The sequence below is a fragment of the Allohahella marinimesophila genome (assembly GCF_039538005.1).
GTDB lineage: Bacteria > Pseudomonadota > Gammaproteobacteria > Pseudomonadales > Oleiphilaceae > Allohahella > Allohahella marinimesophila.
The window spans coordinates 114,344-172,014 of the sequence record NZ_BAABBO010000001.1 but is presented as its reverse complement, the minus strand read 5'-3'; the positions used below and the strand labels follow the sequence as shown (position 1 = coordinate 172,014).

Below are 57,671 nucleotides of genomic sequence, written 5' to 3'. Positions count from 1 at the left end.
AACAGGCTGTTTTTCATTGGTGATACGACCTGGACCGCCGAAGGTGTCGAGCGCAAGGCGCCGCGGCCTGCGATGGTGCAATGGCTCGCTGGCATCGACTGGGACCGTGAGCAGAACCAGGCGCATATCGAGCGCATCAATGCGCTGGCGGCCAAAGACAGCAAGCTGACGATCGTGCCAGCGCATGATGAAAACGTGGCTGCCAGACTGGTTCAGTTTCCTGAGTTCGCCTACTGATGGATCTGAAAGCCCTGCGTTATTTCGCTGCTGCAGTGGATACTGGCAGTATCACTGCAGCAGCCGAAGCCTGCTTCATTGCGCAACCCTCGATTACAGCTGCCATCAGGAAACTCGAGCAGGAATTCGACGCTCAGTTACTGGAGCGCAGCAAACGGGGGGTGGTGACGACCGCGCAGGGCAAAATGCTCTATCAGATGGCCCAAAATCTCCTCAGTCACGCGGCGTCGGTCAAGTCTCGAATGACAGAAGCCCAGTCTGCGGAAGCCGTCCATATCAGCGTGGCGCCTTCGATCAGCTATGAGTACCTGAATCAGGTGCTGATGCTCATCCAAAAGCATCGAACAGGCGACACCACCTTCATACGGCGAGGCACTTTTCAAGGCGAGCCGGACCTCTTGCTCACCGCCTCAAACAATGTTCCGCCGGGCTACGAGTTCTTTCCACTCTGGCGTGATCAGTACTGCGTCTTGCTCCCGCTCACGCACAAGTTGACCTACCAGTCTCATCTGACTCTCAGTGATTTCTACGGCATCGATCTGGTAGAGCGGGAGTTCTGCGAACTGCGCCAGGAGTGGGATCGACTGATCGAGCAGTTTGAGCATGCACCGAACATTGTCGCCACAGTGGACAATGAAGAGTGGGCCCTGCGGCTTGTCGCCAGTGGCGTCGGTATCACCTTTGCCCCGGTCAACAGCATCTACCAGACCGGCGCTCTGAACACAGCGTTGGCAAGCTCAACCTCCCACCCTGTCAAAAACTCAGCTGCCCCTCGATTTTGTGCCCGCCCGCTGTCAGATATTGCTGGTGTGGCCGATCGTCATAGAAACGCTGGGGTTGCCTTGCGTAGTAGCTGGCATGCGCGAGCGTCGTTCGAAGCGCTGTTTGCCACAGACCCGCATCGCTTCGCGAAACAATTACGCACAGCACAGGTCACTAAAGCAAAATGAGAGCTGTAGGAACTTCCTACACTATTGTGCGCATGCCTTGCTAAGCTTGCTGTACAAGCCGATTCAGGATAGCAAGCCACCATGAGCATCGCCGACAGGCCGTTGATCTTTCTCCGTCACGATAGTAGCGAGGCTTTAAACAGCTTCAAAACCACCTTCGGCCACGACTTTCAGATTGCCGCCTTCCAGTCCGACGAAGCTGCGGCAGAGGCACTTGCAAACCTGGATATCAGGCCGGCTGCCCTATTCGTGCTGGTGGACAATCCATCAGCCAGGACTGAATTCCCGCTTCTGGCCAAAGCCAGGGTCTCTCACCCCGACTTGCTTAAAATTCTGCTCGGCGACAGCATCCCCCTCAGCCTGCTGGTCAACCTGTTGGACCTGGGACAAGTCGACCGCTGTTTCGAACAACCCGTCAATCCTGATTTGATCCGCTCCCACGTGCTAAGGGCTGCTCTGGCAGTTCAAAAAATGTCAGGGGTTGCTGTGCAGGTCGCGCCGAGCGGGGCCGACGAAGTGCCTGCGGTACTGATCGTGGATGATGAATCCGCCGCTACCAAGTATCTGGCTCGACAACTCGAACATATGCAGGATGAATTTCAGGTCCTGTGCGCCGATCACGCCGAGGCAGCGCTCGAACTGATGCGCGAACAGGGTGATCGAATTGCAGTGATCATGACGGATCAGCGTATGCCAGGTATGCACGGCAAGGAACTGCTCGACGAACTCAGGCAGTCTCATCCATGTACAGTGCGTATTCTCACCTCCGCTTACGGTGAGGTCGCGGTCGCGATGGATGCGGTGAACGAAGGCGAAATCTTTCGCTATCAGAAGAAACCCTGGCGAGCCGTTGATTGCCTGTCCTTATTCCGCGAAGCCCTGGCGCGACGCCGGCAGCTCTTGAGCGAACTGAACCAGACAAGGTCTGCCCTGGACCACCAGCTCGAGGCACTGTACAAGACCCGAACCATTCAACTGTTGGCTCTGGAACCCCTGATAAACGAGGCAGCAGGTCTTCCTGTTCTGGCGAGCTTCCTTCAGGCTCTGCAAACGATAAAACCGCTACCTGCCAATGCCTCACATCTCCGGGCCAGTCTCGAGACCGACCTGGAGCATACCCTGATCGAGCAATTCTGCGACCTCGCTCGTCATCGGCTGACGCAGCTGATGCGAATGCCTGGTGGCACTTTGAGTGCGGCGACGCTACAGACCGACTTGCAGACCATTGCAGACGCTGGCGACGACATTGGAGAGCCGCAATCGGTGTCGGCCTGTCTGGCTCAGGCACTCACGACATTGCTCACCGCATCCGGCCAGCACTGGCAGCACATTGTTTTTTCCAGGCCCGAAACAGGGGTGGAGGTTGCGCACGTTAGCTTGCACATGTATACCCACTTGCTGGCACCACTGTCCCGCGTGTCCCGCCCCCTACTCGAGCAACAGGTCGCTTTCCTGCTGCTTCACGTCGCCAGTGCTCGTCTGGGCTGCGAACTGAAGATCAACGGCGGCCAGCAGCTCTATACGCTCACATTAAGTCTCCCTGATACAGCGGAGACTGACTGATGACGCCCGTGCCGAAAAAGCTGCGACTGTACCTGACGCTCGGTCAGCGCCTGTTCAGAGACAGTCTCCTGTTTCACCTTCTGCTCCAGGAAGACATTGATCTGGTCGGCGAGTCCGACACCGGGACCGAGACGCTGAAACGTCTAGCGGCAGCCGATCCCAGCGTACTGATCATCGAGGAAAATCTGCGCGATAACGATGGCCTGACCATTGCGGAGCAGGCTCTCAGCCTGCACCCTACCCTGTCGATTCTGCTGATTTCCGAGACCACCGTCAGCGCAGGACGTCTCGCCATCTATCTCGATGCGGGCATCAGGGCCGTGGTGTCCAAGCAGCAAGCCATGCAGGAGCTGGTCAAGACGCTGTATTACATCCGCAACGGCCAGGTCTATGTCGGCGCATGGCAACGGCAGGATACCGAGGCGTCCGCTGTAGCCAGGGCTTTCGATGCGCTCTCCGGGCGCGAGCGTGAAGTCGCTCAGTTGATAGCACATCGGGTCTGCATCAAGGATATCGCCGATCAGCTCGGTGTCTCCTGCAAGACCGTCCACTCCTACAAGGACCGCATATTCGCCAAGCTTGGATTCGAGCGTCTGCCGGAACTCATCCTCTTCATGAAGCGCCACCGTAACGGAGCAGCCGTGTGAACCTGCTCTCGGGCATGACGCAGATTCACCAGCTTTCGGCATTCCGCAAGCGCAGCTTCGAACGGTTTTATCAATTCCAGACGCGTTTCAGGGTGCTGCCGCTGTTTGCGGATGTTTCGTTGATCATCACCTTTATCGGCACCCTGCTCTTCCTGCTGGCACTCTGGCTCGACCCCGCAGGGCCTGGCATCAACGGCGCGCACCTGCTCTACACCGCAATTCTGGCCGGCCTGATTGGTCTCCACCGTCTGACGATAGTGCGACGGGCTTCACCGCTGATCGTGTATCTGATGTTTCTCCACATTGCGCTGTTCGGCTATCTGGCCTACATGGTGGCGGGGGCAACAGTGGTCGCGCTCGTGGGTCCCTATTTCTTCCTTAGCTCAGTGGGTCTCATTACGCTGTCCTTGAGACACACCATGATCATACTGACGATCAATCTGTGCCTGCTGATGATTGCCACGGCACTCGTGGTGCCAGGCAAGGACTTCGGCTCTACGCTCTTCGGCGTTCTGTTCAACTGGATCATCCTGATGTGCCTGGTGGTCGCGCCGCTATCGGCTTACTTCTTTCGCCTGTTTCTGCGCAATCTGCTGGCGCTTCAGTTCCTGCTGAAAGACCGAAACCGCGTACTGTCGCAGACGCTGCGAGCACTTGAACGTACCGAAGACCGGCTGGCTCAGGAGCAAAAACATCAGGCACTGAGCCTCATGGCCAAAGGCCTTCTACATGAGATCATGAACCCGCTGAACTGCGCCAGCCAGGCGGTGGATTATGCGGCTGCGGTCAATAACGATCCCGAACTCACTGAAGCGCTGGATGACGCCGCGGTGCATCAGAAACGCATCGCCGACATCGTCTCCGATCTGATCGATTTCTCACGACCGGCTCCAGACCATAGTCTTGAACAGGCTGATGTACGGTCGCTGGCGGACACCGCCGTACGTTTCTGCCAGTCGCAGCTCAGTGATATCGACGTCCAGATTGCCATTCCCTTCAATACGAACATCGTCTGTTATCCTTCGGCCTTGGTTCAGGTCTTCGTGAATCTGCTGATGAATTCGGCTTCGGCCATCACACGGCACGAGCGCCAGTCTCAAGGGCGCATCGATATCGGCGCTCACCAGCAGGGGGATCTCATGGCTATCACCATTCGCGACAATGGTCGTGGCATTCCTCAGGCAGATATCCAGCGGCTCACTGATCCGTTCTACTCCACCAACAATGCACCAGATAATCTGGGGCTGGGACTGAGCATCTGCCAGACCATCATGCGTCATCATCATGGCCGGATGGCCATTCAGAGTGTGCCCGGCGAGTGGACTGAGATCACCCTCACCCTGCCGCTGAGCCCGACCTGATCCTGGGCTGAAATCTAGAAGAGGAACAGGGCTCTCAAGGTCACGGCATCGCCGCTCGTGTCAGGCGCCAGCACGGTGCCGCTAATGTCCGGCAATAGGTAATTCAGCCGCAGCTGGAACTGTTCTGTCAGATAGTAATTAAGGCCAAGCAGGCCAATAGAGGCTTCCGCGCCTAGCGCCGCATCCCGTAGGTCGAGCGCACTGTAGCGGGCCACAAGCTCTACGGCCCCAGTCGTGGCGACTGGCTTCACCCGTTTGAACTCACCACGACTATAACCACGATGATCATCGGTGAGAAAGACCGCAGCCTGCAGATAAGCACCACTGAAGCGCCAGCTGTCCCCATTCACTTGCACGACCTCCTGCGCCATCGCCTCCGAGGTCAGCGAAAATCCGCCTGACGCCCACGCCGCCTCCAGACCCAGCAAGGCACTATCGCGAGCGTCCATGCGAGGGCTGCGAATAATGCTGTCGGCACTGGTGACCTCACCGCGATCCCTGATCTGGAAACGTTCATCCCCCAGATCACGCCATGAAGCGGCCAGGCCCAGATGCAGCACCTGTTGGTCCAAGCGAATCGGTGCAACAGTCAGACGCCCGGTCACTGCCCGGGTTGAACCGCCTTCAGGTTCGTCAGTGAACAGGCCCAGCGCCCAGGTCCAAGATTTCCTATCTTGTCCCACCTGCAAACCCTGAGAGCGACCCGGCGCGAATGCGGAAGACACCAGCGAACGCTCACTGGTCGTGATGGCAGTGTAGCTGCTCAGGCGCTCGAGCCCAAACGGCTCCTTGAAACGGCCAAGTCTGGTGGTGAAATGCCTGGCACCCTGATACTGAAGGAAGGCGTCCCCAAGATCTGCTTGACGCTCCCCGCGCCGGATTTCATAACTGCCATCAATGTCTGCTGACAAGGCTTCGCCCCACGCCGCTTCTAACTGCAGCTTTGCACTACGTAATAGCGCCTTCGTCGTAGGCGAATCCCCTTCACGACTGAAGAATGCATCAAAATGATCGACACCAGCAGCCAGATAGCCGCCGAGTTCCAGTTCCGGTCCAGCCGCGGTTACCGGTTGCCCTGCAGCGACCAGAGCCAGGGCGCTGAGCAGCTTAGCGCGAATGGGGTGTCTCCAGACGGTAGTGCATACGCAGCATGGCAGTGTCGCGCAGATAACTGATCGACAACACGTCGACTCGAAACACGTCCAGCCCGGTGCGCTGGCGCAGATCCTCGACCAGAGCGGCCTGTCGTTGCGCGTGGATGTTCTCGATCCTCTCGTATTCGATCTCCTTTTCGCCGTGCCGGGGTAGCAGGACACGTGTCTCCAGCACAACAGCCAGCAGAATCACCAACAGATTCAGACCTGCCAGTTCGATGTGCCTCATATCACCTACCGCCGCGAGCAAGGCCATGGCGATAACGAGAAACAGGTAAGTCATTTCCTTTATGCCAAGTGCTTCCGTGCGATAGCGCAGCATCGAAAACACCGCAAAAAGGCCGAATGCGAAACCCATGGTGACCGTCACCGAGTGCAACAGTGAGGTCACCAGAAATACGCCCACACCGAAGAGAATGAACGAGGCCGCATTGTCGCGATGCCTGGAAAATGCGTAGTAGCAGCGGATCAGGATAAAGACTGACAGCGTGTTGATGATGATCCGAATCAGGAAGTGAAGATCAATTGCAGATTCCATGGATGGCCCTCAACACAGGCTTGAATTGGTTCGTCTTCAGTTCAGAGCCGAACAACAGGCTGCTACCGATGCAGTATTTGCTGAACGGTAAGGGTCGGCAGCCCAGCCATAGCAGGCGCTCCAGCATTGGCGAATAGTCAGCCTTCCGTTCGGCCTTGACTTCTACCACTGCCAACCCGGGCAGAGCGATCGAACGGCTCCGGTTCGGCTCATGAAAGGCCAGTTTTGTATCAACGGTGACTCGCTCCCTGTCCATGGGGTTGATGAGGGTGGCGCGCTGATAGCAGACAAACAGTGCCGGTTGCATCCTTGCCGCTGGTAAATCTGCTTGCGTCCGCAAAAAGTCTGACACCGTACTGTCACCCAGCGCCGCCAGCGGTAGCGGCATGCGCGACTTGAGGGTACGCAGTCGATTGGTTTTCTTCTTCACTTCCAGGAAGGTCGTTCGGGTTTGACGGTAGTGACGAAGGCGAACCTTGAATCGATTGAGCTTGCCATTATGGTGATCGAGAAACAGGCGCCGCTCAGGTGTATCGAAATACAGTGTGTCGTAGTCAAAGAGGCGCCGGCCATCCATCTCCAGCGCAGTCAGCTCACCTTGAAGCCTTGACAAACAACGGTCCAGCTGACGGATCGACAGAATGAACTTGGTATCCACACGGTTCATCAGGACCACCCGCGACTGGTCCGCCAGCGAATGTCCATGGAAACCCTGTAAGGGGCTGGGGACAGCCATGTTCACAGCGCATCGACGCCATATTCGAGGGTCGCATTCAAGGTGAGCTCTACATCGCCTGGTCTGTCAGGCGTGCCGATTCGCCTCAAGGTGATACTACCACCGGCACCCAGCGCCAGTGTGCGCACCTGGCCCGGCGCACTATCGTCCACTGCAAAGAGCAGCGCGGTGGTTGCAAAACCATGCAGTTGATGGGTTCCAGGCACGTAATCGCTTGATTCGATAAAAAGTTGTAGCACGTAAGGTGTGAAGGCATCGGTGACGTCGGCCCCGATCAACAGCAAACTGATGACCTCAGGGGACGTTTCAGTATCGACCGAGTACACAAGGCTATCGACTTCGAAAGCGGCGAATGTCAGGCTCGCATCGACCTGGCGGCCGTTCGGCAATGTGAACTTGAAAGAGCCCTGGTCTACCCCATTCAGCGCTGACACAGTTCCAGTCAGCGGCGTAGTCACGGGTGCCGGACAGTCGGGCTCGTTATCGTCAAGGGGAAACGAAGGCACGTCACTCGGGGCGGCAATTGCCTCCTCGATGGCTAGACGCCGGGACAGCCTCACCTTGTCGCCCGTTGGCGTGCCTGTGATAAAGGCTCTCACGCTGGCTGCCGCCTGCTCCGAGGTGCCCGTCAGCTGCCTGATGTCCTCAAGTGATTGCATTAAGGCATCCTCATTCCACTGCGTAGCCAGCAGTTCGCTCAGCTCAGCTTCGTAGCGGGCCCGGTATTCGGGTATATCGAACAGCCGGTTTGCCAGCGAGAAGTTTCGGTACAACACTCCCGTTCCGGGCTTGATCGGATGCTCACCACGGAAGGCGGTGTCAGCGCCCCAGGGAATGAAATGGAACAGACCATCGGCAGGGTTGCGATAGATATGGAAATTGTTGGCATTCCCTGAAGCCGAATCCCAGGCGCCGAGCAGGGTTTCCACAGCCCAGAAGCGGATGAACCGATCAAGATTGACCAGTTGCGGTAGCACGTTCAGCAACTGATCATCGGGTAGTGAGAGCGCCTCGCTGACGGCCTGCAGGTCACTGCGGTCGTTCGCCTTCTCATTGGTTTTCTTCTCGAAGCGCTGACTCAACCACTGACCAAAGTCAGCAGTTTGCGCCTCGTAGAGGTTGCCGTCGTCATCACCAAACACCCGCGCCAGGAACGGCTTGTTGATGGCCTCTACATTGGTGAATATGCCAAGCGACTGACCATTCACGCTCACCCGTGCATAGTTGCAACGGGGCGCCGCAATACCGGCCTCACGGAATTGGTCGAAGGCCAGGCACTGGCGTGCATTTGAGGGGTCCTGGCGGTTATTGTTCAGCGTCAGTCCAGTGCTGCCCTGATAGGTTCGGCCATCCCATTTGTCGTTAAAGTCCAATTTGAGCGATGGCAGGCTTGGGCTGAGGGAACCAAGGTAGCCTTTCTTGCGAATCACGACCTCGTCCATACGCACGCCATCAATCGTGACGATCGCGCTGTATTCGGTGTATTCGAAATCACTCAGGCACTCGCGCCCTGTACTCGCCAGCGTCCGCCCTTCCGCACTCAGCGCGCTGAATTCGCCTGGATCCATCGACACTTCGACATCCAGGACCCGGTTGGATTGGAAAAGGTCGCCTGAGCCGCCCAGGTTTACCGGCTCTCTTGGTGCTTCAAAGCCGGATGGGCCAGTCTGTTGGGAGTCGTCGTCGCCACAGCCTGCGAGTAACGCGAGGGCGAATGCTGAAGCCAATATCGACTGTCGTCGACCTCCGGACGCTTGAGTTGTTCCGACTATTTTCACGAGAGCGCTCCCCTGGCTACTTCGACCTGGCCCCGAGGCGGGTGCCAGTCAAGCCAGTATCTTTACTGGGAGCGCGGGTGTCTGTAAGACGGGATTACACAGCGGTTGGCTCGTCAGCTCAGCGTTTCAGCGCGTCGGCAAACCTGAATTCGATCCCGGCCGACAAAACATAGGCAGGATCTCTTGTGAACTCGAAGCGCTGCAACTGTGTCTTGATACTCAACTGGCTGCTCGCTCGATAATCCGCTCCGAAGCCGTAAAATACGTCGGTATCAGCGTCATCTCTGAACGCGCTGATTCGGCGATCACTCTGATCAGTCTCGAAATCACTCTTCCACCAGAATGCGCCAATACTTGCCGTAAGCCCGAAGTGCGCGGAGAGCGGATGGCGGTATATTCCTGAGAGTGCGGGACCGTGCCCGCTTTCAGGATGCACCCGAGCGACCCGGTTCGTGACAGACGCGGAGTCAAAACTGATCTTTACATCTCCAAGATCGATATATTCAAGCGCAACGGCGAATCGATCTGTGAGCCAATACCCGGCCCCAATGGCATAGCTAGCTCGATTACCGTCAGTGCCTTGGGTGGTCGCATCGAAGCCCTGGGCGCTGAAGCGCTGATCAATATCGGACTTTGAAATATCGGTGAATGCGTAGCCCACCGACAATGTCACGAAAATCGGTGGTACGGCATCAGTGGGCTCATCTTCGCTGCCAGCGGAGACGACACCAGACGTTGTCACCAGTGCAGCCACCATGACCGCAGCACCGGCACCTCTGGCGCGGAATGCCTTGCCGGAGCGAAGCCTTGCCATCACGCCTAGCCCGAGTAGTCCGGCGAGCATAAACAGATCAAACGCGCCACTGCCGCCCTTGGTGATGAAACGTCCGCTTGCGCCTGAATCCAGTGTGCCTACACCACCCGGATCGACGACAAAGCCATTTTCATCGCCATCAGCATCGTTAGGTCCACCGTCCTGGATGGTCAGCTGCACGCACCAATGTCCAGTAGTCAATCCAGGCGTATAGTCATCACTTTCGGCAGGCGGGCAGTAGCCCGGCTCACCACTGCTCGAACTCAGCATGTTTTCTGAATCTTCCACAAAATTCTGCCAGCGTCCGTTGATATATTTTCTGTAGACAGCTCGGGTCGGGATGGCTTGACGCTGAGGTATCACGACATTCACGGCGTCACCAGCAATGGCCAGCTCTGCCACAGCAAAGTCGAACACACCACCGATATTCCTCACTTCGGTATCAGCCGGCACACTCAATTCTGCTGACGACATGTCTTCGTCTTCAGGAAGGTTGCTGCCACCACTCGAACTGAAGAGCGAGTACTGCCCAAGACGCAGACAGGTCCCTGCAGTGCTCTCCATCACATATCGCTGCTGGTCCTGACCCCGTTCGACCATGGCGTTACAGCTGAGTGTGGAAGAGTCCATATAATCCGGCAGACCATCCTGGTCACTGTCCGCGAAGCCCTCATCCGCATCACTGACACCGTCGCCGTCACTGTCGAGCGATGCGTCCAGCACTGGCATATCGGAGACGACCTTCAGGGTGATAAAGCCGTTCGCACCCAGCTGCGGTTCACCACTATCGACTACGCCCACACCGATCAGATAGGCACTACCCACCTTGAGTTCACTGGCGGCGATCGTTGCTGAGCGTTCATCAGCATCCGTATCGGTCAGATCACCCAGATCCCAGGCGATGATATGCCGATCACCGACATTGGCGTCGCTGATGCTGACCTGAATACTGACCGGGCCTCGCGATGGCGTGACCATCAGCGTCCTGATACCCTGCTGCGATGCACCCATACTGATCATGGGCCGGATGTTGGCCTCACTGATGGTCGTGATGTGCAAGGCACCAGGCGCTTTATTGACGGCTTCGCCCAAGGTGACTTCAATGGTCTCGTCAACTTCAGCACTGGCATCGGCCACTGTATTGAACAGCAGGTTGCCTTCGAGACCAGTGGTGATGCGCACCACGCCCGTTGCCAGATTATGGTCAGCCCCCAAGGTGGCAGTGCCACCAACACTGTAGGGAATATCGAGTGGATACACCGGCGAAGGACCGTTCAGCACCACCTTGATCTGCCCTGCACTGCCCTCACCTATGGTCTGGCTTCTGCTCAGGCTGACCAATGGCCGCACGTTGAGTATCTGGCTCGACCGGCCGACGTTGCCCGCAAGATCCGTTGCTTCCCAGATCACTTCATGGCGGCCGGCTCTGAACAGTAACTCACCATCCACCGTGGACCGTGGCGCGGGATTACAGCAGACATTGCCGTCGCTGCCATCGCTGGCGCTGGCAAGCCCCAAGGACTCGAGCTGCGCTCTGGAGACTTTGGTAAACAAGGCATTCGCATCAATGGTCACTTCAGGTGGCGCACTGACTACCGGTGGCACATCGTCAGCCGTTGGGTCAGATCCATTCTGACGTTCTATAAAGTCGGCAACACCGTCACCATCGCTATCCTTGAAGCTGTTGCCATCTTTTGGGTCGGTACCATCCTGAGCATGTTCAATGGCATCAGGAACGCCATCATTGTCGCTGTCCAGATCGAGATAGTCTGGTATGCCGTCGAAATCGCTATCGCCACTACCCTCCAGAGCATTCGATAGCCCATCGCCGTCGCTGTCCAGATCGAGACGATCATCGATACCATTTCCATCGATATCGATGCCGCCATGGCGATCGACATCAAAGTCGTCATTGATGCCATCGTTATCGGCATCAGTGCCGTTATCGGGAGTACCGTCTCCGTTGACATCCACATCTGCACCGTCAGGAATACCATCACCATCGGTATCAATATTGTTATCGTCGGGGTCGAGCGCATCTGGCAAGCCGTCCATATCATTGTCAGCCGGCTGGCTGTTGCGATCTTTCGGATCGGTGCCCAATTGACGCTCTATGGCATCGGTAAATCCATCGTTATCACTGTCGTTATCGAGGAAATCTGGCACGCCATCGCTGTCGGTATCGCCACTACTCTCTGCCTGATCGCCGACGCCGTCACCATCGCTGTCACTATCAAGGTAATTGGGGAGGCCATCGCCATCCGGGTCGGCGAAGCCTTCTAGTGCATCCGCAATACCGTCACCATCGCTATCCAGGTCGAGATAGTTAGGGATACCATCGTTATCGGCATCGCCAGAGCCTTCCTGCGAGTTGAGGACGCCATCATTGTCGCTGTCAGCACTGCCTGCGGCGACTTCGATGGAATACAGCTTTGGCGCTGAAATGTTGCCTCGCGCATCCTCAGCTGAGACTTCGACCTCATATGTTCCAGGTGAAGCCGGATTGATGAAGCTGATTTCTCCAGTCACCGGATTGACTGCAAACAGACTGGCATCTGGTCCGCCAGAGATGAAATAGCCCAAAGTCTCTTCACTTGTGGCTTCCACCGTTACAGCAGCGGTGTCACCTTCGAGGACTGCCTTCGGCGTCGTGTTATCAGTAGTCATAATTGGAGCAGCGATGGTGGTGCAGGAGCTTGCAGCCACACGAATATCGCTGATTTCGTGGATATTGTTCAAACCACCCGTAGATGAAGTGATCGACAGGCGGAAGTCATCAGGCAGCGCTGCCTGACCATAAGATGGATCCAGCACGTTTACACGGTAGATCAGCGTTTCAGGCGCCCCGCTCCCTGCCCGACCAAGATCACGCTGCACGGTCACGAATACATTGTTGTTCGCAGAATCACTCGCATCGATCTGTACAAGATAACGATAGCCAGCATAGCTGTTATCCAGTTTGGGCGTCAGGTTGGCAGCTGTACCTGCAAGATAGCGATAGCCGGTCGTTCCTGAGCCGGAACCGCGAAGCACAACCGCGTTTCGACGGAACCCAAGCCCCCCGCTCTTACCTTCGTTAGCTGCAGAGAAATTACCGTATTCATCCAGCCCAATACCCAGCCAGCCGCCGGCGAATCCACTGGTACCATTTCGCTGGGCATAGCCGAGCGAGCCACCTGGTGCCCCGACAACCGGCGGCACATCAAAATCGGACAGGATTACGCTCATGCCATCAGCACCGTTGCCACCGTAAGCATGGGCGTAAAACTCGACCTCAACGATCGAGTCGGATGGGATGCGCACATCCTTGGTTATTCCCGTAGCCTGACTGTTGCCAGCACTGGTCAATCGTAGCCGATTTTCAAGACCACCAGTCCCAACGCTGACGGTTTGTGGCGTATACCCAGTACTTCGCAGCACACTCCACCCTGCCAGTGAACCACTGGCAAAATCGTTGGCATAACACTGGGTCACTGTCTGGGTAGACGCCGCCAGAGGATCAGCTTCGGTAGTGACCGTCAGCTCTCCCTGATCATCGACGTGAATACTTGAGCCAGCTGGTGCAGATCCGGCAACGCCATCATGAACAAAGGTGATCGACCCATCGGCTGCGACAGTGACATCGGTCGCAACACCGTTGGTAATATTGGTAACGGTCAGGCTGCCATCGTCGTTGATTGTGGTCGTCGTAACGCCACCATCGAACTGGATACTGCTGGTGCGCCCGTTGCTGTTGCCTATGGTGACCGTTCCTGCGGACGATCCATCTATATTTTCACTGACCTGGGTGACTGTGCCATCGGCAGTGACGTAGGTCGTCGTGCTGCTGCCGTCTTCGTTAGTTTCTGTTCCTACCGTGGCACCTGATGGCAAGGGTGACGGCGTATTGAGCGTGTTTGGCGGTAAGGCTTCAAGGGTGCCAGTCTTGGTGGCCTGACGAATACTGCTGATTTCTCCGGGCAGATCGCCGTACTCCACGAGATAGGTCTTCGTGTCCGCCTGGGTCGCAGGAAAGTCATTCCAATTGCCCTTCGTGATGTAGTTTGTAACAGCGTAATGCTCACTACCGCCGGAGTTATTTGGCTCGAGCGTGCCATTCCAGGCCGAATAGAGCCCACTCAAGGGCGTTCCACCGGCGCCACTGCCAAGGCCCTGCCAGAATTGTGTGCATTTTTCTGGTCCTGCTATCCAATACCAGCGACCCTCACCTGTTGCCGCATCCGAGCACGCCCCTGAAATAGTCGACGGGTGGTCGGTAGCAGCGATCCAGACGTTGATGGCATCCACATAGTTGGCGATGAAGGTATTTTCAGCCGCGCTGGTCACCGTAGCCAGATAGCCACTCATATTGAACAGCTTGTCCGCGCCAGCTGCACCGCTCAGCGCGGCCGTCCAGGCAATCGGGCTGCCAGAGACGACGGGCTTGTAATAATGATTGTTATCCGGATTGAAAAACGCATTGGCTACATATTCGCCGACCGAAATGGAGAACTCGACTGTGGCTGCACTTGCCGGTGCGGTCCAGTTCAGCCGCTCCTGCATTGCGGTCATGACATCGGCTATCGGGCCGTTGAATCCGATGGCGCGTGCGTTGGTAAAGGTGCTGTAGCCAAATTCCAGGTCAAGATCGAGACCCGCGGTGTTTATGCTCAGTGTGCCACCGCCAACTGGAACGCTCACCACCGCCACCAGATCGGTGGCTCCGGCGTAGTCATAGCGATTCAGTTCGATGCCAACAGGAACGGTCGTGCCCTCTCTGGTCTGCAGAACACCTGCCTCGACGCTACCATCCGGCTGTTTTGTGCCGATGATGATCGGTTCACTGGCTGTCAGTTGCGCGCTGGACTCAGCCTGCAGCGCGGTTGAGTTATCACCAATCGCCCCGCCGTATTCGACGAGGTAGGAGAAGTCATGGGTATTGTTGAAGTCGTTCCACTTACCTTTGACGGCGTTGTAGTTGGTAGCCGCGTAATGCTCAGTAGTACCGCCATTGTTCGGCTCGTTGATAGCCCAACTGGCGAATGCACCATTGTAAGCCGATCCGTTGGCCACACCGGTCCAGAATCTCTCACAGGCTTCCGGCCCTGTTACCCATTGCCACTGGCCTTCTGTAGCTGACTGGTTGGCATGACTGGTTCCGCAGGCTGCGTTGATGACAGTGTAATCATCCGTGGCACTCACCCAGATGTCAGCACCGTCGGTGTAATCAGAAATGAAAGTATTTTCGGATTTGCTGGTTATCGTGGCGAGATAGCCGGTCATGCCGAGGATTGGCTGTGATGATGCGTCTGCCAGAGCCTCGGTCCACGAGACCGGAACATCGTTACCCTCCACCTTGTAGTAGTGACCATTCTCCGGATTGAAGAAAGTGTCAGGAATTGATTCGCTGATAGAAACGCTCAACTCGACAGGGCCTGCCTGCATCGGCGCGTTCCAGAACAGGCGCTGACCAAGTGCTGCCGTGAGGTCGGCAACAGTGCCTTGCACGCCGATCACTCGCCTGTTCACGGTGTCGGTGTAGCCATACAACATGACGATGGGCTGAATCGAGCCACTACGGTCGAGTGTGAGGCTCCCTCCGCCTTCTGGAAGGCTGATGATAGCCACGAGTTCGGTTGCCGCATCGAACCCGGCAATGTCCACGCCGACCTGGACTGGCTCAGTACCGGTAACGTTGACCGTGTTGATCGAAATGGATATCGCTGCAGATGCCGTCGCAGGCATGGCGACCATGGCGCATGAAATGGCAGCCAGCATCGCAAGCGGGCTCAGGCAGGTGAACATCGATATAGTCATGTTGCAGTCCGTCTTGGTCTCAGAGTACGGAGGCGCTTGCAACATCAATAAACTGACACAAGCGAACTTCGGCTCACTTGAGCTTAATCGCCCTTTTCAGTGCAGCCAGCTTCAGCCCCGAAAGAATTGTTCCGATTTGCAACAGGCTGTAACAATCTTCAGCGGGTTTGCGTCGGCTTGGCCATCAATTTGTCAGAAATGGTAGTCAGCGGAGCTGCTACCCGTATAAGAGTCACAAAAAGAAATATCTTTCTGCGTGTTATTCCGGCGGTTACACCTAGTATCCCTATCAGGGGTATACCGTGAGCGGTATCTTCCTGTCCCTCGACCCCTTCAACGCAATGCCGCGATCGAGGCGGCCCGCGCCGGTGAGCATGGTCGGGGCTTTGCGGTGGTGGCGGATGAGGTGCGCTCGCTGGCTCAACGCACCCAGTCGTCCGCCGAAGAGCAGGCCTCGGTGGCCGAAAACATCAACAGAAACCTTGTCGACATCCGGGACGACAGTGAGCAGACAGCCAATTCCACCGAACAGGTGTCCAGCGCGATTGCTGAGCTGGCCAGGCTGGCGGAAAGCTTGAATGGGCAGTTGGCGAAGTTTCGGGTGTAATTCAGGCGCCTGAAAAAAAAGAAGGGCGATAAAATCGCCCAAATCTGGAGAGCCGCCTAAAGCTACGGATTTGTGAAGAACGTCACAAAAGACCGACGCTTACCACTTTACCGGGGACTAGACCATATGTCTTAGTCTTTTTTTGTCTAAAGCGGCACGCTTCTAAACCACTTGCGTAACACGCTGCCGCTTGCGACCACCCTACTTCGCAGCCACCACTGCCATAACCAGCTTGCCATCAACCTTGACCGGCCCATCTTCCTTGGCGCCGAGGGTATATTCGAACACACCTGTTTTCGTACCACCTTCCTCCGCATGAAGCATCAACATCAGCATCTCGCCTGACTTGACCGATTCGGTCAGTATGGCACTGACGTCTGAGTTCTCCCCTTTCTTCAAAGGCGCATAGGCGACCACAGGTCCAGGCTTCATGCCTTTGTCGGTACGGTGAACGACCAGCCAGCCGTTCTGAGCCGCTGTCACTGAATCGGCCGTCACTGTGCCACCAGACATATCCTGATCAGAGCCCGAGACTGCCATCGACCTGCCCATGTCATCGGCGGAAGCAATACCGCCAGCAGCGGCAAGGCTCGTCGCGAGGGCAAAACGCATACATACATTCTTCATGGTCGTTCTCCGTGTGATGTACGGCAGGGATAAGCCCTGCCCAAGGTGCCCACAGAGTGCGGGCTGACAATGCTGAATCAATAAGGAGACTGCCCTGTGATTCAGACTGTTCTGACCTGAGCTACGGGATTTAGCGAAAAAGGTTTCAGGATGGGTTGCCCTGTAACGCTACCGTCATATTCAAGGTCGATATTTTCAGGTTCAGTCATCGCACACCGGGAGTACTACAACGATGCAACATAAGAACCTACAGCGCGCGGCCCTGTTCGGCGCCATGATCCTGCCTGCTCTGGCTTTCGCTGCACCAGTGGCAAAAGTGACGAACGGGCTTGATAGCGGAGCAGGCTCATTGCGAGCGGCTCTGGAATCAGGGGCCAGCAAGATCATCATCGATCGGGCCGTCACTTCGATCGATATTTTCACTCCTTTGATGTATTCGGGCACAGAGCCTTTGCGAATCAGGGGCAGCGGACAAGTAATCTCGGGCGACAACGGCAGCGAACCGCTCCTGGAAGTCTCCGGGGGCGCTGACCTGGCACTGACTGCACTTGAGTTCGCAGGGCCTGGTGGCTACAGCATTGAAAACCAGGGGGGCGGCAAGGGCATTTTCCTCCGGATTCCGCAAGACAAGACGGGTACCGTCAATGTTCGACTGAAAGACGTTCGTGTGCGCGATACCGGCAATCACGGCATCCATATTTCTGACTGCTCGACCGGCGACGACTGTGGTGCCGGTCAAGGCGGCGAAGGCGAGGGCTCTGAGGCCTCGGTAGATCTGCGACTCATGAATGTGGTGGTCGATGGCGCAGGTTTCGGCAAGCAGGATGCTGACGGCATTCGGGTTGACGATCGTGGTCCCGGCGACATCTATTTCAGCGTCAATCATGCCCGATTCGTCAATGTTGGCGGCGATGGTGTCGAGCTTGACGAGGGTGGCGAAGGCAGCGTTTTCATAAACGTCAATCAGGCTGTCTTCCAGGACAATGGTGCCTACTGTTCAGCTGATTTAGTCAGCGATCCGATCGCTATTGATCCGACCTGTAATGACGATGGCGATCCGGATGTCGACGATGCCTTTGATATCGACGAAGCCGGAACCGGTGGCATCGAAGGTCTCATGTCCAATATTCGCTTGATCAACAACTATGACGAAGGCCTGGACTTCGATACGGAAGGCGAAGGTGCGGATAACTTTGTCGACATCGACCTCGTGAATATTTATGCGCGAGACAACGATGACGAAGCCATCAAGATTTCAGAGATTGGTGATGCCAGCGTCGTTGTCGACATGCGCAGAATCAATATAGGTGGCGATGTTCAGGTCGAGGAAGAGGATGCCGGCGATCTGACTGTCGGTATCAGTGGGTCGGTCATCGGTGACGACCTGAAGCTGTCTCAGGATGGCGAGGGCGTAGGCACCGTCAAGCTGCGCAAGGCCATCGTGGCCGATGAACTTGATTTTGAAAACGTCAATCAGATCTAGGATCTTGAATCAGTAAGCAAGCTCACCTCGTCAGATGTACACTGTGGCAAATCTGTTCCTGACGAGGTGTCTATGCGCAAGCTACTGTTTCATTTACGCGGCGTGCCTGACGACGAAGCTGATGACGTCCGTGATCTCCTCAGGGAGGCAGGGATCGAGTTCTATGAGACGCAGGCGGGACGCTGGAACCTGTCGGTTCCGGCGCTGTGGTTGCCGGACGCCAGCCAGCTGGTAGAAGCCAGAACCCTGATCGATGCCTATCAGCGCGAGCGGTATGAGCGAGCCCAGTCAGGTCCGCCGACCAGATCCTGGTTGGCCAATCTGCTCGATTCTCCCGCGCGGGTGATCGTCTATCTGTGCGTTATCGTGGGCGTGCTCTATTTGTCAACGATGCCATTCATAGGCCTTGGTGACTGATATTGGTAGAGAGCCTGAACCCTGTGTCCCGCCACGCCAGATCGGTAACGGTAAACTGACTCACCATCACCACTGCAAAGATCCACTCTATCGAGTCCTCCAGGCGGTCGAAGCCATCGCACTTTGCGACCTTCAATAGCGAGTTGCTCACCCCAACGCTGAACTGGCGCCGCAATATCCTGGATATCCGTCTATGCTTAAGCCTCAAACATTCAAATGAGCATCGTACATTTACCGTTTTGAGTCCAGGCATGAGCAAATCTGCAGATAACAGTATTCACTTGCCTGTCGAACGGCTGGTGATAGGTCTCTACATAGACCTGGAAGTTGGATGGACCAAGCACCCTTTCCTGTTCAGACGTTTCAAGATCAAAACTCAGGACGAAATTCAGATCATCCGCAGCCTTGGCTTCAAGGAGGTCAAGGTCTTCCCTGAACGGAGTAGTGCTGAGCCGAAGGCGGCTGATGCTATGCCAAGCGCCGAAGTCGATAATCCTGAAACAAACGATTCATTGTGGGAAAAGAAGAAGCAGCGAGTCGAGCAGGCAGAACAATTCCGTAATCGTAGAAGCAAGCTGGCAGGACGCTATAAGGAAACAGTGAAAAAGGTGAAGAATTTCACCCAGGATCTCAAGTCAGCACCAGCAAACGCCATTCGGGATGCGGATGAATTGGTCGAAGACATGGTGAGCGGCTTCCAGCAGGAAGGCACGCTGATGATGAACCTGATCAATCTTTCAGACGCCAACTTCAGTCTCTACAACCACGCCCTGAACGTTACAGTGCTCGCTCTGTCGCTGGGGCGTGCCGTTCAGATGGACGACGAGGAGCTGAAGCAACTTGGGCTAGGCGCTTTGCTGCATGATATCGGCAAAGTGGCTGTCCCTACTCACATTCTCAATAAGTCTGGCAAACTCACCCGAAGTGAAGAAACCATTGTTCAGTCCCACCCCATACTGGGTTCGAGACTGGGACAAAGAGTGAAACCGTTATCGAAAACAGCTGTTTCAGCCATCGAACAACACCATGAAATGCTGGATGGCTCCGGGTTTCCACGCGGCTTGAAAGAGGCGGATATCGGCCTGGCCGGCCGTATCGTTGCTGTGGTCAATCTTTACGATGGTCTCTGCAATCCGCCAAACGTAGCTCAGGCGCTATCGCCAAAAGCTGCATTAGCCATCTTATACGCCAAATACAGAGATCGACTGGACAACTCCCTGGTCGAACGATTCATCTATACGATGGGCGTCTACCCGCCTGGCACCATCGTACAGCTCACGAATGACAACGTGGGCCTGGTGGTCGCAATAGCGCCAGGAGCACTACTCAAGCCGACGGTCCTGTTGTACAACCCGGATATCCCGAGCAAGGATGCGATGATGATTGATCTGCAGCTTTACGACGATCTCGCTATCGAGGGTATTCTCAAACCTGGGCAATATCCGCCCCGCATCTACGAGTATTTCGGCATGAAGGAAAGGCTGGCGTATTTTTACGATCAGCCCTAGGCCTCTTCGCCGACCGTGGCGAGTGACACCGCCGCATACTTGCGATAGCTTGGCTCATCAACCATGCAGAGGAAAACAGAATGATCGGATATGTCACGTTAGGTGTGAGTGATATGGCCAAGGCCAAGCAGTTCTACACAGATCTGCTATCAGACCTGGGGGCGAAAGTCCTGATGGATATGGGTCGAATTGCTTTCATTGGCGAAAGCATGAAATCACCGATGCTCGCCGTATGTGAGCCATATGATGGGAAGCAATGCACAGCTGGCAATGGTGCCATGGTGGCCTTTTCAGCTGGATCGAAAGAAGCTGTAGACTCGCACTACCAGAAGGCGATCGCGCTGGGCGCGACTGACGAAGGCGAACCCGGGCAGCGGATCAAGGACCGGTTCTATGGCGCTTATGTTCGGGATCCGGACGGGAACAAGATTGCGTTTTACTACTTTGGCTAGGCAGAACACGCCTCGGGAAGCTCAAAGCGCGCTGAACCGGAGTGTCGGCGCGCAAGTATAGTCGAGCACAAGATGACCTTATGCCCTCGTACAAGGCCTTTTCCAACACGGAGACAGAATGGCAACACCAGTCAAAGATATCAGTGCCGCTCAGGCCACCGCAATGCTGGCCAATATCGATTCACCGCAAGCTGGCGACCAGGTCGTGCCGCCGTTTGATCACGGTGCATTTGTAAGCAGTAAGAACTTCATGAGCGGAGCCTACTTCGAGGCAGCGTTCAGACGTCTGTCGTCCGATGAGGTTGAGGTACTGCTACGATTTTACGATTTCGATTTCGACGATGGCAGCTATGCCTTCAAAGCTGATGACTCGATAAGCTCGAGCTGGCAGGACTGCCTTGCTTTAGTAGAGAGCCATCTCGCCGCTATAGCAGCCGAAAAGATTTAACAGATAGACGCTGAGCACCAAGCGTATGCTGGCTGAATCATTGCATAGTCGCCCGGCCGCGCTTGGGTTCTCCGAGTTCGTAGTCAGGGTTTCCGTCTGAAGAACGTCTGATTTCGGGTTTCTCGTAACGATGCAGAATCCTGTTGTATTCTCCGCTGTCCTTGATTCGCTGCAAGGTCAGCTGGAGCGTAGCGAGATAAGCCGTCAGCGGCGACTTGCGAGAGATGGCGATATAGGCAGGCTCTCCCTTGAGAACAAAGGGAGATATCCTGGCATCAACGGAGAGCTCATTAATCAGATATATCGCCAGGGATTCCGGCATGATAACCACATCCAGCCGATTGAGCGCGAGCATGAGCAAGAGCGATTCATACCGGGTATTTTCGAATCGCTCGAACTGCTTGTCCTTGTCAAAACGGGGATCATAACGCCCGCCCCTCTGCACGCCAATCAGCTTACCCTTGAGATCTTCGTAGCGTTCGATTCTGTGGGCAGGGTCCGTGAATAGAAATACCTTGTCGACTGCCGGGAAGGCTGGAATGGAATATTCGATGAAAAGCTCTCTGTAAGGGCGCCTGATAGGCCCAAGCATCACATCCGAGTCACCAGTTTTCAGGAGTTCAAGTGCCCTGGTGAACGGCACCTCGGTGTATTCTGCCGTCCAGCCGATCTGCTTCAACATGGCTTCGAATATATCGACGTAAATGCCAGACACCTGATCGCCGTCGAAAATGCGGTATGGAGGCGCGTTATTGATGGCTACCCGCACAACCCTGGAAAAGTCTGCCGAGCCTGAACTTTCGCCACTTTTTTTTGCGTTATTATCAGCAGACTCAGCGCTTGAGAGACTGGCGAAAGCCATAATGCCTATCAGCTGGAGCCAGCGAAAAGGATGTAGGCTTCGATTATAGTCTGAACCTGTCATCTCAGCCCCGATCGCAGTATGAAGAAGCGAATATCTTTCAAATCATAGTCTTTAAAGTGACCGCCGTCATTGCAGATACGAGGCCTGCACTGCCTCGATCTGCTCTGGTATTTTTTCACATTGTGAGCTGGGATTAGTTTACCGACTACATCACGTACCGGTGCGAGCATAGAGCTGTCATTCTTCAACAAGAGGAACTTCCCATGTTGATTCCAGCCTCACTCAAGTCTCCGCTGCTCAGGTCAGTGCTGACCGCTTCACTCGGGCTCTCGCTGGGGGCATGCGTCGTCAGCCCGCATCACGGCGAGCACGTTGGCAATACCAATAGCACGATCCCTTTCGAGATCTATGCGCTTGCGCCAAACGCGGCTATTGAAGTCACCTGTGCCCACCACTACGGCGGCTCGATGCCAGTCACCAGCGTCACAGGCAGCAGTAACCCGATCACATTCTCTGGAGAGGTCGTGTATCCCAAGACCTTTAACACTGCGCTACCTTCAAACTGCTGGGAGTCTTGGACCGGCCGCGACTTCAACTACATCACCTATCTGCATGTGAAGGTGAATGGCTACAACGCCACCACCTATGACGAGGACGGACTTGATTGTCTGTTCGGGAAGATTGCCGATGGAATCGGGCCTATCACAGCCGGGTCAGCCTGTCGGAGGGATGGCAATAGTATATTGCTGTACGCGAACTAGGAGATTGGCGCCTCCACCCCGATACTACGAGCCCGGCTTTGCGTCACCAGACGGACTGAACATACTTATAGGCGCGAATTTTCGTGTCTGCCGTCACTAGCGGCACGTTCAGGTGCCGGGCCAGTGCGACAATCATTCGATCCGCTGGATCTTTGTGAAAGTCACCCGGTAGCCGGGTTGACTCTACACCTACCTCATTATCCACTGGCACAAACCGCACACCTTCGATATCTGAAACAGTTTTGAGCCAATCATCTATTCCCATGGTGAGCGTCAGTCGATCTGCTTTAACCAGCATCGCGATTTCCCACGCCGAGATTGCAGACACCAGAACCACGCCAGCCTCAGTCGAAAGCTCACTCTCGATGGCTGATTTTGCGTTTGGTGACAACTGGCTATCGCCGTGGACCCACCAAACAAGCGTGTGGGTATCCACAACAATCAAGACATTGCCTCCCAATCGTCCTCAGCGACAGGCTCAGTAGGCGCTTTGTACTCAACCACACTCCCTCTCAACTTCTCCAAGGGAGAGCGCTGATCAGTGCGATAGCGTCGGATCTCGATTGTTGGGTGACCCCGATCTGTTACCACGACGGTCTCACCAGATGTTTCAACCTGACGAAAATACTCAAGGGCCTTGGCTTTGAACTGGGATTTTGTCACGTGTTCCTGATGCATAATTACACCCTGGTCATTGGCTATAGTCATTAATATATATTGCCGAAGTGACTATATCAAGTGGTCACTAGCAGATGACATGGGTATCGCTAGCCTTGGCCAAGGTCTCTGGTCGCCCGAATGTCATAGTCCTGACATCTATTTGTAGCATTCTCTCTGTTTCGAAATGGTCGTAGACAAATGCCGTCCGCCTTTGGACGTTCCAACTTGAGACAGCGTTATGCAATATCGTACCCCTGAACGGCTCGAAGCCGCCATCCTCGATTGGGCAGGCACTGTGGTGGACTTCGGTTCTTTCGCACCTACCCAGATTTTTGTTGAAGCCTTCGCCGAAGTGAATGTTGCGATCAGCCTGGCAGAGGCTCGTGGACCCATGGGTGTGGGAAAGTGGGACCACATTCGCAGTCTCTGCGACGATCCGGCGATCGCCGGCCGTTTCGAACAGGCCATGGGGCACTTCCCCAGCGATAGAGACGTCACGGACTTGTACGAGCGATTCATGCCGCTGCAGATCGCCAAGATTAGTGAACACTCGGCACTGATTCCCAAGGCATTGGAGGCCATCGCCGAACTGCGGCGGCAGGGGATCAAGATCGGGTCCTGCTCGGGCTATCCCGCCATAGTGATGGCGCAGGTGGTCGCCCGGGCCCGAGAGCAGGGGTTCGAGGCTGACCATGTGGTGGCCAGCGACGAGGTGCCCAACGGACGACCCTATCCAGCTCAGGCGCTTGCCAATGTGATTGCGCTCGGCATCGCGGACGTAGCGGCCTGCGTAAAGGTGGACGATACCGTACCTGGCATTCTTGAGGGCCGCCGGGCCGGCATGTGGACTGTTGCACTGACCTGTTCAGGTAACGCACTGGGGCTCAGCTACGCCGAGTTTCGTGATATGCCTGCCACTGTGCTGGCGGAAAAACGTTCAGGCATTGAGCGCCAGTTCGCGCCTGCCCAGCCAGATTTCCTGATCGACACCATCGCTGATCTGCCATCTGTGGTTGATGAGATAAATGCACGGCTGTCACGGGGAGAGCGGCCGTGTTCTGCTCCTCAGTGAGCCTTTAGCATTCAATAACATTGACCGCCAACCCACCCTCGCTTGTCTCCTTGTACTTACGAGACATGTCGAGCCCGGTCTGGCGCATGGTTTCGATCACCTGATCGAGCTGTACCTTATGCGTGTGGGCGGCATTTAGCGCCAGCTAGCCGTTTGTCATCCATCGATTCAACAATTGTCCCGGCGCAGGGTGTCGGCGAGTGTCTGAAATCCTTCAAAAAGCAATTGATCGTTGTGTGATGCATTAGTGACGCTAGCCCGAACGAACTGCGGCACCGCAGCCCTGCCGACGGCGAACGCCTCTGCCGTTGTGATCCGATAACTCTTGAGTTTCAGTTCGGACTCAATCTCAGATGCTCGCCACGGTTCGGGAACTTCAATCCAGAAGTGGGGGCTTTGAGGGTGGGTTCGATAGGCCAACCCCTCCAACAGCCCCTGCACCAGCTCTTTGCGCCGACTGATTTCTCCTATTTGATCACGTAGCAGCTTCTCTGCAATACCAGCCTCAATCCACTTGGTAGCGAGTTCCATTGCCAGTGGCGTTGCCATCCAGCAAGAGGCACGCAGAGCTGCTGTAACCCGGCCGATCAGCATCGGCGGCGCATGGAGAAAGCCTACCCGCAAACCAGCTGCTACAGCCTTACTCAGGCTGCTTATCAGAATGCTGCGCTCGGGCGCGAAAAAACTCATGGGCGGCGGACGGTCTTCTACAAGAACAGCATGTGCCTCATCCTCGATGATTAGCAGATTATGTCTACGACAGATTTCAACGATAGCAGCTCTCCGCTGTGGAGAAAGTACGCCCGTAGTTGGGTTTTGCAAGGTCGGCGTACAGTAGATTGCGGAGATGCGGTTGTATTGACAGAGTTCATCGAGAGATGCTGGAGTCAGACCTTCTTCATCCATCTCTGCGCCGAGAATTTTGATGCCTAGCATGCGTGCAGCGGTAATGAGACCCGGGTAAGTCAGATGTTCGGTGACAATTGTATCGCCCGCACGCATTAAAGCCATAAGGGTGCATAACAGCCCATGCTGACCGCCGTTAGTGCATAACACCTGATCTGCCTGAGGATTGAAATTTCCGTGGGCGAGCCAGGTCGCGCCAGCCTGTCGGTAGCGCTCAAGTCCCGCCTCGGGGGTGTAAAGCGTCAGCTCTCGGAGGGACTGAGTGTCCCGGGCGAGTTCCATAAGGCTTTCGCCGAGAAGTGAGGTCTCAGCGCCCGAGATGTGCATGTTTCGACTCATGTCGTACTGATCAGGCACCTCAACGATAAAATTGCTGAAACCACTGTCGCGTTGATGCTGGGGGCCGCGCTGACGTACGAAGGTGCCGTCACCCACCCGCGCCATTACGAGCCCCATATGTTCGAGTTCAGCATAGGCACGACTTACCGTGCCAATTGTTACTCCGAGCCTGTCCGCCAGGGTGCGATGGGGCGGTAACTTCGCGCCCCCTTCGATAACCCCTTCAAGTATCTTAACTTCCATGGCTCCAGCGAGGCGTTTGTACTTTGCACCTTGCCCTGAATTTAACGCGTCCTTCATTAATGACACCGTGTCAATAATTGGTTTGACAGCCATCTTTGATCCTATTAGCCTGATTGAGTGGTATCAATATTAAGTGACAATCTTATTAATGGGTTCAATTTAGCAGGCAGAAAGGATTGTCGTCATGCCAATTACAACTTTAGTTGAAAGTAATGGTAGTTCCAGGAAGCAGTGGTTTGGGGCGATTATCACCAGTCTTCTGTTTTTGATTGTATGTATCAGCTGGGGAACCACTTGGCTGGGTATCAAGATCGCCGTAGAAACGGTACCACCACTCACTGCATCTGGTCTCCGCTTCCTGATCGCTTTTCCATTGTTCCTCAGTTTTGCTCTGATGCGAGGCGACTCAATATTCTTTCCCCGTGGCCGTGGGGGATTCTTCATCTTTGTGACACTCAGCTATTTTAGCGTACCGTACTACTTGCTCAACTACGGAGAAACCCACGTTTCTTCAGGCCTCACTGCACTGTTATTCAGCTGCATGCCGGTATTCATTTTAATCTTTTCCTCAATTTTTCTGCGCGAACGCATCTATTTGACGCAGGTTATGGGGATTGCCATCGGTTTCGGCAGCCTGTTCATGATTCTTCGTGGACAGGGACTGAGTCTCGATAACTCTGAATTCCTCGGTGTGCTAGCGATTCTCTTCGCCGCAGTGATGCACGCCTTGTGCTATGTGGTTACCAAACAGAAAGGCGCTGAGATCAGCGTCATTACATACAACACCATACCTATAGGCCTGTCAGGGTTCATGCTGTTCCTTGTCGGGCTGGGTGTGGAGCAGCCTGACTTTGCCACTTTCAGCTCGAGCTCTTGGTGGGCGCTGATTTACCTCGGTTTGTTCGCTTCGGTGGGGGGCTTTATCGTGTACTTCTTCCTGCTCAAACGCCTGAGTCCGGTGATCCTCTCCTTCGTATTTATCATTTTCCCGGTGTTCGCTGTGATCATCGGATCCTGGTACGAGGGACAGCAGATTTCGGGCGATCTCGCTTTCTATTCCGCACTTCTTTTAGCTGGATTCGCCATCACCAAGGTGCCGATGGAAAAAATTCTGGCGAAGAGGGAGACGCGATGACTGGCAAGGATGTCTTCGAGCACCAGGTCTTGCAGGTCATCTATCGCCATGCCGCCGATACCTACCCCGAAGAATGTTGTGGTTTTATTTTCGCCGATGCCCGTGTGCACTGCGGCGAGAACATCCAGAACCAGCTCAACGAGCGCAGCCCCAATATCTACCGGCGCAATGCCGCGAACGGCTACACGTTAGCGGTGGCCGACACCATGCTGCTGAATAGAAGCCTGCAAAGCGACAACCCGGTTCAGGTTATTTATCACTCGCACCCTGACGTAGGCGCTTATTTCAGCCGAGAGGATGAAGATAAAGCGCTGTTCATTGGGCAACCTATCTACCCCGTGTCCTATTTGGTAGTGGATGTTCGCGCTGGAGAGGCGATAGGCGCGAAGCTATTCGAGTGGAACGGCAAGAATTTCGTTTGCAGCCGGAATTTTCCGGTTCCCTGTAACGACCTTAAAAAGGAGTTTGAGAATGAGTGTGGTGATATTTCCGGAAGTGTTGACCAAGGTCGCTAAGTTGCCTGCTGCTCGTTTGCAAGGCGAGGGCAGTACAGTTCGTGAGCTTGTCAATGACGTTTGCGACCAGCATACAGGGCTGCGTGAGCACCTGTTCTACAATAACGATCAGTTCAAAGAACACTTTCTGCTCACCGCTGGTGGAGAGTTAGTCGACGCCGATAGCCAGCTGTTACCCGGAGCCGAGCTAGATATTATGCTCGCTACATCCGGCGGATTGGACTGTGACGAACTGAGCAACGATGAGGTACGCCGCTATGTCCGACATATTACTCTGCCTGATGTCGGCCGCGGGGGGCAGTTACGACTGAAAAAAGCCCGCGTATTGGTGATTGGGACCGGTGGTCTGGGCTCACCTGTCAGCCTCTATCTTGCTGCAGCTGGTGTCGGTACGCTCGGCTTGGTGGATTTTGATCGGGTAGAAAGCAGCAATCTGCAGCGTCAGGTGGTGCACGGCACCGCTACCCTCGGCATGGCTAAAGTCGAATCGGCGCGTCGCAGACTGGAAGACCTAAATCCCGATATTCGCGTCAACGCCTACGATTGCGCTTTGACTCCCGACAATGCAATCGACCTCGTGGGCGATTATGACTTAGTGGTAGATGGCACTGATAACTTCGCCACCCGTTACTTGCTTAACGACGCCTGCGTGCTGCTTGGGCGCCCGTTAGTATACGGAGCACTGCACCGATTCGACGGACAAATCAGCCTGTTCAACCACCAAGATGGTCCCTGCTACCGCTGCCTCTACCCTAAAAGCCCTCCTGCCGAACTCGCGCCTAATTGTAATGCTGGAGGGGTAATCGGTGTACTGCCGGGCGTGGTAGGGCTGATTCAGGCTACTGAGACAATTAAGCTAATCCTCAATATTGGTGAGCCTCTAACAGGACGATTACTACGCTTTGATGCCCTCGCGATGAAGTTCTCGGAAATATGCTTCAAGCGCCGGTCGGACTGCCTCACCTGCTCTTCGGCGCGCACCAGTCGTGAATTGCAGACGGAAGCGCCCATAGTCTGCAACTCTGTTGTAGCCTCCGACAAAAAACTCTCAGCGGATTTTTTTATCCGTCCCTCGCAGCTACACCTGAGTATTGCTAACGGCGAGAACCTGCAACTGATAGACGTTCGCGAACCAAATGAGTTGGAAGTTTGTCAGCTCTCTGGTGCGCTTAACATACCTTTGGGCGATTTGGCTGAGCGGCTGGCTGAGTTGGATCAGGGACGCCACCTGTGCCTGATCTGCTTTGGCGGCCCTCGTGCTGAACGTGCTGCACTACAGTTGTTGGATGCCGGCTTCTCCAAAATTCAGGTTCTTCAGGGAGGTATCAAAGGATGGGCGCGTGATATAGACCACGACATGCCACTGTACTGAGGTTCCCATGATCTACGAGAATATCCTGGAAACCATCGGCGAGACTCCGATAGTAAGGCTACCAGCCTTTAGCGCCGAAACAGGACTAAACGTATATGCAAAACTTGAGTCGCAAAACCCTGGGGGTAGCCATAAGGCACGCATTGCCTTGGCAATGATACGTGACGCCGAGCGGCGAGGACTCCTCGTGCCAGGTAGCGGTCAGACAATCATTGAACCGAGTGGCGGAAATACAGGGATAGGATTGGCTATTGCGGGCAATATTCAAGGCTATAGAATTGTCCTTGTTATACCAGACAACTACAGTCCCGAAAAACAGAAGTTGTTGCGTTTATACGGCGCAGAGGTGGTCCTATCTGACAGTCGGCGGGGTAACAATTCTCACGGAGAAAGGGCTATGGAGTTGCAGCTGGAAAATCCACGGTTCGTCATGCTTAACCAGCAACGGAATCCGGCGAATCCAGAAATCCATCGACGCACGACTGCCCAGGAGATCCTCCGAGACTTCGAAAACAATCCTTTGGACTGTTTAGTAGCTGGTATTGGAACGGGTGGACACATCACAGGTCTCGGGGAAACTTTGAAAAATCAGTGGCCGTCGTTACGCGTCTTTGGCGTAGAGCCCGAGCAGTGCGACCTGTTAAGCGACCGCCACGGCCCCCACGAAATTCAAGGTCTCTCCATAGGACTTGTGCCCAGCATCCTAAACCTTGGTGTACTTGATGGAATGTTGAAGGTCACCAAGCAAGCCTGCCTGGAGCGGGTACGTCGAACTATGCGTTGCGACGGCGTCAGCCTCGGGCTGTCTTCTGCTGCAAATCTGGTTGCAATCGCGGATCTGGCTGGAGAACTACCATCGAATACGCGGGTGTTTACGCTGATTTACGACGGAGTTGAAGGTTATCTGCCTCACTTTGAATGAATGACATCACTATGGAGAGTGCACAGGATGTGGGGATACCTCGATAACTTGGAGCTATCTAGTCGACTGCAGAGTCACCTGATTTCTGCGCTCAAATCTGAGGATGTGGATAATTTGGGAGGTCGTCTTGAAGGGATTCTAGCTATTGTTCTGCAACAGGTCTCAGAGGACCTTCAGGCTTATACTGCGCGCGACCCGGCTTCTCGAGGGCGCATGGATCTAGTTGTTGAAGCTTATGCTTCCTTTCAGGCAGTGCTGTTTTACCGCTTGTCGCACCAAATATGGCTGAGTCATGACATTCCGGGACGAGAAATCATCGCGCATAAGTTAGCCAGTATGGGTAAGTTGCATTCAGGGGCGGAGATCCACCCTGCTGCGTGTATCGGTAAGCGTTTTGTGCTGGACCATGGGTTTGGAACTGTCATTGGTGAAACCTGCGAAATCGGGGATGATTGTTACGTACTATGTGGGGTCACATTAGGGGCCTCCGGTATAGCTGATAATAATGGCGGGAAGCGCCACCCGAAATTGGGAAATCGTGTCGAAGTGGGCGCAGGTGCTCGCATCCTCGGCTCGATTAGTATCGGCGACAACGTTTTCATCAGCCCGTCATGCGTAGTTACCCGTGATGTGCCGCCCGACAGTCATGTCAGCATTGTGAATCAACTGCAATTGAAACGGGACAAGGGGTTCTCCAGGCGCATGTTCGTAGGCGCATTCGCCCTCGGCGATCGCCTGCACTTGGTGGGTGAATTATCGGAGAAAGATGAAGTGGCATTAGTGGATGCCGATCACCAACATTTAGGGTATCTGACGCTCGAGTGTACGGTGCGTGAGCGATATCACCATCAGTATCGCGTACGCCACTTTGAACCTTTGCGTACAGATCTGCGCTTCCCACTGAGTCTTAAGCTACTTGGACCGAGCCAAGACATTACTTTGCTGGACCCACCGGGTCTACGCGATTTAATTCAAGCTGTATTGAAACCTAATATTGTTAGTGTAGGAGGATGATCCATGCCGGAATCTGCTATACAGACTCGCGACCTTTTCAACGAGAATCCCTACCAGCACCTGTTTAATGCTCATGTCCTAGCATTTAGCGAACGAGGTGTGGCACTGGATGAGACCTTTTTCTACCCTACGGGAGGGGGACAGCCAGGCGACTGTGGCCAACTACTTTTATCAGATAGTTCTACTGTCAAAGTGGTAAGCACTGAACGAGATCCGCTTTTGCGCACCGTTATCTGGCATCAGCTGGAGGGCGGAGCGGAGGTTCGTGTGGGCATGAAGGTGCAAGGGTGTCTCGACTGGGAACGCCGCTACCAACATATGCGCATGCATACCTGTTTGCACTTATTGAGCGCTATTGTTAATGCGCCGGTGACCGGGTGTAGTATATCAGTGGACAAGGGGCGTCTTGATTTCGACTTGCCGGATTCTAGCCTGGATAAGCAGCAGATTACTTCACAGCTCAACGAACTGATCAGTGCCGCGCTGGAGGTTCGCACACATGAGTTTTCGATCGACGACTATAGTGATATTGTGAAGATCACTCGCACCCAGGCCGTGGCGCTTCCAGCGACAGAAGGTATGGTGCGCGTGGTGGATATTCAAGGCATCGATATCCAACCATGCGGGGGAACTCATGTGCTCAATACATCCGAAATCGGGGTTGTCTTCTGCGAAAAGATCGAGAAGAAAAGTCGGCATAATCGACGAGTCATTCTGCGCTTTGCGTGATTTCTCGAGTCTATGTTGGACTGACGGGAACACGAACCGCCTGATACGCCAATACTGACCAAAAGGCACTCTGGAGCTCCGGCCGCTCACGTCGTGGCTCTCCACAAACAGACTTGGTGGATTTCCGCATTTTCTGGCAACCACCATGCGGATGATACCGCCTGGAGATACCGCTCAACCGCCGTCCTTTACCCTGGGATTACGCGGATAGAACCGATCCGGCATCCGCTCTATATGCGGAAAGAACCGAGTGTCCTTGTAGGGCATTTTCATGAAGCCCGAAACACCAAGCCCTGAGATTTGATCGACCGCCGCCAGAATCTCGTCGAGCCGTTGGCGGAATTCATTTTCCCTATCCGGGGCTAGCAGCCGGTAGTGGCTGTGAATCTTGAGGTGTCGCGGCAGGGCTTCGAAAATGATCATACCGGTATGGTGGATACTGTTGAGGGCTTCCAGTGCCTGAATGATTGGCTGCGGTAAAGTCAGAAATTCCTCAGGGTCGGGGCCGTCTTCAAAATAGGAGTGCACCCGCGAGCGGTCTTCGATTTCTGGAGCAGTACTGACCTGATACGGCAGGCGCATGTCCTTTGAGACGAAGAAAGGCTGATCCGGCTCATCGCGATCGATGTGGAGCGTATCGCGGGCATTGAAGAGGCAGCCCTTGAAAATGCCCTGACGGTAAATCGCCTGAGCCAGGTTGACCATGTTGTTCACGGTGGTGACAAAGCTGTCTTTCAGGGCGGGGTCATGCAGGTTCAACGAGGTATCGACGTACACACCCTCGGCCTCCCAGCGCACCGCCAGTCCGCCTTCCACCGGATACTGCCCCAGCCTGCTGACGGCAGCGAGAAAGGCTTTTTCAGTGTCGCCCATGCCTTGCATGAAGTTCTTGTAGTAGCGATCGAGCTGAACATCGTTCACGTCCCGGAGCACTTCAGCAGCGCCGGCTTCGCGCAGGAATGACTTACGCGAGCTGTACACCACCGTGTCGATGTCCCGCTTTGACTTCCGCGTCCAGACCGGCACCAGCGGTGTTGGCGGCGGCTCAGGCAGATCGATCATGACCATGCGCGCCATTCGTGGCATTTCTCGAAGAAAGTAATCACCGGCGCGCGAGCGGATCTGCTGATCGGGATCGAGCATCGCATCGAGCATGCGCGCAAACTCCATAGGCAGACCAAGTGCAGTAGCCGGAATGACGCGATGTCCAAAGCGACAGGACTGACCCGAAGCCAGTGCGTAGAGCGTGCCAGCGGCGCCCTGTTCGTCAAAACGCGGCGACGACAGCCCGCCGTTCAACTGATCGTCCCCGATAAAATACACATCGCCCAGGCGCGCATTGGTTTGCTGAAGATTATCGGACATCAGCTCCATGACATTGGCCGTGACGAACTGCTGATTGGCATCCAGCTGTGCAAACACCGCTGAGCCCCAGTCGATCAGGGCAATATTTTCCGACTCACCGTCGAAGACCAGATTCGAAGGTTTGATATCACCGTGGACGATTGGCTTCCCCGCACGCCCTGATCCCACACGGAGCTGTCGAATAATATCGGCAAGTTGAGCGGCGATTCGAATGATCAGGCGGGGACTCAATCTGCCCGAACGCAGCGACACCTGCTCCAGATTGAATCCTGGGGCACGTTCCATCACCAGAATTGGCTGATTACCCGCTCGCTGAAAGGCGATAAAACGGGGTACTCGTGGATGCTCGACCTGTTCCAGAATATAGGCTTCGTCTTCCAGGCGGTCCTGCAGATGCTGCGCCAGGGTGACGCGGGTGAACTTGAACACATGCTCGACGTCGGCCGCGGCTTGCATGGCCGGACGACCGGCGAAAACAAAGCCGTAGGCCCCCTTGCCGATCATTTCGATATCAAGATAGCCCATCTGCCTGAGCTGATCCGTACACAGCGCCACCCAGTCCTTCAGCTTTTTGGCATCGTCCTGACTGAGCAGATAAATCGACTGCTCTTCAGGAATATAGAACTGTTGTAGCTGGGCTGGCTGCGTCTGCCGGGACATCAGCCATCAGCCCATATGCAAGAGCATGGACTGCGGCGATTCCAGAAAGCCTTTCCAGCAATTACTGAAGCGCGCCATCGTACCGCCATCGATGATGCGATGATCGCCAGCCCAGCTGATGGGCATGATGGCCCGCGAGACCACCTGGCCCTTGTTATCGAATCGCGGTAGATGTTGGGTGCGCCCCAATGCCACGATAGCGACCTCCGGTGCGTTAATGATCGGCGCCGCATAGGTCCCGCCCAGTACGCCGATATTGGAAATGGTGATGGTGCCGTCTTTCATGTCCGCCTGACTCACCCGGCCTTCGCGGGCCGCCTCGGTCAGACGGGCCACTTCGCTGGCGATGTCAAACAGGGTCAGGCTTTCCACACCTTTTATATTTGGCACGATCAGTCCCGCTTCAGTATCCACCGCCATGCCGATATTGCAGCTCGGCTGATAGTGGATCTCGGTGACATCTTCGTTGAGCCGACTGTTGACGATGGGAAATTTCTGGATCGCCAGCGCCATGGCTTTCATGATGAACGGCATCAATGTGAGACGAATGCCGGCGGCTTCGGCAGCTGGTTTCAACTGCTGGTGCAGGTTCAGCAGATCGGTGACATCAATGTCCTCACTGAAGATGAAGTGTGGGATGGTCGAGGCGGATTCCACCATTCGTCGTGCCATGACCGCACGCACGCCGCGGATTGGCTCTATTCGAACGTCCTGACTGGCCTTAGGCCTGGCTGATGGTCTGACAGAACGCTCTGAGGCTGAGCCGCCTGACTCACTGGCTGGTCTGCTAACGGCCTGCGTGCTATCGGCCTGGTCAGCGGCCTGATGAGCGGCGGAAGGCTCATCAAGATAGGCCTGGATATCCTCCTTGAGGACGCGACCGTCCTTGCCGGAACCGCTAATGTCTTCCAGATGCAGGTCATGTTCGCGAGCCAGTCTACGTACAGCAGGGCTGGCCGGGATTCGCATCTGTTCGCCGATACTGGTCGATCTGGCTTCAGTGGCAGGCTTTGACGGTTGCTCTGATTCAGAGCTGGAGGACGTTTCTGATGGTGAGCCGGATGACGCGCCTCCTGAAGATCCTGATGCTTCGTCCAGGCCTTGTTCGGCCGCCTCGCCTTTGGGCATATACGCAAACAGCGGCGAATGTACCTTGGCCAGCGCTTCTTTCTGATAATAAAGCCTGGTGATCCGCCCGGCTTCCGGCGCCGTGATCTCCACCAGGGCCTTGTCGGTCATGACTTCAACGACTGGCTGATCTTCCTCGATTTCATCGCCTTCGCTCACCAGCCATTCAACCACCTCGCACTCCACGATGCCTTCGCCGACATCGGGCAGATTAAAATCACTCATGATCATTCTCCTGTCCTGATATCAGCTTAAAACTCAACGCTTTCGCGAATGGCATCGTAGACTTTCAGTTCGTTGGGCAGATGCTCTTTCTCCAGCACCAGTGGCACCGGCGTATCCATTCCGGTCACTCGGGCAATTGGCGATTCGAGATAGAGAAAGCAACGTTCCTGAATGGTTGCGGTGATCTCTCCGGCAAAGCCACCCGTGAGCGGGGCTTCATGGGTGACCACCAGTCGACCGGTTTTAAGGACCGACTCGACAACGGCTTCCACATCCCAGGGCAGGATGGTGCGCAGATCGATCACTTCGCAGGAGAAACCGTCCTTCTCGGCTCTATCGACCGCTTTTGCGATCACTTCCATCTGCGCGCCCCAGCCAAGCACGGTGACATCAGTGCCTTCCTTGATGACTTCGGCCTTGCCCAGTGGTAGCTGATACTCGCCTTCGGGCACTTCACCAACGGACGCGCGGTACAGGCGCTTGGGCTCGAAAAACAGGGTGGGATTCGGGTCGTTGATAGCGGCCAGCAGCAGCCCTTTGGCCTGGTGGGGATTTCGTGGTACTACGATCTGCAGGCCAGGCGTATGGGCGAAGTAGGCTTCGGGCGACTGAGAGTGGTAATGCCCACCGGAGATTCCAGCGCCATACGGGGTGCGGATGGTCAGGCCGCCGACGTTGAAGAGATTGCCTGAGCGGTAGCGGAACTTCGCTGTCTCGTTGACGATCTGATCGAAGGCCGGAAAAATATAATCGGCGAACTGAATCTCCGCCACCGGTATCGAGCCCTGGGCCGCCAGACCATTGGCAAAACCGATGATCCCCTGCTCTACGATCGGTGTGTTGAAACAGCGAGCACGGCCGTACTTCTTCTGCAGGTTGCTGGTCGCACGGAAAACACCACCGAAAACACCCACGTCCTCGCCGAAGCACAGCACCTTGTCATTGGCCGCCATGGCGATATCGAGCGCATCGTTGATGGCCTGCAGCATGTTCATCTTTGCCATCTTACGCGCCCTCCTCGCTAGCCTGATCTGCCGACTTGGGATACTCGTCTGGATATCTGCGGATATGCGACTTCAGCTTTTCCATCTGAGCGCTCAGGGCGGGCGGTACCTGATCGTAGACGTCTGTGACCAGTGATTCGAGCGGCGGAGGCGGGCGTTTCTGGGCGCGCTTCATGGTCTCGAGAACTTCCTTCCGTAGACTGTCCTGCAAGTCCTTTTCCTGGCCCTCGCTCCACCACTTCTTCTTTTTCAGCCAGTTCTGCATCCGCAGGATTGGATCCTTGTCATGCCAGATGGCTTCTTCATCCTTGCTGCGATAGCCGGAAGGATCGTCGGACGACGAATGGGCAGCGAGGCGATAGGTGAGCATCTCGATCAGCACTGGTCGATTGTCCTCAACAGCCAGTTTGCGCGCGGCTCGCGTGGCCGCCAGTACCGCCAGAATGTCGTTGCCGTCTACCCGAATGACATCCATCTTGTAGCCGAAGGCCCGAGGTGCGACGCCATCTGCTGCAAATTGTTCAACAGACGGCGTTGAGATCGCATAACCGTTATTTCGGCACAGGAAGATGACTGGGACGCGCAGGACGGCGGCCATATTCAGGGCCGCATGAAAGTCACCTTCGGAGGCGGCGCCCTCGCCAAAATAGACAGCGGTGCAGTGACCATCGCCGGCGAGTTTCTGGCCGTAGGCATAGCCAGTAGCCTGGGGAATCTGCGTGGCCAGGGGCGAAGAAATCGTCATGTAATGGAGCTTCTTCGAGCCATAATGAACCGGCATCTGACGGCCTTTGCCGTAGTCCAGGTCGTTGCCGAACAGCTGATTCATGAACTCTTCGATGGTGAAACCACGATAGGCCAGCGAGCCCTGCTCACGGTATTGCGCCATGATCATATCGTCATCATCCAGCGCAGCCGTGCTGCCGACCACTGCGGCTTCCTCACCCGTGCACTGCATATAGAAACTGAGACGACCCTGACGCTGGGCCGCGAGCATGCGCTCATCCATGATGCGGGTTGAGACCATAGCTCGATAGATTCTTAGCGCTTGCGCTTCATCCAGATCAGGCGCCTTGCCACCCTTGTGGAGCGCGCCGTCCTGTTTCAGCAGGGAGAATGTCGGAATGCTGAATTCCGCGCCGTCTGTAAAAACGGGAGAGTGAACGGTCTTGGACTTTGTTGTTGTCATAATCCTCTTCCTGGGTTGGGGTCCGAGGGCCGGAGAGCCCCTTGTGAGGGCGCCGGTAAAACATCTGGTTTGATGACGTTAACGTTAACGTAAGAAACTGATTCGCGATAGTGTCAACAGTGAGAATTTTGTTGAGAACTTCTCAATGTCGCATATTGTGCGCGGTGCGGTCTTCAGCATGAATGACTCCAGCAGTCTCACGAGGACGGCGCGTCGGTTACTGTCTTCTTTCAGAATAGGAGTCTATCGGGGGTGAATCAAACGTTAGCGCGGTCTGGCTCAAGGGGCCCTGGAGAAGATCGATAGCCGTAAGCAAGCAACGCAGATCGAGAAACGCCATCTCCGCTGCACTCTTTTCAAGCGCTCAGGCGCTTATTGCACCACGAGAAAGCGCATTTAAAACGGATCAGAGGGAAGCAAAGGTCCTGGCGTAGGCACCGTTGCCCTGCAATCTCACAGGCAGATTGGCAATAGCTGCCTGCGCCTCATCGAGCGTGGCATAACTGCCATGGAACAGGTTGAACCAGTCACGGCCCGCCAGTTGGCCCTGATTGAAGCTGAGCGGCTGCCCTGCCAGCGCCTCGCTATGGCGGTTCACATACCTCACCAAGTCCTGCATCTGGTACACCCCCACGAGTTGTACCGTGTAGTTCCCCGGTGGCTGGCTGGCCCGCCAGTCCGTGCCATTGATGGGCAACAGCGGCTCAGACAGTGTTCCACCGCTTATACCTGGTCCTTCGATTCGGAAAGCCAGATCGTCCATGCGAGTATTGACCTCCCCAATCTGGGTCTGCAGGTCACCAACGCTGCCGGCTACTTCTTCCTGAAATCCCATGAGACTAGCTACCTGACCCTTCAGGCCTGTCAGCGAGTTATCGACCCATTGAATACTCGTGTCAAAGCCGCTTAACCGTGTCTCCGTCTGGGCTCCAGCCACGCTCAAAGCCGCTAGCTTCGATTCGACCTCGGGTGGCACTGCGACCGGATTGAGTTGAAAATAAGTGGCGGCTGCAGTGCCCAGAATAACCACGGCCGCCAGACCACCGGTCAGCCAGCCGAAGCGTAAACGTGTCGTCTCCTGAGCTCGATTGAACTCGCCTTGCAGACTGTCGACATGACCGCCAAGCGAGCGGCTGGTTTCGACCTGAAGATTGAGCTGATGCGTCAGCTTGTTCAACAACTGCTGCTGGTCCTGCATCTGAGTCCCGGCATCTCCTAATCTCGCCTGAAGCTCCTGAATGCGCTGCCTCGTGGCCTTGGTGAGGCTATCAATCCTGAAACCCTGTGCCATGATGGGCTCCTGGGTGGCCACGAAGGCGTCAGAGAGCCTCGTCTGCTTCGACTGGAGGTCAGACAAGAGCTTCGCCTGTTCGTCAAGCGTCTCCTCCATGCGCTGCGCCAAAGATTGCAGCTCGGTCTCCATCTCGGCTACTTCGGAGCGTATCGCGAGCAAAGGATTGGCAGCTGTATTGAGCGTAGGAAACTGAAGAAGCTGAGCATCGGCAGAGCCGGACTCAGCCTTCTGTGCTGTAGCGGCAAGCGTGTCCGAAGTGTCCGTTTCAGTTTTTTCGGCCTGTTCCCTATCGATCGGGCGTCCTTGAGTCATGATGTTCTCCTACCCTGGATGACATTGGTTGAGTAGTAGCCCATGCAAATCAGACACCAATTTCACGATCCTGGCTGACGCTGGCGAGTTTGTTGCGGACGCTTGCGCTCAGACAGGGTTCAGCGGCTGGTGTGGCGCTTCCGGAAGCTCGATCAAGATCCTGTCTCCCTTTTTGACTGCTCCGCCCTCAAGCACGACAGCCATGACGCCAGCTTTGCGAATAAGGTCGCCATTGTCAGCACGATCGAGAACGGCGCTGGTAAGGCCAGGCTGATAATTATCCAACTGGTTGCAGGGATTCCTGAGTCCGGTTAAGCGGACGACTGCGCTACCGCCAATTTTCAGAAGCGTATCGCAAGGCAAAGCGAGAATATCGATATCTCTTGTCAGGATGTTCTCGCCCAAGGTGGCTGGCCCAATATCGAAGCCCCTGGCCTGCAGTTCTTCAAGCAACTCAACCTGGATGAGGTGAACCTGGCGCAGGTTGGGCTGGGTCGGGTCGCGCTTGACGCGGGAGCGATGTTTCACAGTCTGCCCGCAATGTGCATCGCCTTCGACACCCAGGCCTTTCAGCAAGGTGATTGACTCGCACTCTACCTTGGAGAAGTTATGTTGTTCATCCTTGCTTACCGCTGTGACTGATCCCACTTTTTTTCCCTGGCAGTGTTGATGTGTGGCCTTATGGCCTTCCCTTTCAGTTAGAACATGTTGGTTAGCGCATGATCGCAAGCTGACGCGATAAACGTACCTGCATGTCTGGCCGCTATGTCTTCCACTGTATGGAGCTTGATGTGGCGACGATACTGTCCGCTGCCCTCAAGGCACTGGTATTCGTCAAGCAAACTCGCGCCATGGGTAAACTCGAGTGAGACATGTTTGGCGTAGGAAAAAATCCCGCAGAATGGTGAGCCGGCTACTGAAAAGAGAATGCCGCCATACTTAATTTCTTCTGCAACATCGGGGTTTGTCGTGAGTGCCAGCTGACGCAGCTGCTGAGCGATGGCGAAGTGTTCGTCGTTCAGGCTGCGAATGTCATTCAGTAGCTTTTCGATTCGTTGTTTAGTCATGCCCTGTCATGGCATTACGCCAGGCCTGTGTCCTTTGATGAACCGGAATTAGCTGCCGGCGGGAGGACGAGCGCCAGTACCAGATAGACCGGAATCACTGCTCCGCCAGTGATGAGCAAAACGATCATTGCGAACATTCGCACCTTGAAAGGACTCGTGTTTCTGTACTCTGCGATCCCACCAGCCACACCAAAGAGGATTCGGCGCTTCGATTTTCTTAGTTGCATAATGCCTGCTCAAGCTGAGTCGTAATATGATCTGACAATATCCAATGGGCTGCCAACTCACAAGCCTGAACGGCAAGCGCTTTTGCCCATTGAACCGACTTGAGTGGCTCCGGCCAGAATTGGGTGTAAATGGGTGTATTAATGGTTGGCGCATCTGAACCTGGTTAAAGAGCAGCCGACGAAGGTCTATAAATACGCTGAAACCGGCTTCGAAGAAGGCGGTCGGTTCAGGTCTCATCGAACAGCTGGCTGCCTGGGCAACAATCTTTGGGCCAGTGTGCTTTTACCCGCCGGTGTTTCCAAGCAGTATCGTTCTCATATCGCCCCCTGCACAGCAGCCCATTATAACGGCCTTTCTCCGCGGCTAACGTTCATTGTCTCAGTCGTACTCAGCATGCTGGGGTAGATCATCCGTAATTTCGAACCAGGGCGCCTTGCTGTTCACGAATACGTGGCGCCCTGCTTTGACGCCAGGATCGGTATCAAGTGTGCCAAGTGGGAAACCATAGATCTCGGGGTTGGCATCAAACCTGGTGTAGAGGTTGGAGCCGCAGTGTGAGCAAAAGCCTTTATGCTCACCGGGAGAAGATTCGTAGAATTTCATCAAGGCCTGCCCTTTGACAGTATGCCAGTCCGACGCACGCACTTTTGCGCGGGTTCTGAATGCTGAAGCATGTAGCTTCCGGCACATTGAGCAATGACAGTTCAGGACATCGGTCAGCGGACCATTGATTTCGTACTGAATGCCTCCGCAGAGACAGCTACCTGTTTGTTTCATTGATCCGCCTCCTTGTGCAGATACCACTATTGGCATGAGCGATTGCGGCGCTTAGCTCTGGATGCGTCTCGTGGAGCGCCCAGCTAAGCCGGGATGACCCGATGAAACACATGGAAATTTTCGTCCCGTTTCCAACCTGCAAGCTTATATAAGGCTTGCGCTGGCTCGTTTGTAGTAGCAGTCGAAAGAGTAAGCCGTACGGCGCCAACTTTCTTTGCAAATTCTTCCGCTGCCAGCAACAAGCGCGTTGCCACCCCCTGACGGCGCCCCGCAGGACTGACGTACAGGTCGTTCAAAATGAAGGTGCGAGCCAAGGAGACAGAGGAAAAAGCCGGGAATAACTGAGCGAAGCCAACGATTTGCTCACCCTGCTTGGCCAGGAGAATGATTGATTCGCCATTATTGACCCGTGCCAACAGGAATCTGCGAGCCGCCTGAATATCGCTGGGCTGACCGTAGAACTGGCGATACTTGTCGAAAAGCTCAGCCACGTCGTCAAGGTCGGAACGTATGGCTTGGTGCACGGTGATGTTGGTCATACACGGTCCTTATGTAGCGTACGGCGTAGCGCGAGATTCTTTTGAAATTTTCGGATTTGGCACCACAGTCACTTGTATGGATAGTTCCTGCGTCCAAGCTCGGTAGAAAGCATTTTCACGCCTTACGTTTCTGCGCCGTCTTCTTGCCTCTTTCCTCAATACGTTCTCGCCAAGCATCCAATGCCGTAATGTCAGCGAGCAGCTCATCGGGGTCTGGAACAGCAACTCCGCCTAGTAGGGCTTTATCATGTGCATAGTTCGAACACTTGGTCATGCCCGCATAGACTTCCGCATAATCGCTATCTTCCACCACAACACCAACAAGTCGCTGTGTTTCAACGCCTTTCCGGAATCTCAGGATCACCTCTCGCAAAAGGACCTCCTCTACAGCCCGCTCCCACGTCATGCGGAGCCGGAAATAAGCATCAACAGTTTGTCGCTGATACTGTTGCTCTTCTCCGTCCCTGTGAAGTTTGGCGGTAATTTGATGCTGAGCTCGAAGGGCTTTAATCCGTTTACTAGTGCTTTTCCCCTCAAAAGGTAGCTCTGGATCGGCCACGCCGAATCCCTCAGCACGGCGTGTCAAACTCTGTGTAGCAATCGGTACGGTAGCAAGCTTTGCTTCCTCGGCAAGAAGACAGAGAAAATAGATGTCATGGGTAAATACGATGACCTGACGCTGTGCGGCTTCTTGCGCAAGTCGCCTTGCTACACGTTCTCGACGGCGATGATCAAGGGAAGACACAGGATCATCAAACACAATCCCGCCCTTGCCATTACTTAGCCCGACCTCGGCCAGAAAAGAGCCGATCGCGATTGCACGTTGCTCTCCTTCACTGAGAATATCACCAGGGTTACGGCTTTGTGGTAGTTCCAGCTTTAACTTGTGCAAAGCCTTACCCCTGTCGGAGCGGCTTTGTAACGAAACACGGAGCGTGCCCACTCCCAACGCCTTGAACTCGTGGTTGAGTGCTTCAGCTAACTCTTTGGACACAACCTTTTCGGCCAGCTCTGATGCTTTCCGCGAAATTGCGGTTGTCTTTATTTCCGACAAGCATTGATTAAGCTTAGCCTGATGACCCAACCGGTTTACCGCCAAAACTACGGCACCCTTAACCTGACTTAGGCGGGCTCGTGCATCAAGTTCAACGAACTGCTTTTGAAGTGAGGCACGCTCCTTTTCGTCTGACGCTTTTTCAAGAGTTTCAGCTTCGACATTTATCTTGTCGGCTAACGCTTGGAATCGCACTGAGGGGTTAATCAATACTGTAGTGGTCAAGTAATCTTGGACAGTTAGTTAGCTCTTTATCAAGCCGCTTTTATTTTCGTTATGGGCGATTCGTAGCCATTGTAGCTGTGTGGTCGCACCCGGTTGTAATACCAGGTGACATAGCGCAGTACATCAGCCTTTGCCGCAGAAGGACTGTGGTAGCCACTCTTCGGTATCCATTCTGTCTTCAGACTCCTGAAGAAACGTTCCATCGGCGCGTTGTCCCAGCAGTTGCCTCGTCGGCTCATGCTCTGCGTCATTCTGTAGCGCCAGAGCAGCCGTCTGAAGCTCACACTTGTATAGTGACAACCCTGATCCGAGTGGAACATCACATTCTTCGGGCAGCCTCTGGCTTCGTAGGCCACCGTGAGTGCGCGTTTCGTCAGCTCCGAGTCCGGTGAGTCAGACATGGCCCAACCAATGAGTTCGCGGCGATGCAGATCCATCACAACCGCGAGATAGGTCCACTGTGTGCCGGCCCAGATATACGTCACATCGCCAGTCCACTTCTGATTCGGCTTCTCTGCGTCAAACTCCCGGTTCAACTGGTTAGGTGCTATCTCCGATTCAACCTTCGCAACCTTGTACACGTGTCTCGGCTGCTTGCTTTCCACGCCGGCCTCTGCCATCAGACGAGCAGCTTTATAGCGCCCTACGGCCTCGCCCTCCCGACGCAGAGCTGCCGAGAGGCTCCGTGCGCCGGCTGCACAACGGCTGGCCTCATGCAGCTTCGCAACTCGTTCTCGAAGTCGTTTTCGTTCCAGATCAACGCGCGCGGCCTGACGTCGCCGATGGTACAACGTGCTTCTGCTGACACCAAAGGCGCGGCAAACCTCTGCAGTTGAATACTGCTCTCTCAATGACTCGATCAGCGAAACTGATCGTGCGAGTCCGACATCAAGAGAGCAGTAGCCTTTTTTAATATGGCTTTATCCCGCTCAAGTTGGGCTACCTGCTTCTTCAGCTTCTGGATCTCCTGCTGCTCAGGCGTCAGTGCCTTCGAGCCAGCTGGCGTGCCGCCAGACCGCTCTAACCGGAGCTGCTTGACCCAGCGTCGAATCTCACTCTCAGCCACGCCGACCGCCTCGCTGGCCTGCCGTACAGTATACTTCTGATCGACAACCAGGCTGGCCGCTTCGTGTTTGAATTCTGTTGTAAAGGATCGTCTTGCCAAAACTGAACACCTCATGATTTGGTGGTAGTTTACCACCTTCGTTGGTGTCCAAGATCATTAGGCCACTTCATACCTGTTCAGTACCTTCCCATTGATGAGATATTACCGCCTCTTTGATGGCCTGCTGGCGAGCGACCAACAAATGCTCAAAGACTTTGACGTCATTCGCGAGTTGCGGGTCCAAGCCTTCAATCTCCCCGTAAGTTATATCGTCAATATTTAGAGTCAGAATGTTCGCAATGAACGGCTTGTACTCTGCGTACAGGGCCAGTCGGCGCTCTTGGGCGGCTTTTTCTGCCTCGGCATGAATGAAGGACTCGAAACGCTGTAAACGAGCAGCGCCTTCGGCGAGAGGTTGCTGACATAGGGGACAAGGTGAATCTGCTCCCAATTCTGGGAAAGTTCTGTCCGGATGGGATTCTGTCGCAAACTTTCGGGCGGCATCGAAAAGTTCACGCCATGCCTCTCCTCCGGTGCCAGGTAGCAGACTTTCTTCTTCCTTAAACCGTGTGGCTGCGAGAGCGGCAGCTGACTGCGCAGTACGATAACTGTCTGCCAGCTCACGCAACTTAACCACCACCGATTGATCTACCAGCACTCCTTTACTTATTGCGTTTGTTGCAATAGCGGCGACTCGGCGAGCACGCAAACGCAATTGAGCAGCCTTTTCTTTCGGATCGTGCTCTTTCAGACTCTTATTCAAGGCCTCATACTCCGCCAAATCCTCCTGCGAAAGCGTCGCCAACGCCTCAATTTGGGCTTGTGTCGTTCTGGCCGATAGTCCTGAAATTAGTTTACCAACGGCGGTGTCTCCGTGGAGCGGCACAAAAGCCGAAAGATCTGCGGCAGACTGCGCATGTTCGATTTCGATCGCGACCTTAAGTTGTTTGCAGGCCTTCGCCAGCCCCTCGAACACATCTAGCCCGTAGGGCACATAAGAAAAATCATCTTCGCTGTCTAGGTAGGCACGAGCACAGCGCGAATCAAAGATAGCGAAAGATGATAGAGCTACTGGAGCCGCTTTACCGTCTGTCCAGTACGCATCTTGCGCTAAACCATCAACTTTGATCTCAAATACGGCTTCGGCTTTCCCCGTTTTACTTGCAGGGAGAGCGGCGTTCGGATGAATCGCTTCCATCTGATCACGGGCACGGCATGCGCGTTTAAGTACGCGAGAGTATCCTGATTTTCCAGAGCCGTTGTCACCATATATGACGGTGATCCCACCAGGACTAAACGACAGACACTGGTTCTCGGCAATCGCGTTGACATGCCGCATATTTTTCATCGCAAGTAGTTCAACGTGAATTGTCTCTGTCACTGGTGCTGGGATTTGATCAGCCGTCAGGGGTTTGGGTTTCCGTCCTTTTGGATCGGGAATACCGTTCCCGGCTTTCAATACCGCAAATAGATCATCTTGGTCTTCTGCTGTCAGGGTCTGTTTAGCCAGCAAGCGCGCCACTGCATCGCTTTGCCATGCCGGAAGACTCTGGGACCAATTCAGAATTTCTTGCAGTAGCGACAATGTCTTCTCCTTATTATTGTTTTCCGACCTAGTGAAAGGCGCCAACAAAAGCTAACGCTTGGGTCACGAGCGGCAGCGAAGCTGTTACCTCGTGCACTCACTTGTATCCTGCAGGAGCTGTCCCAACCGGGTGAAGTAGCCAGAGACAAAATCTACAAACTGAATAGACAAGCCAACCCGCGAAGATCAGACACCCGAGGGAGACGTAGTACCGACAGGGTGAAAAAGAACCATCTCTGAGAAAAATTAACGCCGCGTTTTGCGGGTGGTTTGGAGCGCATCTGAAAACCAGTCCGGCAAGAGCCCCTTGTCACCGATTCCACTCTGATTGCTCATGCTCGGCAACCTCTTCATTAAATCTCCTAGCCTCCAATACTTGCTTGTGAAGAAGGTCAACCTCTAATCTCGTATCCGAAATTCGTTGTTGTGCCCTATAAACATCACGAAGACTAGTTTTCGGATTTCGCAGTGCGTTCTTTAACAGCTCTTCAGATACCGAGTCAATTGACTGGAGAAGTTCCTCCATGTCATCGATATCCTCCGTGACTCCGATTAAGTTTCTGAGATCCTCTGATGATCGCCGTAACTCAAAAGCTTCTTGGGTTACTTCATGGGCCTTCTCAGAGCTCTTAATGAAAGCACTCCTCTTCCACTGATATACAGAAAATGCTAACCCGAAAATTGAAATGCAAAGAGCAACGATCGAGATGACGACTGGATCAATCATATAGGCGGACTCCCATCGCTTACGCCGTGCTCACGAGCGGCCGCGAAGCGGTTGTCTCGTGCAGTATCTTGTTACTCGCCGAGCCACTGGCAGTCGGCAAAGCCGGGCTGCCGGAGCGCAAGCGCAGGCCAGAGTGTGCCGGAGCGAGCGAAGCCAGTAGGTTGAATAAATGATAGTGCATCGAATGCCACTCCGCTGCCTCCGTAAGCAGACTACCTGGCCGGCTTGCCCGTCCACTCAGGCAAAGCCACCTGACCGGAGAAGCACTGCAGCTGCGGCCCCACTTCCGACTAGATGGGCGCCGATCCAAAATACTCGATGGAGCAACGAACCTTCCTAAACCGAAAGTTTCTGAAAGAGCCTCGTGCTAGTAACAGCGTATTACAATGCGCACTCTATAAGCCCGCTGACCAATATTCGATCCACTCATCGCAGTATGTCAGAAGAACCAACAAGATCAATGAGCGGCCTCAGCTTCACCTACAAAAATCCCGACTCATCTTGCTATCAGTCAGGGAGAAAAACTCCACTCGCGCAATTCGAGCGGCACTCTGCGCTGTAATCCGCCAGCTGTTCGGCCAGATTCCACACGACGGGCATAGCCTGCCATTTACCGGAACTCCTGAACACGATAGACGTCAGACGAAAAACGCCTCGCTATGTCCGCCCCCTATCCTGAACCCGGCCGGTAAATCTTGCTGAAAATTAATATGTGACTAAGCTTTTGTGACCTAGTTAACAGAACTTGCTGCTCGCTATTGACCAACAACGCATAAACAAGAAGGCCGTTTAATGAAGCATCTGTCTAGTCATCCTACGCGGATCCTATTGACTACCCTACTCGCCACTGGCCTGCTCACCGGGCTTTCAGGGTGCAATAATGGCAAGACCAGCACACCTCCCCAAACCTCGATAAACGGCGTATTTTTCGATGCTCCCGTCGAAGGTATTGGCTATATCAATTCACGCACTACTCGGGGTCCCGCCGGCAATTTTGATAGAGCCGCAGCCGCAGCTTCCGCAGATGGTCAGCATATTCTTGCCTCGCTAGGCTCGACAGGTGGACGTCTGGTGTCTTCCGATGCTGGCGTCAGCTGGGTCACCGATGAAAACGCGAGCGCAGCCAACAAGGTGTTCGTTTCGCCAGACGGCACGACCATGGTGAGCTGGGATGGCAGCGACAGCAGCACTACTTCTGTGTCAACGGATAGCGGCGTCACGTGGGTGACTCGGAGTGACTTCTTTCCGTGTACCTATCCGACAGATCTGGCGAGCTCTGCAGATGGCTTGATTCTGTTCGCAACGGGCATCCAGTCCACTTCAGGCGGTTCTAATTTGTGTATCGCCAGTTCCACTGACGGCGGCGCGAGCTGGACCGACATATCTGGTGATCAGACTGCCAACGCGCCCGCAGTGCTGGACGAAAGGCTCAACATCACCGGCATCGCCACATCGGCAGACGGCCGCAGTCTTGCGATTTCCACCACGAATTCACCGGCAAATGGTCCCATCGCCAGTGGCACACCCGATCTCGTCAACGGGTTCATCTATACCAGCAGCGACGCGGGCCTGACCTGGAACCAACGTGGCCTGGGACTCGAGTTTCTCGATATCGCTTCGTCGGCCGATGGACGCCACCTGCTGGCGGCATCTGCGACTGGCGTCCATGTCTCTGACACCAATGGTGTTACCTGGACAGACGGCCCTGTATTTGGCCAGCCGGTTACCGAGCTGGAAACATTGATTGCGATGTCGGCCGATGGACGTCGTTTGCTTATGACGGCTAACCGTGGCGCCACTCGCATATCTGAAGACGGCGGGACGAGCTGGAGCCTCAGAGAGGAGACCGCCAACGCTGGCATGCTCGCGTTTTCCGCGGACAGCAGTCTCCTGATCATGTCACCGCCTGCGCTGGAAGCGACTGCAGACACGTTCCAGGTGCTCGTCGAGAAAATATCTGACTATGAATACACTGATAAAACTGGCAGCTACCAATGCTTACCCGGAAGCCGCACCACGTTTTACCTCGGCAGCAGCGTCCTCGGCACTGCGAACTGCGCTGAGGTAACACATGTGCTGCAGATGGCAGGCCCGGGAGAGGACCCAGAAAAAGGGCTGGTCATTGCGCAGTTTCTGCAAAGCATCGATGAGAATCGCGTGGTCGACGACGAGGGCCAGAGCGCAGCTTCACTGTCCACCCAGCAATCGGTCGTCAGAGAATTCAAGGACGAGCTCGCACGGAAGCTTGGCAATAAAAGTGGTTCGTCTAAAGCTAAGGCTATTATTAGAGTTCTCAAGAAATATCAAAGGCGGTCGCTAGAAAAGGTCATGCCTTTCGCCTTTATTGCCAAACTACCCCCGCCTGTGCGTGAGGACTACCTTGGAGAAGAGCTCAGCACGAATGAAGATCCAAAGCATCAGACGCTGGTGTCCAGAGAAAAAGCGCAGGAGGAAATGCTGAGCGCTTTAAATGGGCTGAACCCGGGGCTCAAAAAGTCAATCTGCGCGGATAACGGCTGCCCCCCTGTACTCCAGGACATAATCAACCCAGCAACAGAGCAGCGAATTGGTGGTGTGGTCGCTAACTTGCCAGAGGGACGAGAATTCACACTCACTCTGGTTCAGAGCAATAGCGCCGCAGAGGTGCTCAAGATTGCGCAAAATGGCGCTTACAAGTTCACCAGCAGTACGACTGCCGGCCAGGCCTACACAGTCGCGCTGGATCAGTCTTCTCTCGGTGCTAACGTCAGCTGCGCGCTTCCGAAAGCCAGTGGAACAGTGCCGAAGGGCAACATCGAAGACATTAATGTCATCTGCACTACCCTGCTTTATCTGCCACAGATAGTCGGCGGCACCGTCACAGGGCTGGCTGCGGGGCAGTCCGTAAGCCTGAGTATTACGCCAGATGGAACCGACGCCACACAATCAGTTCAGGCCACCACGAATGGCCCCTTCACTTTTCCTGGTAATCTGCTGGCGGACACTCTTGTGTCGATCGCTCAGCCGGTTGGCTCACCAAGTAGCGCTGTCTGTGTCTCTGCGAAACGCAATATCACAGTTCCCAGAAGCTACACCACGACCATATTCAACCCAATCGAAATTACATGCAGCACGCAGGCTGCCAGCTACGCGATCAATGGCACCATTGCGGGGCTGGGCGCTAATGACACCATCATGGTGAACAATACGGACAGCGCCAGCGGGACCACAGTCTCGCTCACCCAGGGCAATGGTGAGTTCGCCTTCATTGAGGCGTTCACTGGCACCTTCAATCTATCAGTGTCAAGCCTGCCGAGTGGCTTCGGCTGTACCTTGAGTGAGAGTACAGGCAGTCCCGGCGAGGGCGATGATGCTGTGACTGTCGCAATCACCTGCGAAGCTGCGCTGACCTCCTACACCATAGGCGGTACAGCTAGCGGTGTTCCATCGGGCGAGTCTCTGACTATCAGCAATATGGATAGCGATACGGGTCAGGCCTTCCAGACAGTCAGTGCTAATGGTGCGTACGCGTTTATCGAGGACTTCACCGGCAACTTCAGCCTGTCTTTCCTTGGCCTTCCGAGTGGACTGTCTTGCGGATTCAGTACTGCCAGCGGCACGCCACAGTTCCCTACCGTGACCTCCAACATCACCTGCAGCGGTGCACGTCTCTCGGGCGCTGTGTCAGGACTCGGAGCCAATGCAAACGTCGAGCTGCTGGCTACTTTCAGCACTGGCGCCCAGGGCTATTCGCTTACTGATGTGAATGCTACTTTCACGAGTCTGTATCTCCAGCCCGGCACGACTTACGATGTGACCGTCAGCAGCACTTCAGCCGGCACCACATGCGATCCGGTACAAAATGGCACAGGTACGATTGGCACCAGCAACGTCAGCAACATTTCGCTGACTTGTACGACCGATGTCGGCAGCGGCCCAGCGGCGGGTTCGCTCGGGGGAACGGTGAGCGGCCTGTTGGAGCAAGATACTGTTGAAGTCGAAGATCTGGAAGCATTAGGCGGCTTCGTGTCAGTCATCGAGAATGGGCCATTCACGCTGCCGAATGGCCTGCAGCCGGGCGACCCGTACGATATCTCAGCCACCATCTTCGAGTTCATGCCTGGGACAGGTGATTGTCAGGTGACGAGCGGCGGCGTGGGTACCATGCCAGCAATCGATGCCACACCCAACTACGTGGATGATATTGTAATTACCTGCACGTATTAAATCGCTTGCTAGTGATGCTCGCGGGGTTCAGTGCCTTTTATCCTCCTGGATGCATTGGCACGGAACCCCCTGGGCACTCCGGTTGAACTGTCAGTAAAGTATCGCCTAAAAAATCCCTGCCTTAGAGCCAGAAAATCTTATCGACAGAAGTGTAAGCGGCGTAGTGTTTCTATCAGTAGTTCCCTAAACGAACCGAGGTTCTCTCGAGGAGTTTTCCCATGAAACGTATGTACTACATCGCACCTGATCTCGAACGGGTGTCTTCGGTGTCGGAAGACCTGCACGCGCATGGCATCACTGATGCGCATTTCAATGTCGTGAGTGCAAATGATGCTGCGCTAGACGAGCAGCACATTCACGGCGCGACTTTTCTCCGGCGACTGGATGTGATCCATTCGATGGAGCGCGGGCTGCTAGGGGGCGTGCTGCTCGGCGTGATCATCGTACTTTGCCTCCAGTTCTTCACGACCTTTGGCTCGACGATGAGCCTAGGCATCCAGGCTGCCATTGTGTTGTTCTTCAGTTGTGCTGGCACCTGGATTGGTGGGATGGGGGGTATAGGCACTGAACACTACAAGATTCGCCCCTTTCACGATGCGGTTGCCGAAGGCAAGCTGCTGTTGATGGTGGATGTCCCCAAAAAGCTCGAACCGACGATTCGCAAGCTCATGGCGAAGAAGCATCGCGATGTTAAACTGGCTGGTGTTGGTTCGTCCTTCAACAATCCGTTTGCGCAAACTGAAAGACTGGTGCACTAGTGCCGAGCGGCAAGCGCATTCGGGCTTATTGCACAATCCGGGCAGGGATGCTCGCGCGAGGCTCGAACTACCCGCCATATGCTGGTGGCTCAGCAAAATCAAAGTACCCATACTTCCCTAGATCAACAGCCGTACTATCAGCCAGCTCCCGGTTACCAACCGCATAAGCTTCCCGCACCTGGCGAGCAATCTCAGGCGTCAGCTCAATCGTCTTCGCGCGCGGCTTCAAAGGCCACGAACACAGCGGCACTCCAGCCAAGCGCCTTACTCGGTGGCGGCGCAGACGCCATACCCCATCCTGCGAACGAACGTTTGCTGTGGTGCCAAGGGTGCCACTGATAATGTCCCGCATTTTTTCCGCGGGCGTCTCCAAGGTTTCCAGCATCGAATGAAGCAAAAGATCGGGGGAGTCCTGCAAGAGCTCATACGGCAGCATCAAGAGTCCCTCCGGCCCCACGACTTCAACGAGCTGGTTATGAAGCTCGCTGTAGTCCAATAGCATCCCGAAACCATAGCGCGAGACTCGAGGTGAGGTAACGTCATGGACCAGGCGTTCGAAATCTGCCTGTCCAGGGTTCGGGTTTCGATCGCTCATTTGCGCATAGTGGGAGGCCAGCCAGTAATCCTGGCGACGATACAGGCAAACAACATTGATCTGATCGAAGCCCCAGGCCGCGGCGCTGTTGTGCATCTCTCTGATATGGGCGGCGATCAAGGCGGGGCGACTGCCCTGACGACCGATCCCCTCCTCCGATATCAAGAGGCTCCGCCCATCTGCAAGCCAGGCATCGCGGTCTCCGACCAGATGTTGGAAGATGGTATCCCCAAAGCCTGCCCAGATATGGCTTGACCGTTTGAATACACTGGCCATCAGTCGATCGCTGTCCTGATCCTCGGGCCGCTCGAACAAGCTGTTACGAGGGCAGTCCAGATAGCGAAGGTGATCAAGTGATGGAAATACCTTGCTTTGCAGCCAGGTCGAAGCCGTTTTCGGAATGCCGATATGCAGGTGCAGTGTTCGTGGAGACTGTGGCTGCTTACGTGTTTCCATCGGTACTTGTCTGCGTTTCCAGAAAGGTGTCGTGAATGTCAGCGCTCACACGATTGTCGCAGGGGCGCTACGCAGCCTCAACCCGGCTTGAACTGCCCTTTGCTGAGGAAGTGAATGACCTGCTCATGAACAAGCGCACTGCCACGAATGCTGACATGCGATTCGTCCACCAGCAGAAAATCCCGCATCTCCGGCAGGCGCATGCTATCGACTGACACCGTGCCATCGTTCGGCTCAGGCAACAGCCCAAGGCTGAACCAGCCGCGGGTCCTCTGGCCACCAATGATACCGGTAGGCGAACGTAAAGGCTGCAATTGTCCGAGTATGCCCAGCTCATCGGTTGATAGCTGGCGCGCTGCCTGGCCAACGAAGAGATCGAACAAGGGCCAGTCGCGGAAATGAATGGCTAGTTCGTTTCCCTGATTCGGCGGGCTCAGCATCACGACCCTTGCTTCTGAATGAAGCGCTTCCGTCTGCAGGTACCAACGTACAAGTATGCCGCCCATCGAGTGCGAGACCAGGTGGGTCGGCCCATCGACTGCATCGTCACACTGCTCGACAGCCGGCGCCAGGTACTGCTCTGCGAGATCAGGAATGGGCATGCTGGTAGAGGGATAATCCAGGTTCACCACCGTGTAGCCCTGCGCTAGCAGGGCCTCTTCGAGCGGCCACATCGCCAGATTGTTTCGCCAGAGACCATGCAACAGCACCACGCATTCATCGCGCGCTGTGGATGCTGCCTCTGGATGCTTCAGTGTGGTCGAGCAAGCGCTCAGACCGATCAACAAGAGCCCGCTGAGCAGTACGGCGATGTAGCGGTTCGGCACGCTGGTTTAACCTTCCAGAATCGCCACAACCCCCTGTCCGCCCGCTGCACAAATCGAGATCAGGCCCCTGCCCTTGCCTTTCTCACTCAACAGCTTCGCGAGCACACCGAGTATCCGCCCACCAGTCGCCGCAAACGGATGACCCGCCGCCAGCGAGCTCCCATGCACATTGATCTTTGCCCGGTCGATCGAGCCAAGCGGCGCATTCAAGCCCAGCCGTTCCTTGCAGAACTTCGGATCTTCCCAGGCCTTGAGGGTGCAGAGCACCTGTGCAGCGAAGGCTTCGTGGATTTCGTAGTAGTCGAAGTCCTGCAGCTTCATGTTGTTGCGTGCGAGCAGTCGGGGGACGGCATAGCAGGGGGCCATCAGCAGCCCTTCCTTCTTCTCGACAAAATCGACCGCGGCGACTTCACCATCCACCAGGTAGCCCAATACCGGCAGGTCCTGTGACTTGGCCCAGGCCTCGGTGCCCAGCAGCACGACTGAGGCGCCGTCTGTGAGTGGTGTGGAGTTGCCGGCGGTCAGCGTGCCGTTCTCGCGATCGAAGGCTGGCTTGAGCTTGGCGAGCTGTTCGACGGTGGAGTCTTCGCGCAGGTTGTTATCACGCTTCAGGCCCTTGTATGGCGTCATGAGATCATGAAAGAAATCCTGCTCATAAGCAGCTGCCATGAGCTGGTGACTGCGCGCGGCCCACTCATCCTGCGCCTCACGCGGTATCTTCCACTCCTTGGCCATCAACTCGCAGTGCTCGCCCATGGACAGGCCTGTGCGTGGCTCCGAGTTCTTGGGCACGGATGGCTTGAGGTGATGCGGACGGATCTTGCCCAGCGCTTTCATGCGCTCGCCAAAGCTGCGGGCGCGGTTGAGCTCGTGCAGGATGCCGCGCAGGTCTTCGCTGACTTCGATGGGCGCATCAGAGGCCGAATCGACACCACCAGCAATACCGCATTCGATCTGCCCCAGGGCGATCTTGTTAGCGACCAGCAGGGCGGATTCGAGACCAGTGCCGCAGGCCTGCTGGACGTCATAGGCGGGCGTCTCGGGGGCGAGCTTGCTACCGAGCACGACTTCGCGGGTGAGGTTCATGTCGCTCGACAGTTTGAGCACGGCGCCAGCGGCGACTTCACCCAGGCGCTCGCCATGTAGGCTGCAGCGGTCCACGAGACCGTTGAGCGCGGCGAGTAGCATGTCGTGGTTGCTCACCAGCGAGTAGTTCTTGTTGGAGCGTGAGAATGGAATGCGATTGGCGCCGATGATGGCGACGCGTCTGATTTCGTTCATGTGCACTGTCCCTGTCTTGTTGCTAGGTGGATTGATCAATGACACCAGCTGCGTAGAGCGCGACTGGTCGTTGTGCTTCTGATAATTCGAAGATGTTCGATACGACGGCGTCGTCGAAGCCACCGACGATGACGCCACCGAGGCCAAGCGCAGCGGTCATCAGGCCGATATTTTGCAGCGCTGCGCCGGCCTCCATATAGGCATAGCGGAAGCCGCGTTCGCCTTGTGGGGGCTGGTCATTGAAGTGTTCACGCATCGCGCCCAAATCGGCAGAGACCAGCAGCACGGCGGCGGCCTGCCCTACCCAGGGTTGATCGCCGAGAGTGGCAGCTTCGAGATCGCCAAGAACGTCGTCTGCCCGCCGAACTGATAAGTGCGCGGCGCTGGCGTTGAAACAATAAACACCTGCTTCGAGTTCATCAACTCTGGCCGCTGCCACATGAAGCTGCAAGGGATATTGTGAAGCAGCCGAAGGCGTCGTGCCCGCACCCTGTCCAGCCCAGAGTATTGCGGCCAGGTCAGCCAGTGCGATGGGCGTATCGGAAAACTCCCGCTGGCTATGACGTGCCTCCAGCGCATGACGCAGTTCGGAGGCTTGAACACCGTAGGTATTCGGCAGGGTGAGCTGCACGGTCGGGCTTCGCTGTGTGTCGTCCTGTGTCACGCTGCACCTGCCTTTGACGCTGATCCGTTTGTAGGGTCAAATTAAACAGGATACGCAGTTGTTTACAAGCGAGCTGTCTGCGGCGGGCACGAACCTAAGGAAAAAATATGAACGTCCCATCCTGCTCAGTAGTGCTGATTCCCGGCTTCATGCTCGACGAGACGCTTTGGGATGAGTTCAGCCAGCATCTGCCCGAAAACTGGCGCCTGGTTCACGCACCCCTGACCGGCGGCACTACAATTCCGGAGATCGCCCGTCAAATAGCGACAATTTCACCTGATCGTTTCGTGCTGATCGGTTTCTCCCTGGGCGGCTATATTGCCAGACAACTGGCCGCAGACTTCCCGGACCAAGTGATGGCCCTTGTGCTGATCGCCAGCTCACTTCGAGAAGATACGGATCAACAGGCGAAGGTCAAAGCGCAGGCCGTTCAGGCCTCGTCTGAGACCAGCTTTCGTGGATTGAGCAACACCGCCATCGCCACTTCTCTGCATCCGAGTCGCAGCTCGGACAAAGCGGTGATCTCCCGCATCAAGACGATGGGGCAGCGCCTCGGCTATGAGGCCCTGGCGCTGCAATCGTCATTTTCGAGAGCGGGCGTTCCAACGGACCTCATTCGATGTCCAACGCTTGTTGTCGCCAGCTCGGGTGATGCCATGCGTACGCTCGAGGAGGCGGATGAGCTGGTTGAAGCAATCCCTGGTGCTTTGCTTCAGTTGATCAACGACAGCGGACACATGATCCCACTGGAGCAGCCCCGGAAGCTTGCACAGCTTATATTGGCCTGGGTGATGCAAGTGCTGCAAACGACAGAGAAGCACGATCACTAAAACGCGGGCTCTTCGCCCTCGACCTCCTCTTCCTGGGGCCTCCGGTCCTCCAGTTTCTTCGGCAAAAAATTGCTTTTACCGAAGACCTCGTTGAGGATTGCCTGCTCAATGAAGCTCCGCTGCGTCGCCCTCGAGGGGAAGCGCACCACGAGATGAATCTCTGCTGCCAGTGGCGCATGGATCGTTACCCGTGGTTCGACCGATGGCACATCGAGACCCCGCCGATCACTCAGTTTGGTCATATAGCGACGGGCATCGTTCAGGAAGGGTTCGCAATGACGCTTGGCAGCCTCCAGAAAGGCCTCCTGCGCCGCCACCCAGTCGTCCTCCCGCTTGAACGGCACAGTCAGGACATTCAGTACGAACTCGTCGGTATAGCTTTCGTTGATCACCGCCTCGGAGACGAACAGCGCATTGGGAATAACGGTCATGCGCCCGGTCCGCTGATGCGCAATCTTGCCCGGCCCCACTTCCATGAGCGTGGTCGCCAGCAGGTTCTGATCAATCACGTCTCCACGAAAATCCTTCACCTGTATGCGATCACCGATATCGAAGGAGCGCGCACCAGCTTTCAGCAATGAACCCGTTACGCAAAGAATCAGCTCCTTGGTGGCGACGACGAAGGCTACGGCAATAGCGACAATCGACAGCGCCAGTGTTCTGAGTTCTTCTCCCCAGATCATCACCAGGCCGAGCACGAGCAGCAGGATGAGGCCATTGCGCGACTGCACCAGCCATTTGCGACGCAATTCCATTGAATGCACGGTGCGACGAATGAAACGGGTGAACAGCGCACGAATAACCAGCACTGCGACAAACAGAATGAGCGTGCTGCCCAACAGACTGAGCAAGGGGCCTGACCAGGCAAATCCCTCAGTCGTGATGCCTACCTGTTCCAGCATTGATGGGACTCCTTGTATAGCTGATGATACCGTTCGTCTGCTATGTAACGATCGGCTTGAATGGACCGAAGATAGTCCGCAATGAGGGCAGCGTCGAGCTTGACTGCCTAACAACATGTCGGCCCATCTTGCTGTGTTGTCGCGCGCCGGCTGGATACTGTCCCAGCGAGTGAGCCGATCGATTATCTATCGCGCTGATCTCAACCACATGAAAGACACCATCCAGTTCCTGGCGCACGACTGCTGCGCCGGGCATCCGGACGTCTGCGAGCCATTGATGGCTTCGCTCTGCAACACTGCACCCAAGGAGATCTGAAGTGATCAATGCCGACGATGACGACCTGCCGAATATCGATTTAAGGAATTTGCAGCCAATCGATATTGAAGCCCTGGCTGGCCCAGACTCACCGCGCCATTCGCCGAGAATTCTGGTGCTCTACGGGTCCCTGCGCGAACGCGCCTTCTCACGTCTGGCATCCGAAGAAGCGACGCGGCTGTTGCGCTGGTATGGCTGTGAGGTGCGTACCTTCAAGCCCTCTGGTCTGCCGCTGCCCGATGATGCGGAAGCGGATCACCCGAAAGTGAAGGAACTGCGCGATCTTGCTGAGTGGTCGGAAGGCATGTTGTGGGTCAGCCCGGAGCGCCACGGCGGCATGACAGGCATCATGAAAGCGCAGATCGACTGGATTCCGCTGGCCCTCGGTGGTGTGCGGCCGACGCAGGGCAAGACGCTGGCTATCATGCAGGTATCGGGTGGCAGCCAGAGTTTCAATGCGGTGAATCAGCTTCGCATACTCGGTCGCTGGATGCGGATGATCACCATCCCGAACCAGTCTTCGATTCCCAGGGCCTTTGCCGAGTTCGATGACGCGGGTCGGATGAAGCCATCACCACTCTACCTTCGCGTGGTCGATGTCTGTGAGGAGCTGGTGAAGTTCACCTGGCTCACGCGAGGGCGTTCGAGCTATCTCACCGACCGATATTCCGAGCGTATCGAGAGCGCAGAAGCCGTAGCAAGA

Annotated in this window: 51 protein-coding genes and 2 pseudogenes (2 of these 53 running past the window's edge); 24 read left to right on the top strand and 29 right to left on the bottom strand. The window is 55.3% G+C overall.

Going from position 1 to position 57,671, the window contains the following annotated elements; all coding sequences use genetic code 11:
- The 5 genes from ABD735_RS00775 to ABD735_RS00755 form a co-directional block, all read left to right on the top strand.
- Positions 1-237 carry the 3' end of an MBL fold metallo-hydrolase gene (locus ABD735_RS00775; RefSeq protein WP_344802286.1) on the top strand. The gene continues 627 nt to the left of window position 1, outside the view, so only the last 237 of its 864 coding nucleotides appear in the window; its start codon lies beyond the left edge, outside the window; the stop codon is at positions 235-237.
- Positions 237-1,187 carry a LysR family transcriptional regulator gene (locus ABD735_RS00770; RefSeq protein ID WP_344802284.1) on the top strand — a complete coding sequence of 317 codons (951 nt, stop codon included), beginning with the start codon at positions 237-239 and terminating at the stop codon, positions 1,185-1,187. Before ABD735_RS00775 ends, ABD735_RS00770 begins: the two co-directional genes overlap by 1 nt.
- A gap of 81 nt (positions 1,188-1,268) precedes the next feature.
- Positions 1,269-2,750: a response regulator gene (locus tag ABD735_RS00765; protein WP_344802282.1), complete on the top strand. Its 1,482-nt coding sequence runs from the start codon at positions 1,269-1,271 to the stop codon at positions 2,748-2,750.
- The gene (locus tag ABD735_RS00760) at positions 2,750-3,397 is read left to right on the top strand and encodes a LuxR C-terminal-related transcriptional regulator (RefSeq protein ID WP_344802280.1); all 648 of its coding nucleotides are present in this window, start codon (positions 2,750-2,752) and stop codon (positions 3,395-3,397) included. Before ABD735_RS00765 ends, ABD735_RS00760 begins: the two co-directional genes overlap by 1 nt.
- The gene (locus ABD735_RS00755) at positions 3,394-4,758 is read left to right on the top strand and encodes a sensor histidine kinase (protein WP_344802278.1); all 1,365 of its coding nucleotides are present in this window, start codon (positions 3,394-3,396) and stop codon (positions 4,756-4,758) included. The genes ABD735_RS00760 and ABD735_RS00755 overlap by 4 nt, the downstream gene beginning before the upstream one ends.
- Positions 4,759-4,772: 14 nt before the next feature.
- On the opposite strand, the gene ABD735_RS00750 is transcribed toward ABD735_RS00755, so the two are convergent.
- The 5 genes from ABD735_RS00750 to ABD735_RS00730 all read right to left on the bottom strand — a co-directional run bounded on the left by ABD735_RS00750 (position 4,773) and on the right by ABD735_RS00730 (position 15,574).
- Positions 4,773-5,786, bottom strand: a complete 1,014-nt coding sequence (locus tag ABD735_RS00750) for an OprO/OprP family phosphate-selective porin (RefSeq protein WP_344803764.1) — start codon at positions 5,784-5,786, stop codon at positions 4,773-4,775.
- A gap of 79 nt (positions 5,787-5,865) precedes the next feature.
- On the bottom strand, positions 5,866-6,450 hold the full coding sequence (locus ABD735_RS00745; protein WP_344802276.1) for a DUF4956 domain-containing protein: 585 nt from the start codon (positions 6,448-6,450) through the stop codon (positions 5,866-5,868).
- The gene (locus tag ABD735_RS00740) at positions 6,434-7,186 is read right to left on the bottom strand and encodes a polyphosphate polymerase domain-containing protein (RefSeq protein ID WP_344802274.1); all 753 of its coding nucleotides are present in this window, start codon (positions 7,184-7,186) and stop codon (positions 6,434-6,436) included. The genes ABD735_RS00745 and ABD735_RS00740 overlap by 17 nt, the downstream gene beginning before the upstream one ends.
- Before the next feature lie 2 nt (positions 7,187-7,188).
- Positions 7,189-8,964: a CotH kinase family protein gene (locus ABD735_RS00735; protein ID WP_344802272.1), complete on the bottom strand. Its 1,776-nt coding sequence runs from the start codon at positions 8,962-8,964 to the stop codon at positions 7,189-7,191.
- A 118-nt stretch (positions 8,965-9,082) separates the two neighbouring features.
- The gene (locus ABD735_RS00730; protein ID WP_344802270.1) at positions 9,083-15,574 is read right to left on the bottom strand and encodes a choice-of-anchor U domain-containing protein; all 6,492 of its coding nucleotides are present in this window, start codon (positions 15,572-15,574) and stop codon (positions 9,083-9,085) included.
- Positions 15,575-15,905: 331 nt separating this feature from the next.
- Here ABD735_RS00730 and ABD735_RS00725 point away from each other — a divergent pair.
- Positions 15,906-16,181: pseudogene (locus ABD735_RS00725) on the top strand (methyl-accepting chemotaxis protein); the annotation flags it as partial.
- Positions 16,182-16,382: 201 nt separating this feature from the next.
- On the opposite strand, the gene ABD735_RS00720 reads toward ABD735_RS00725, so the two are convergent.
- Positions 16,383-16,808, bottom strand: a complete 426-nt coding sequence (locus ABD735_RS00720) for a DUF7282 domain-containing protein (protein ID WP_344802268.1) — start codon at positions 16,806-16,808, stop codon at positions 16,383-16,385.
- A 232-nt stretch (positions 16,809-17,040) separates the two neighbouring features.
- Between ABD735_RS00720 and ABD735_RS00715 the strand changes: the two genes are divergently transcribed.
- The 5 genes from ABD735_RS00715 to ABD735_RS00695 all read left to right on the top strand — a co-directional run bounded on the left by ABD735_RS00715 (position 17,041) and on the right by ABD735_RS00695 (position 21,116).
- A complete protein-coding gene (locus ABD735_RS00715; protein WP_344802266.1) occupies positions 17,041-18,291 on the top strand; it encodes a hypothetical protein in 1,251 nt (416 codons plus the stop codon).
- A gap of 72 nt (positions 18,292-18,363) precedes the next feature.
- Complete coding sequence (locus tag ABD735_RS00710) at positions 18,364-18,708, top strand: DUF6164 family protein (protein WP_344802264.1); 345 nt, start codon at positions 18,364-18,366, stop codon at positions 18,706-18,708.
- A gap of 251 nt (positions 18,709-18,959) precedes the next feature.
- A complete protein-coding gene (locus tag ABD735_RS00705) occupies positions 18,960-20,216 on the top strand; it encodes a cyclic di-GMP phosphodiesterase (RefSeq protein WP_344802262.1) in 1,257 nt (418 codons plus the stop codon).
- A gap of 80 nt (positions 20,217-20,296) precedes the next feature.
- The gene (locus tag ABD735_RS00700; protein ID WP_344802260.1) at positions 20,297-20,668 is read left to right on the top strand and encodes a VOC family protein; all 372 of its coding nucleotides are present in this window, start codon (positions 20,297-20,299) and stop codon (positions 20,666-20,668) included.
- 118 nt (positions 20,669-20,786) lie between these two features.
- Positions 20,787-21,116, top strand: a complete 330-nt coding sequence (locus tag ABD735_RS00695; protein WP_344802258.1) for a hypothetical protein — start codon at positions 20,787-20,789, stop codon at positions 21,114-21,116.
- 37 nt (positions 21,117-21,153) lie between these two features.
- Here ABD735_RS00695 and ABD735_RS00690 read toward each other — a convergent pair whose 3' ends face one another.
- A complete protein-coding gene (locus ABD735_RS00690) occupies positions 21,154-21,978 on the bottom strand; it encodes a substrate-binding periplasmic protein (RefSeq protein WP_344802256.1) in 825 nt (274 codons plus the stop codon).
- A 266-nt stretch (positions 21,979-22,244) separates the two neighbouring features.
- Between ABD735_RS00690 and ABD735_RS00685 the strand changes: the two genes are divergently transcribed.
- Positions 22,245-22,742, top strand: coding sequence for a hypothetical protein (locus ABD735_RS00685; protein ID WP_344802254.1), 498 nt, complete (start codon positions 22,245-22,247; stop codon positions 22,740-22,742).
- Positions 22,743-22,785: 43 nt separating this feature from the next.
- Here ABD735_RS00685 and ABD735_RS00680 read toward each other — a convergent pair whose 3' ends face one another.
- On the bottom strand, positions 22,786-23,178 hold the full coding sequence (locus ABD735_RS00680; protein WP_344803762.1) for a type II toxin-antitoxin system VapC family toxin: 393 nt from the start codon (positions 23,176-23,178) through the stop codon (positions 22,786-22,788).
- Positions 23,179-23,640: 462 nt separating this feature from the next.
- Here ABD735_RS00680 and phnX point away from each other — a divergent pair, with 462 nt between their 5' ends.
- Complete coding sequence (phnX, locus tag ABD735_RS00675) at positions 23,641-24,474, top strand: phosphonoacetaldehyde hydrolase (RefSeq protein ID WP_344802252.1); 834 nt, start codon at positions 23,641-23,643, stop codon at positions 24,472-24,474.
- Positions 24,475-24,478: 4 nt separating this feature from the next.
- Here the strand turns inward: phnX and ABD735_RS00670 are convergent.
- Together ABD735_RS00670 and ABD735_RS00665 are read right to left on the bottom strand one after the other, a co-directional pair.
- Positions 24,479-24,619 (bottom strand): annotated as a pseudogene (locus tag ABD735_RS00670) (L-serine ammonia-lyase, iron-sulfur-dependent, subunit alpha); the annotation flags it as partial.
- Positions 24,620-24,642: 23 nt separating this feature from the next.
- Positions 24,643-26,055 (bottom strand): aminotransferase-like domain-containing protein, encoded by a 1,413-nt coding sequence (locus ABD735_RS00665; protein ID WP_344802250.1) that lies wholly within the window; start codon positions 26,053-26,055, stop codon positions 24,643-24,645.
- Between the two features lie 91 nt (positions 26,056-26,146).
- On the opposite strand from ABD735_RS00665, the gene ABD735_RS00660 reads away from it, so the two are divergent.
- Genes ABD735_RS00660 through ABD735_RS00635 form a run of 6 tightly spaced genes read left to right on the top strand, consistent with a single transcriptional unit; the run spans position 26,147 to position 31,649 of the window.
- Positions 26,147-27,097 (top strand): DMT family transporter, encoded by a 951-nt coding sequence (locus ABD735_RS00660; RefSeq protein ID WP_344802248.1) that lies wholly within the window; start codon positions 26,147-26,149, stop codon positions 27,095-27,097.
- Positions 27,094-27,612 carry a M67 family metallopeptidase gene (locus ABD735_RS00655; protein ID WP_344802246.1) on the top strand — a complete coding sequence of 173 codons (519 nt, stop codon included), beginning with the start codon at positions 27,094-27,096 and terminating at the stop codon, positions 27,610-27,612. The genes ABD735_RS00660 and ABD735_RS00655 overlap by 4 nt, the downstream gene beginning before the upstream one ends.
- Positions 27,569-28,984: a molybdopterin-synthase adenylyltransferase MoeB gene (gene moeB, locus ABD735_RS00650; protein WP_344802244.1), complete on the top strand. Its 1,416-nt coding sequence runs from the start codon at positions 27,569-27,571 to the stop codon at positions 28,982-28,984. Before ABD735_RS00655 ends, moeB begins: the two co-directional genes overlap by 44 nt.
- 7 nt (positions 28,985-28,991) lie before the next feature.
- Positions 28,992-29,906: a PLP-dependent cysteine synthase family protein gene (locus ABD735_RS00645; RefSeq protein WP_344802242.1), complete on the top strand. Its 915-nt coding sequence runs from the start codon at positions 28,992-28,994 to the stop codon at positions 29,904-29,906.
- 27 nt (positions 29,907-29,933) lie between these two features.
- A complete protein-coding gene (locus tag ABD735_RS00640; RefSeq protein ID WP_344802240.1) occupies positions 29,934-30,920 on the top strand; it encodes a serine O-acetyltransferase in 987 nt (328 codons plus the stop codon).
- Between the two features lie 3 nt (positions 30,921-30,923).
- On the top strand, positions 30,924-31,649 hold the full coding sequence (locus ABD735_RS00635; protein ID WP_344802238.1) for an alanyl-tRNA editing protein: 726 nt from the start codon (positions 30,924-30,926) through the stop codon (positions 31,647-31,649).
- A 174-nt stretch (positions 31,650-31,823) separates the two neighbouring features.
- Here ABD735_RS00635 and ABD735_RS00630 read toward each other — a convergent pair whose 3' ends face one another.
- The 14 genes from ABD735_RS00630 to ABD735_RS00565 all read right to left on the bottom strand — a co-directional run bounded on the left by ABD735_RS00630 (position 31,824) and on the right by ABD735_RS00565 (position 46,133).
- On the bottom strand, positions 31,824-33,674 hold the full coding sequence (locus ABD735_RS00630) for a protein kinase domain-containing protein (protein WP_344802236.1): 1,851 nt from the start codon (positions 33,672-33,674) through the stop codon (positions 31,824-31,826).
- A 6-nt stretch (positions 33,675-33,680) separates the two neighbouring features.
- Entirely contained in the window at positions 33,681-35,027 is a 1,347-nt protein-coding gene (locus ABD735_RS00625) for a 2-oxo acid dehydrogenase subunit E2 (RefSeq protein ID WP_344802234.1), read from the bottom strand.
- Between the two features lie 26 nt (positions 35,028-35,053).
- Positions 35,054-36,031 carry an alpha-ketoacid dehydrogenase subunit beta gene (locus ABD735_RS00620; protein WP_344802232.1) on the bottom strand — a complete coding sequence of 326 codons (978 nt, stop codon included), beginning with the start codon at positions 36,029-36,031 and terminating at the stop codon, positions 35,054-35,056.
- Position 36,032: 1 nt separating this feature from the next.
- Positions 36,033-37,220: a thiamine pyrophosphate-dependent dehydrogenase E1 component subunit alpha gene (locus tag ABD735_RS00615; RefSeq protein WP_344802230.1), complete on the bottom strand. Its 1,188-nt coding sequence runs from the start codon at positions 37,218-37,220 to the stop codon at positions 36,033-36,035.
- Positions 37,221-37,626: 406 nt separating this feature from the next.
- Complete coding sequence (locus ABD735_RS00610) at positions 37,627-38,826, bottom strand: SPOR domain-containing protein (RefSeq protein ID WP_344802228.1); 1,200 nt, start codon at positions 38,824-38,826, stop codon at positions 37,627-37,629.
- A 108-nt stretch (positions 38,827-38,934) separates the two neighbouring features.
- Positions 38,935-39,474, bottom strand: coding sequence for an MOSC domain-containing protein (locus ABD735_RS00605; RefSeq protein ID WP_344802226.1), 540 nt, complete (start codon positions 39,472-39,474; stop codon positions 38,935-38,937).
- Positions 39,475-39,524: 50 nt separating this feature from the next.
- Positions 39,525-39,893 carry a DUF1801 domain-containing protein gene (locus ABD735_RS00600; RefSeq protein WP_344802224.1) on the bottom strand — a complete coding sequence of 123 codons (369 nt, stop codon included), beginning with the start codon at positions 39,891-39,893 and terminating at the stop codon, positions 39,525-39,527.
- A gap of 14 nt (positions 39,894-39,907) precedes the next feature.
- Complete coding sequence (locus ABD735_RS00595; protein ID WP_344802222.1) at positions 39,908-40,120, bottom strand: PspC domain-containing protein; 213 nt, start codon at positions 40,118-40,120, stop codon at positions 39,908-39,910.
- Between the two features lie 379 nt (positions 40,121-40,499).
- Positions 40,500-40,898, bottom strand: a complete 399-nt coding sequence (locus tag ABD735_RS00590; protein ID WP_344802220.1) for a GFA family protein — start codon at positions 40,896-40,898, stop codon at positions 40,500-40,502.
- Between the two features lie 83 nt (positions 40,899-40,981).
- On the bottom strand, positions 40,982-41,437 hold the full coding sequence (locus ABD735_RS00585; protein WP_344802218.1) for a GNAT family N-acetyltransferase: 456 nt from the start codon (positions 41,435-41,437) through the stop codon (positions 40,982-40,984).
- A 115-nt stretch (positions 41,438-41,552) separates the two neighbouring features.
- Positions 41,553-42,716: an AAA family ATPase gene (locus ABD735_RS00580; RefSeq protein ID WP_344802216.1), complete on the bottom strand. Its 1,164-nt coding sequence runs from the start codon at positions 42,714-42,716 to the stop codon at positions 41,553-41,555.
- A 29-nt stretch (positions 42,717-42,745) separates the two neighbouring features.
- A protein-coding gene (locus ABD735_RS00575) for an IS3 family transposase (protein ID WP_425548545.1) occupies positions 42,746-43,896 on the bottom strand; the annotation gives its coding sequence in 2 pieces (ribosomal slippage) (positions 42,746-43,620 and positions 43,620-43,896; 1,152 coding nt in all).
- 52 nt (positions 43,897-43,948) lie between these two features.
- Positions 43,949-45,406 (bottom strand): AAA family ATPase, encoded by a 1,458-nt coding sequence (locus ABD735_RS00570; protein WP_344802212.1) that lies wholly within the window; start codon positions 45,404-45,406, stop codon positions 43,949-43,951.
- 310 nt (positions 45,407-45,716) lie between these two features.
- On the bottom strand, positions 45,717-46,133 hold the full coding sequence (locus tag ABD735_RS00565) for a hypothetical protein (RefSeq protein WP_344802210.1): 417 nt from the start codon (positions 46,131-46,133) through the stop codon (positions 45,717-45,719).
- Between the two features lie 792 nt (positions 46,134-46,925).
- On the opposite strand from ABD735_RS00565, the gene ABD735_RS00560 reads away from it, so the two are divergent.
- A complete protein-coding gene (locus ABD735_RS00560; RefSeq protein WP_344802208.1) occupies positions 46,926-50,339 on the top strand; it encodes a sialidase family protein in 3,414 nt (1,137 codons plus the stop codon).
- 218 nt (positions 50,340-50,557) lie between these two features.
- Entirely contained in the window at positions 50,558-51,097 is a 540-nt protein-coding gene (locus ABD735_RS00555; protein WP_344802206.1) for a hypothetical protein, read from the top strand.
- A gap of 67 nt (positions 51,098-51,164) precedes the next feature.
- On the opposite strand, the gene ABD735_RS00550 is transcribed toward ABD735_RS00555, so the two are convergent.
- From ABD735_RS00550 to ABD735_RS00535, 4 genes are all read right to left on the bottom strand, one after another.
- The gene (locus tag ABD735_RS00550) at positions 51,165-52,148 is read right to left on the bottom strand and encodes a hypothetical protein (RefSeq protein WP_344802204.1); all 984 of its coding nucleotides are present in this window, start codon (positions 52,146-52,148) and stop codon (positions 51,165-51,167) included.
- 77 nt (positions 52,149-52,225) lie between these two features.
- Complete coding sequence (locus tag ABD735_RS00545; protein ID WP_344802202.1) at positions 52,226-52,975, bottom strand: esterase/lipase family protein; 750 nt, start codon at positions 52,973-52,975, stop codon at positions 52,226-52,228.
- A gap of 6 nt (positions 52,976-52,981) precedes the next feature.
- Positions 52,982-54,256, bottom strand: coding sequence for an acetyl-CoA C-acetyltransferase (locus tag ABD735_RS00540; protein WP_344802200.1), 1,275 nt, complete (start codon positions 54,254-54,256; stop codon positions 52,982-52,984).
- A 22-nt stretch (positions 54,257-54,278) separates the two neighbouring features.
- Positions 54,279-54,920: a SagB/ThcOx family dehydrogenase gene (locus ABD735_RS00535; protein ID WP_344802198.1), complete on the bottom strand. Its 642-nt coding sequence runs from the start codon at positions 54,918-54,920 to the stop codon at positions 54,279-54,281.
- A 107-nt stretch (positions 54,921-55,027) separates the two neighbouring features.
- Between ABD735_RS00535 and ABD735_RS00530 the strand changes: the two genes are divergently transcribed.
- Entirely contained in the window at positions 55,028-55,750 is a 723-nt protein-coding gene (locus ABD735_RS00530) for an alpha/beta fold hydrolase (RefSeq protein WP_344802196.1), read from the top strand.
- Here ABD735_RS00530 and ABD735_RS00525 read toward each other — a convergent pair.
- Positions 55,747-56,652 carry a mechanosensitive ion channel domain-containing protein gene (locus ABD735_RS00525; protein WP_344802194.1) on the bottom strand — a complete coding sequence of 302 codons (906 nt, stop codon included), beginning with the start codon at positions 56,650-56,652 and terminating at the stop codon, positions 55,747-55,749. The genes ABD735_RS00530 and ABD735_RS00525 overlap by 4 nt on opposite strands.
- 115 nt (positions 56,653-56,767) lie before the next feature.
- Between ABD735_RS00525 and ABD735_RS00520 the strand changes: the two genes are divergently transcribed.
- Both ABD735_RS00520 and arsH read left to right on the top strand, forming a co-directional pair.
- Positions 56,768-56,968, top strand: coding sequence for a helix-turn-helix transcriptional regulator (locus tag ABD735_RS00520; protein ID WP_344802192.1), 201 nt, complete (start codon positions 56,768-56,770; stop codon positions 56,966-56,968).
- A 1-nt stretch (position 56,969) separates the two neighbouring features.
- Positions 56,970-57,671, top strand: partial view of an arsenical resistance protein ArsH gene (gene arsH / locus ABD735_RS00515; RefSeq protein ID WP_344802190.1) — the 5' portion only. 24 nt of this gene lie beyond the right edge of the window; 702 of the gene's 726 nt are visible here — the first part of the coding sequence; the start codon lies at positions 56,970-56,972; its stop codon lies off the right edge, out of view.

Bases quoted from the DNA above. Each gene is read 5' to 3' on its own strand.
- ABD735_RS00760 (WP_344802280.1), top strand. From the start codon at position 2,750: ATGACGCCCGTGCCGAAAAAGCTGCGACTGTACCTGACGCTCGGTCAG.
- ABD735_RS00700 (WP_344802260.1), top strand. From the start codon at position 20,297: ATGATCGGATATGTCACGTTAGGTGTGAGTGATATGGCCAAGGCCAAG.
- ABD735_RS00590 (WP_344802220.1), bottom strand. From the start codon at position 40,898: ATGAAACAAACAGGTAGCTGTCTCTGCGGAGGCATTCAGTACGAAATC.
- ABD735_RS00765 (WP_344802282.1), top strand. From the start codon at position 1,269: ATGAGCATCGCCGACAGGCCGTTGATCTTTCTCCGTCACGATAGTAGC.
- ABD735_RS00520 (WP_344802192.1), top strand. From the start codon at position 56,768: ATGTCGGCCCATCTTGCTGTGTTGTCGCGCGCCGGCTGGATACTGTCC.
- ABD735_RS00620 (WP_344802232.1), bottom strand. From the start codon at position 36,031: ATGGCAAAGATGAACATGCTGCAGGCCATCAACGATGCGCTCGATATC.
- ABD735_RS00600 (WP_344802224.1), bottom strand. From the start codon at position 39,893: ATGACTAAACAACGAATCGAAAAGCTACTGAATGACATTCGCAGCCTG.
- ABD735_RS00610 (WP_344802228.1), bottom strand. From the start codon at position 38,826: ATGACTCAAGGACGCCCGATCGATAGGGAACAGGCCGAAAAAACTGAA.
- ABD735_RS00525 (WP_344802194.1), bottom strand. From the start codon at position 56,652: ATGCTGGAACAGGTAGGCATCACGACTGAGGGATTTGCCTGGTCAGGC.
- ABD735_RS00540 (WP_344802200.1), bottom strand. From the start codon at position 54,256: ATGAACGAAATCAGACGCGTCGCCATCATCGGCGCCAATCGCATTCCA.
- ABD735_RS00630 (WP_344802236.1), bottom strand. From the start codon at position 33,674: ATGTCCCGGCAGACGCAGCCAGCCCAGCTACAACAGTTCTATATTCCT.
- ABD735_RS00710 (WP_344802264.1), top strand. From the start codon at position 18,364: ATGCGCAAGCTACTGTTTCATTTACGCGGCGTGCCTGACGACGAAGCT.
- phnX (WP_344802252.1), top strand. From the start codon at position 23,641: ATGCAATATCGTACCCCTGAACGGCTCGAAGCCGCCATCCTCGATTGG.
- ABD735_RS00555 (WP_344802206.1), top strand. From the start codon at position 50,558: ATGAAACGTATGTACTACATCGCACCTGATCTCGAACGGGTGTCTTCG.
- ABD735_RS00715 (WP_344802266.1), top strand. From the start codon at position 17,041: ATGCAACATAAGAACCTACAGCGCGCGGCCCTGTTCGGCGCCATGATC.
- ABD735_RS00695 (WP_344802258.1), top strand. From the start codon at position 20,787: ATGGCAACACCAGTCAAAGATATCAGTGCCGCTCAGGCCACCGCAATG.
- ABD735_RS00585 (WP_344802218.1), bottom strand. From the start codon at position 41,437: ATGACCAACATCACCGTGCACCAAGCCATACGTTCCGACCTTGACGAC.
- moeB (WP_344802244.1), top strand. From the start codon at position 27,569: ATGAGTGTGGTGATATTTCCGGAAGTGTTGACCAAGGTCGCTAAGTTG.
- ABD735_RS00665 (WP_344802250.1), bottom strand. From the start codon at position 26,055: ATGGCTGTCAAACCAATTATTGACACGGTGTCATTAATGAAGGACGCG.
- ABD735_RS00655 (WP_344802246.1), top strand. From the start codon at position 27,094: ATGACTGGCAAGGATGTCTTCGAGCACCAGGTCTTGCAGGTCATCTAT.
- ABD735_RS00660 (WP_344802248.1), top strand. From the start codon at position 26,147: ATGCCAATTACAACTTTAGTTGAAAGTAATGGTAGTTCCAGGAAGCAG.
- ABD735_RS00550 (WP_344802204.1), bottom strand. From the start codon at position 52,148: ATGGAAACACGTAAGCAGCCACAGTCTCCACGAACACTGCACCTGCAT.
- ABD735_RS00685 (WP_344802254.1), top strand. From the start codon at position 22,245: ATGTTGATTCCAGCCTCACTCAAGTCTCCGCTGCTCAGGTCAGTGCTG.
- ABD735_RS00530 (WP_344802196.1), top strand. From the start codon at position 55,028: ATGAACGTCCCATCCTGCTCAGTAGTGCTGATTCCCGGCTTCATGCTC.
- ABD735_RS00770 (WP_344802284.1), top strand. From the start codon at position 237: ATGGATCTGAAAGCCCTGCGTTATTTCGCTGCTGCAGTGGATACTGGC.
- ABD735_RS00565 (WP_344802210.1), bottom strand. From the start codon at position 46,133: ATGATTGATCCAGTCGTCATCTCGATCGTTGCTCTTTGCATTTCAATT.
- ABD735_RS00740 (WP_344802274.1), bottom strand. From the start codon at position 7,186: ATGGCTGTCCCCAGCCCCTTACAGGGTTTCCATGGACATTCGCTGGCG.
- ABD735_RS00705 (WP_344802262.1), top strand. From the start codon at position 18,960: ATGAGCAAATCTGCAGATAACAGTATTCACTTGCCTGTCGAACGGCTG.
- ABD735_RS00595 (WP_344802222.1), bottom strand. From the start codon at position 40,120: ATGCAACTAAGAAAATCGAAGCGCCGAATCCTCTTTGGTGTGGCTGGT.
- ABD735_RS00615 (WP_344802230.1), bottom strand. From the start codon at position 37,220: ATGACAACAACAAAGTCCAAGACCGTTCACTCTCCCGTTTTTACAGAC.
- ABD735_RS00645 (WP_344802242.1), top strand. From the start codon at position 28,992: ATGATCTACGAGAATATCCTGGAAACCATCGGCGAGACTCCGATAGTA.
- ABD735_RS00640 (WP_344802240.1), top strand. From the start codon at position 29,934: ATGTGGGGATACCTCGATAACTTGGAGCTATCTAGTCGACTGCAGAGT.
- ABD735_RS00625 (WP_344802234.1), bottom strand. From the start codon at position 35,027: ATGAGTGATTTTAATCTGCCCGATGTCGGCGAAGGCATCGTGGAGTGC.
- ABD735_RS00560 (WP_344802208.1), top strand. From the start codon at position 46,926: ATGAAGCATCTGTCTAGTCATCCTACGCGGATCCTATTGACTACCCTA.
- ABD735_RS00745 (WP_344802276.1), bottom strand. From the start codon at position 6,450: ATGGAATCTGCAATTGATCTTCACTTCCTGATTCGGATCATCATCAAC.
- ABD735_RS00720 (WP_344802268.1), bottom strand. From the start codon at position 16,808: ATGAAGAATGTATGTATGCGTTTTGCCCTCGCGACGAGCCTTGCCGCT.
- ABD735_RS00730 (WP_344802270.1), bottom strand. From the start codon at position 15,574: ATGACTATATCGATGTTCACCTGCCTGAGCCCGCTTGCGATGCTGGCT.
- ABD735_RS00690 (WP_344802256.1), bottom strand. From the start codon at position 21,978: ATGGCTTTCGCCAGTCTCTCAAGCGCTGAGTCTGCTGATAATAACGCA.
- ABD735_RS00635 (WP_344802238.1), top strand. From the start codon at position 30,924: ATGCCGGAATCTGCTATACAGACTCGCGACCTTTTCAACGAGAATCCC.